The organism is Kineococcus gypseus (genome assembly GCF_050871305.1).
GTDB classification, from domain to species: domain Bacteria; phylum Actinomycetota; class Actinomycetes; order Actinomycetales; family Kineococcaceae; genus Kineococcus; species Kineococcus gypseus.
The window spans coordinates 57,672-114,969 of record NZ_JBJLRD010000007.1 but is presented as its reverse complement, the minus strand read 5'-3'; the positions used below and the strand labels follow the sequence as shown (position 1 = coordinate 114,969).

Sequence of the window (57,298 nt, the reverse complement as noted above, 5' to 3'; positions counted from 1 at the left end):
ACAGGCGCGCCTCGGTGACGCCGACGTCGTGCAGCTGCTGCCGGCGGCGCTCGGCGCGCTCGCGCAGCTCGTCGAGGTCGCCGTACTGGATGGACTCCGTCGGGCACGCCTTGGCGCACGCGGGCGTCTGCCCGTCGCCGAGGCGGTCGTAGCACAGGGTGCACTTCCAGGCCCGGCCGTCGCCCTCGCGCTTGTCGATGACGCCGTAGGGGCACGCCGAGACGCAGTACCCGCAGCCGTTGCACACGTCCTGCTGCACCACGACGGTGCTGAACTCGGTGCGGAAGAGCGCCCCGGTGGGGCACACGTCCAGGCAGGCGGCGTGGGTGCAGTGCTTGCAGACGTTGGACATCATCAGCCAGCGCACGTCCTGGCGGCCCTGGCGGTCGGGCAGCGGCGCCGGCGCGAGCATCCCCGGCATGCCCAGGAACTGCCCCGCCTGCTCGCCGGTGGCCCCCTGCCCGGCGGCCCCCTGCCCGGCGGGCGCGCCGGAGCCGCACCCGCAGCCGCCCGCGCCCGAGCCGCAGCCGCCCGCCGGGGCGGGGGTGACCGGCCCGGGGGCCAGCTGCCCGGCGACCTCGGCCAGCGGCTGCCCGCCGGGCACGCCGGTGCCCAGCCGGGAGGCCTCGTCGAAGACGTCCACGGCGGCGGCCACCGCGTCCTGCTGCAGCGCCTCGGAGGAGCCGCCGGTGGCCGCGCCGGAGAACGGCGCGGACTGCCGCCCGATGGGGCGGGACTGCTCGATGAAGGCGACCGCGCGCCAGGAGTCGGCCCCGAGGCCGCCGGTGTTGTCGTAGGACATCCCCAGCAGGTCGATGCCGTCCTCCGGCACCATGTTCCACTCCTTGCACGCCACCTCGCAGGCCTTGCAGCCGATGCACACCGAGGTGTCGGTGAAGAAGCCCTTGCGCGGCGGCGGGTCCGCGTACCCGGCGTCGCGCGCCGGGTCGTGCAGCGGGCCGTACAGGCTGTTCACGGAGACCATCTAGCCCTGCCGCCCTTCGTCGTGGTGCTCGGCGCGCTCGCCGGAGCCCCCGCGCGGGGCGGGGTCCAGCACGCGCAGGGGGGCGCCGTGCTGCTGGGGCAGGCCCGGCCGGGAGCGGATGTCGTGCTCGACGGAGACGACCTTGTCGAGGTCGGCGTCGTCGTGCCCCTCCCCCGCGGCGATCGCGCCGTCGTCGGCCTGCTCGGCGCGGCTGCGCCCGTGCGGGTCGAGGAACTCGGAGGTGAGGGCCACGGTGCCGGTGGTCATCGTGACGCCGGCGCGCACGCGGTACTCGTCCACGAGGTCCAGCGCCGCGCGCCCCTGGGGGCGCCGGCCCGGCTGCACGTCGCAGGTGCCCGCCTTGAACTCCTGGATGTGCACGTTCGGGTCCAGGGTCAGGTGCGCGAGGTCGTTGACGACGTCGCCGGTGGTCAGCCCGCCCGGGCCCCAGTGGTAGGGCAGCCAGATCTGGTGCACCACCTGGTCCTGGATGCGCAGGGGCGCGAGGCGGTCGGTGACCATCACGCGCGCCTCGACGACCGCGCGGGCGGTGACGACGTGGGCCCAGCCCATGTGCGTCAGGCCCCGCTCGGCGGCCAGCTCCGGGGAGACCTCCATGAACAGCGCCGGCTGCAGCTCCGCCAGGTAGGGCAGGAAGCGGCTCATGCCGCCGGCGGTGTGGTGCTCGGTCATGCGCGAGGTCGTCCACACGTACGGGAACACCTCGCTGCCGCTCTCGGGCGGGCTGGGGTGCACCTCGTTGAGGTGGTTGGTGTAGATCTCGCGCGCCGGGTTCTGCTGCTGCGTGTAGACGCTGTTGCGGAACGGCGACTCGGCCGGCTCGTAGTGGCTGGGCAGCGGCCCGTCCACGACGCCCTTGGGCGCGTACAGCCACCCCTTGCCGTCGGACTGCATGATGAACGGGTCGTCGCCGGCGATGGCCTCCACGCCGGTGGCGCCCTGCGGCGGGCGGTACGACGGCGGCTTGGTGACCTCGAAGTCGGGCACGTCGTCGCCGGTCCAGCGGCCGGCCTCCTCGTCCCACCACACCAGCGCCTTGCGCTCGCTCCACGGCTTGCCGTCCGGGTCGGCCGAGGCGCGGTTGTAGAGCATGCGCCGGTTCATCGGCCAGGCCCAGCCCCACTCGTGCGCGTGCAGGTTCTGCTCGCGCCCGGGCTTGCGGCGCGCGGCCTGGTTCACGCCGTCGGCGTAGACGCCGGAGTAGATCCAGCAGCCCCCCGAGGTGGTGCCGTCGGCCTTCATGGCCGTGTAGCCGGGCAGCAGCCGCCCCGTCGTCAGGTCGTAGCCGTTGATCTCCTTCAGGACGTCCTCGCCGGAGGGCTCGCGCTCCTCGCCGTGCAGCGGGTAGTCCCAGGTGACGTCGAGCAGCAGACGGTCGCGCGGGTCGGTGGAGCCCGCGAGCTTCTCGCGCATCCGCCGGCCCAGGTGGTAGAAGAACCACAGCTCGCTGGTGGCGTCGCCCGGCGGGTTCACCGCCTTCTCGCGCCACTGCAGCATGCGCTGCGTCTGGGTGAAGGTGCCCTCCTTCTCCACGTGGGAGGCGGCGGGCAGGAAGAACACCTCGGTGCGGCACTCCTCCGGCACGATCTCGCCGGTGCCCACCTCCGGGGAGTCCTTCCAGAAGGTCGCGCTCTCGATCATCACGAGGTCGCGCACGACCACCCAGTCGAGGTTGGCCATGCCCAGGCGCTGGGCGCGGCCGTTGGCCGAGCCGACGGCCGGGTTCTGCCCCAGCAGGAAGTACCCGAAGATCTTCCCGCCCTCGAGCATGTCCATGACCTGCCCGTAGGTGCCGTGGTCGCCGTCGATGCGCGGCAGCGCGTCGAACAGGTAGTCGTTCTCGGCGGTGGCCGCGTCGCCGAAGTACGCCTTGAGCAGGCTGACCACGTACGCGTCGGCGTTGCCCCAGAACCCCTTCTGGCCCTCGCCCCTGATCGAGGCGATGTAGCTCGCGAGGTCGTCGTGCTTCTGCGCGTGCGGCATCGGCAGGTAGCCGGGCAGCAGGTTGTACAGCGTGGGGATGTCCGTGGAGCCCTGGATGCTCGCGTGCCCGCGCAGCGCCATGATGCCGCCGCCGGGGCGGCCCATGTTGCCCAGGAGCAGCTGCAGGATCGCCCCGGTGCGGATGTACTGCACGCCCGTGCCGCGCTGCGTCCAGCCCACGCTGTAGACCAGCGCGGTCGTCCTCTCCCGGCCGGAGTTGGAGATCCAGGCCTCGGCGACCTCGTCGAAGACGTCCGTGGGCACGCCGCACACCTCGGCGACCATCTCCGGGGTGTAGCGGGAGAAGTGCCGCTTGAGGATCTGCCACACCGTGCGCGGGTGCTGCAGCGTCTCGTCGCGCCTTATGCCGCGGTGCTCGACCGCGGCCCCGCCGGCGCCGAGCTGGTGACCGCTCTCGCTCTCCTGGGCGCGCGCGGTCTCGTCCTCGTCGTCGCCGTGCTGCTCGCTGCCCTCGTACTGCCAGGAGGAGGTGTCGTAGGAGCGCTGCTCGGCGTCGAAGCCGGAGAAGAGCCCGTCGAGGTCCTCGGTGTCCCGGAAGTCCTCGCTGACGATCCACGAGGCGTTCGTGTACGCCGTGACGTACTCGCGGAAGTCCCGCTCCTGCGTCAGGACGCGGTTGACGATCGCGCCGAGGAAGACGATGTCCGTGCCGCTGCGGATGGGCACGTACGTGTCCGCCAGCGCGCTGGTGCGCGTGAAGCGGGGGTCGATGTGGATGACCTTGGCCCCGCGCGCCTTCGCCTCCATCACCCACTGGAACCCGACCGGGTGGCACTCGGCCATGTTCGAGCCCTGGATGACGATGACGTCGGCGTTGCTCAGGTCCTGCAGGTCACCGGTGGCCCCACCGCGACCGAACGAGGCACCCAGACCGGGCACCGTGGCGGAGTGTCAAATGCGCGCCTGGTTCTCCACCTGGATCGCGCCCATGGCGGTGAACAGCTTCTTGATGAGGTAGTTCTCCTCGTTGTCCAGCGTGGCGCCACCCAGGCTGGCGATCCCCATCGTGCGGTTCAGCTTGCGGCCCTGCTGGTCCGCGTCCTGCCACCCGCGCCGGCGCGCGTCGAGCACGCGGTCGGTGATCATCTCCATCGCCGTCTCGAGGTCCAGGTCGGTCCACTCGGTGGCGTAGGGGGCGCGGTACCTGATCGTGGTGACGCGCTGGTCGCCGTTGACGAGCTGCTCGCTCGCCGAGCCCTTCGGGCACAGCCGCCCGCGCGAGTGCGGGCTGTCCGGGTCGCCCTCGATCTGCACGACGCGCTCGTCCTTGACGTACACGCGCTGGCCGCAGCCCACGGCGCAGTACGGGCACACGGACTTCGCGACGCGGTCGGCCGTCGCGGTGCGCGGCCTGAGCTCCTTCGACCGCTTCGACTGGGTCGCGGCGCCGCGCCCCAGCGGGTCGTCGCCGGTCAGCTGGCGGTAGACCGGCCAGCCCTCGATCCAGGTGCGCACTCCCACGGCGCGAACGTACACCCGCACCGCCCCGGTGGCCCGTCGTGCGCGCGAGGCCGCGCGGGAGGACCGTGGGGGCGTCATCGACCGCCCGCGACACCGAGGAGCAGCACCGCATGGCCACGGTCCCCACGATCACCCTCAACGACGGCCGGCAGATCCCCCAGCTCGGCTTCGGCGTCTTCCAGATCGACCCCGCCGACACCGCGCAGGCGGTGCGCACCGCGCTGGAGGTCGGCTACCGCCACATCGACACCGCGGAGATGTACGGCAACGAGAAGGAGGTCGGCCAGGGCCTGCGCGACGCCGGCCTGGCGCGCGAGGACGTCTGGATCACCAGCAAGCTCAACAACGGCTTCCACGAGCCCGACGCCGCCCGCAAGGCGATCGACGGCTCGCTGGCCGCGCTGGACACCGACTACCTGGACCTCTTCCTCATCCACTGGCCGCTGCCCACCCTCTACGGCGGCGACTACGTCTCCACGTGGAAGGTGCTCGAGGAGGCGCACGCCGACGGCCGCCTGCGCTCGATCGGCGTGTCGAACTTCCAGCCCAGCCACCTGCGCCGCCTGCGCGACGAGGCGACGGTCGTGCCCGCGGTCAACCAGATCGAGGTGCACCCCTACTTCACCAACGAGGACGCCCGCGAGGCCAGCGCCGCGCAGCAGACCGCGGTCGAGGCGTGGTCGCCCATCGCGCAGGGCGCCGTGCTCGGCGACCCGGTGATCACCGAGATCGCGCAGCGGAACGGCAGGAGCCCGGCGCAGGTCACCCTGCGCTGGCACGTCGAGCGCGGCGACATCGTCTTCCCGAAGTCCTCCACGCCCTCGCGCATGGAGGAGAACTTCGCGCTGTTCGACTTCGAGCTGACCGGCGAGGACGTCGCGGCGATCTCCGCGCTCGACAAGGGCGAGGAGGGCCGCACCGGCCCGAACCCGGACACGTTCGACTACGTGCCCGACTGACGACCGGGCGCGGACCCCGCGCGGCGGTGGGCGGTGCGAGCACCGCCCACCGCCGCGCGCGCCGCCCGCCCGGGGCCGGTGCGCCCGAACGCGGGGCGCGGCGGCCCGGACGGGCGGACACTGCCCCTCGTGCCGATCGAGCCCGCGCCCCCGGCGCGCGAGGGGGGAGCCGCCGCACGGCCGGCGCCCTTCGCGTACGTCCTGATGGCGCACACCGACCCGGCGCGCGTCCTGGCCGCCGTGCGCCGCACCCGCTCGCTGTCGCCCTCGGCCGGCGTGCTGGTGCGCCACACCCGCGGCCCGGGGTTCCTGCGCGAGGAGGACCTCGCCGCGCTGGGGGCCGCGCAGCTGCACAGCCGCGTGCGGGTGCGGTGGGGCACGTGGTCGCTGGTGGCCGCGGTGCTGGAGGCGCTGGGCGAGGCCGAGCGCCGCTGGCAGCCGGCCGCCACGGTCGTCGTGTCCGGCCAGGACCACCCCGTGCTCGACCTGTCGGCGTGGGAGGAGCGCCTGCGCGCCGCGGGCACCGACGCCCTGCTGCGCCCGGACCCGCGCGAGTACCCCGAGCGGTACGCGTCCTGCTGGCACCCGGTGCCGGGGACCGGGGCGGCACCGCCCTGCTGGTGCCGCGCCGCGGCGCGCGCGAGCGACGTGCTCGCCGGGCGCGCCGGGCGCGGCCCGCTGCAGTTCGCCGGCGAGCGCACCCTGCTGCTGCGGCACGCGCGCACCGGCGGGGCACCGCCGGTGCCGCCGGGCCTGCGCTACCGCAAGGGCTCGCTGTGGGCGACGCTGTCGGCGCGCGCGGTCGAGCGGGTGCTCGCCGCGGCGCGCGACGAGCCGCTGCGCCGCTTCTTCGCCAGCACGCTGCTGCCCGACGAGTCGTTCGTGCACACCGTGCTGCGCGCCCAGGCCGACCTGCGCGTGGTGGACGGCCCGACCACCCTGCCGTTCTTCCCGCCGGGTGGCGCCTCGCACCCGCGCAGCGTGGTGCTCGCGGACCTCGACGCGGTGCGCCGCTCGGGAGCGGCGTTCACGCGCAAGGTCGTCAGCCCCGACAGCGACGCCTTCGTGCGGGCGGTGGACGCGCTGGTCGACCGCGAGCGCAGCGCCCCGGCGCGCTGAGCGCGCCGCACCACCGCGCCGGCCGCACCGCCGCGCCGGCCGCACCACCGGGGCGGCGGGGGCGAGGGAAAACCCGTGCGGGCGCCCCCGTCCCGGTGCCACCCTCCTGGCGCCGGCAGCGCCACCGCGGCCGGCGCACCGACGATCCGGGGGGATCCGTGGACCAGCACCAGCCGCACGACCGAGCGCACCCGAGGGGCGGGCCGCGCACGGGCCCCGACCACGCCCGGGGCCGCACCCGGGCACGCACCCGGGGGCGCGCCCGCGCCGCCGCCCTGCTCCTGGCCGCCGGTGCCGTCGCGGGGGGCGGCGCACCGGCGGCCTCGGCGGCCGGCGCGGCCGAGGCGGAGGTGCTCACGCCGGTGTGCTCACCGGACCTGCCGATCGAGCACCCCGGCTGCGCCGCGGGGCGCACCTACCGCGGGGCGCCGGCGCCCACCGGCGAGGCGGGCGAACTGGTGCACCTGAGCGGCCCGGACCGCTTCGCCACCGCCGCGGAGATCGCCGAGCACGGCTTCCCCGAGGCCGACGTGGCCGTCCTCGTCAGCGGTGAGGACGCGCACCTGGTCGACGCCCTCTCGGCCGCGCCGCTGGCGCGCAGCCTGGCCGCTCCGCTGCTGCTGGCCACGCGCGACGCCGTGCCGGCGGCCACCGCGGCCTACCTGCGCGAGCACGGCGTGCGCTCGGTCCTGCTGGTCGGCGGGCCCGGCTCGCTGGGCGAGCTGACGGGCAAGCGGCTGCAGACGCTCGGCGTCACCAGCGTCGGGCGCGTCGCCGGCGCCGACCGCTACGCCACCTCGCGGGCCGTGGCGGAGCTGCTGCCGCCGGCCGAGCACGGCTGGGCCGCGTCCGGGGAGCAGGCGCACCTCGTGGACGCCCTGGCCGCCTCGGGCCCGGCCGCGCGCCTGCGCGAGCCGCTCGTGCTCGTCGCCGACGACGACCCGATCCCCGCCTCGATCGCGCTGCGGCTGCTGGGGGTCACCTCCACCACGGTCGCCGGTGGCCCCGCGGGCGTGACGCCCGAGGCGCTGGCGCCGCTGCCCACCCCGCGCCGGGCCGAGGGTCTCGACCGCTACGGCACGGCGGCCGCCGTCGCGCTGGAGGGCGTCCAGCGCGGCGTGGACGCCGCGGACGTCGTGCTGGCCCCGGGTGAGCAGGCGCACCTGGTCGACGCCCTGGCCGCCGGGCCGCTGGGGCGCGCGACGCTGCTGGCGGCGAACGACCCCTCCGCGTACGAGGTGGCCGAGGCGTGGTTCGACACGCACGGCCTGGGTCGCGGCACCGCCGTGGGCGCCGTGGAGGTCGAGGGCGGCGACGCGTGACGCCCCGGCGCCGGCGCCCCACCGCCGGCGCCCCACCACCGGCGCCGCACGCCGGGCGGCGCGGCGCGGGACCGCTCAGGGCGGGTCCGCGCCGCGCACCGCCTCCTGCGCCAGCAGCGCGTCGAGGTCGGCGAGGCGGTCCAGCCCGCGCAGCGCCTGGCGCAGGCGCGGGTTGGCCGCCAGCCGCTCGCGGTGCGCGTGCAGGAACGCCCAGTACCCCGCGGTGTACGGGCACGCGCGCTCGCCCACGCGCACCCGCGGGTCGTAGCGGCAGCCGCCGCAGAAGTCGGTCATGCGGTCCACGTACGCACCGCCGGAGGTGTACGGCTTGGTGGCCAGCACCCCGCCGTCGGCGTGCTGGGAGACGCCGACGACGTTCGTGGTCATCACCCACTCGTAGCCGTCGACGAAGCTGCGGCGGAACCAGTCGGCCAGCTCGTCGGGCCGGTAGCCGCGCTGCAGCGCCCAGCCGCCCAGCAGCATCAGCCGCGGCACGTGGTGCACCCAGCCCTCCTCGCGCACGCCGCGCAGCGCGTGCGCCAGGCAGTTCGCGTCCACCACGCCGTCGTCGAGGCCGGCGAACCACTCCGGCAGCGGCTCGTGCGCGCCCAGGGCGTTGCTGCTGCCGTGCTCGGGACCCAGGTGCCAGTGCAGGTGCCACGTCCACGAGCGCCAGCCGACGACCTGGCGCACGAAGCCCTCCACGGAGGCCAGGCGCAGCCGGCGCGCGCGCCCGTGCTCCTCGGCGCGCCGGGCCACCTCCAGCGGGTCCAGCAGGCCCAGGTTCTGCGGCACCGACAGCAGCGAGTGCGCCATCCACGGCTGCCCGGCGAGCACCGCGTCCTCGTGGGCGCCGAACGCGTCCAGCCGGTGCTCGCAGAAGTGCTCCAGCGCGGCCAGCGCCTCGGCGCGGGTGACGGCGAAGCGGCGCGGGCCGTCCTCGCCCAGGAAGCGCACGCCCTCCTCGCGCACCATGCGGTCGAGGTCCTCGCGCACCTGCGCGTCCACCTCGTCCTCCACCGGCCACCACGGGTCGGGCACGTCCAGGCGCCCCGAGCGCGGCGGGGGTTCGCGGTTGAGCTCGTCGAGGTTCCACGTCCCGCCCACCGGGCCGCCGCGCCCGTCGAGCAGCAGGCCGTGGTGGCGGCGCACGTCGCGGTAGAAGTCCTCCATGAGCAGCCGGCGCCCGCCGCGCCCGCCCACCCAGTGCCGGAACTGCGGTTCGGAGACCACGAAGCCGCGCGAGGCCAGCACCCGCACGTCCGGGCCCGCCCCGCTGCGCGCCTCCCCGGCCAGCCGGCGCACCAGCCGGCGCGCGCCCCAGGAGGTGGGGTCGCACACGCTCACCGGCTCGTCGAGCGCCGCGAGCGCCTCGCGGTAGGTGCACGCGCGCACCAGCCGCGCCCCCGGCTCCAGGGCGCGGTGGCGCAGCGCGGAGAGCACCAGGTGCGCCTTGCGCCGGTGCACGGGGGCGCGGCGGAAGACGGCGGCGGACTCCACCAGCAGCACGCGCTGGTCCGGCGCGTCGAGGAAGTGCGGGCCGAGCTGGTCGGCGAAGAGCCAGCGCACCGTGCCCGGCGCGCGGGCGGGCAGCTCCTCGGGCGCCGGCCCGTCGGACCCGTCCGGCCCGTCGCCGGGGCCGGGGTCCGCGCCGGGGTCGGCGCCCGGGTCCGCGCCCGGGTCGAGGGCGGGGTGGGCAGCGGGGTCCACGGCGTCCACGGGGTCCGCGCCGCTCACCGCGCCTCGAACACCGCAGTCTCGCCGCGCGCGACGTAGCGCACCACCGGCCCCAGCCCGCGCCGCTCCACCTCCTCGCGGAAGTCCGACAGCGGGGAGCGGAAGACGCCGTAGTCGTCCACGTGCACCGGCACCGCCCGCGCCGGCTCGACGACCTGCAGCAGGTCCGCGCCCTGCACGCCGTCCATGGTGACGACCAGCCCGCCGGGCAGCGTGGTGCCGCCCAGGTGCAGCACGGCCAGGTCCACCTCCGGGTAGCGCAGCGGCAGCTCGCGCAGCTCGGGCACGTTGAGGGTGTCGCCGGAGACGTAGACGGTGAAGGCGGTGCGCCCCCCGACCGGCCCGAACTCCCACACGCTGCCCATCACCGGCGGCAGCACGCGCTGCCACGGGCCGGCGGCGTGCCGCCCCGGCGCGGCCGTCACGCGCACCTGCACGTCGCCGCGGCGCACGGTGTGCGAGTCCCACGTGGCCAGGCCGGTGACCCGCGTGAAGCCGTGCAGCCCGCTCAGGCGCCGGCGCGCGTGCGGGGTGGTCAGCAGCGGCACGTCGCGGCGCAGCCCGCGGCGCGCCACGCGGTCGAAGTGGTCGCCGTGCAGGTGCGAGAGGACCACCGCGTCCAGCGGCGGCAGCTCGCCGATCGACAGGGCCGGCTCGGTCAGCCGCCGCGAGAGGAGCCCGCGGCCCAGCCACGCGATCTGCCCGCGGTGCAGGAAGTTCGGGTCCGTCAGCAGCGTCAGCCCGCCGTAGCGCACCAGCGTCGTCGCGGTGCCGATGAAGGTCAGGGACAGCCCGTCCACGCCGTTCTCCACACCCGTCCCCTACCCGCGCGCACCCGCGCGAACCGGGCGGCTGGCTGGAGCGGGGACGCGGGCGGGGACGCGGGCGGGGGCGGACCCGCGGGAGGTTGCGCCCGGCGCGCGACGGGTAGGAGCACGGACGTGACCGAGCACCGAACGCCCCCGGAAGACCGGCAGCGCCTGCTGGCGGTCTACCTCAACGACCACTACGCCGGTGCCACCGCCGGGCGGGCCCGCTTCGCGCGCGCCGCGCGCAGCCACCGCGGCACCGACGCCGGGACGGTGCTGGCCCGCCTGAGCGAGGAGGTCGCCGAGGACCGGCGCACCCTGCTGGCCACGATGCGCGCGGTGGACGTGGAGCCCGAGCGCGGGCTGCAGGCGGTGGGGCGCGTGGTGGAGGCCGCCGGGGCGCTGAAGGGCAACGGCCGCCTCGTGCGCCGCTCGCCGCTGAGCTCGGTGGTCGAGCTGGAGCTGCTGCACCTGGGCGTGCTGGGCAAGGCGGCGGTGTGGCGGGCGCTGCGCGAGCTGGCCCTGGACGACGAGCGCCTCGACGCCGACGCGCTGCAGGAGCTGGTGCAGCGCGCCGAGCGCCAGGCCGCGGAGCTGGAGCACCTGCGGCGCAGCGCCGTCGTCGAGGCGCTGGGCACCGGTCGCGGCGGCGTCCACGGCGGCGGGCCCACGGCCGTGCCGCCGCAGGCCGGCTGAGGTGGCCTCCGGGGCGGGGGCCGCGGCGGGGGCCGGCGGACGGGTCGGGGCGCCGGGCGGTGGGCCGGGCGCCGCGCGCGGCTCGCTGCTGGCCGGGGCGCTGGTGGGCGTGGGCGTGGCCGCCTTCCTCGACGAGGTCGTCTTCCACCAGCTGCTGCACTGGCACCACTTCTACGACCGCTCCACGCCCGAGGCGGGCCTGGTCTCCGACGGCCTCTTCCACGCCGGCGGCTGGATCGCCGTGGTGGCCGGGCTGTTCCTCTTCGCCGACCTGCAGCGCCGGCGGGCCACCGCCCGAGGGCACCTGGTGGGCGCGGCGCTGCTGGCCTGGGGGCTGTTCCAGCTCTACGACGGCCTCGTCCAGCACAAGCTGCTGGGCCTGCACCAGGTGCGCTACGGCGTGGAGCTGCTGCCGTACGACCTGGCGTGGAACGCCGCCGGTGCGCTGGGGGCGCTGGCCGGGGCCGCGGTGCTGGCCCGGGCGCGGCGGCGCGCGCGGGCGTGAGCGCCGGGGCGGGCCCGCCGCTGCCGGTGGCGCTGGTGCTCGCGGCGCTGCTGCTGGGCGCGTACCTGGTGGCGCGCTCGCGCCTGCACCGGCGCGGGGACCGCTGGCCGCCGCGGCGCACCGCGGCCGCGGCCGGGGCGGCGCTGGCGGTGGCGGCGGCGGGCGCGGCGCCCGCGCTGGCCCCGGGCGCGCTGCCCGCGGGCGGCTTCCGGGCGCACGTGACCGCGCACCTGCTGGCGACGATGCTCGCGCCGCTGCTGCTGGCGCTGGCCGCGCCGGTCGTGCTGGCGCTGCGCGTGCTGCCGCGGCGCGCCCGGCGGGTGCTGGTGCGGCTGCTGCACGGGCGCTGGGCGCGCCTGGTGACGTGGGCGCCGGTGGCGCTGCTGCTGGAGGTCGGCGGGCTGTACGCGTTCTACCTGACGCCGCTGTTCGCGCTGGTGCACGAGCACGCCGCGCTGGGGGTGCTCGTGCACGTGCACACGGCGGCGGCGGCGTACCTGCTCAGCGCCGTGGTCACCGGCGCCGACCCGCTGCCGCGGCGCCCGGGCGTGGCGGCGCGCGCGGTGCTGCTGCTGGTGGCGGCGACCGCGCACGACGTGCTGGCGAAGCTGCTGTGGGCGCGCGGGGCGCCCGGCGGCGAGCACGCGGCCCACGCGGGCCACGCACCGGACCTCGCGGACGTGCGCGCCGGCGCCGAGCTGCTGCACGCGGGGGGCGCGCTCGTGGAGGTGCTCACCGCCGTGGCCCTCTTCGGCGCCTGGTACGCGCGCCGGGGCCGCCTGCTGCGGCGCGAGCGGGACGCCGCGCGGCTCAGCGCACGCGCTCGAGCAGCAGCACGGGGATCTGCCGGGGCGCGGCCGTGACCTCGTACTGCGCGAAACCGGGCATGCGGGTCTTCTGCTCCTCCCACACCCTCGAGCGCTCCTCGCCGGTGAGCTCGCGCACCCGCACGGGGAACGTCTCGGTGCCCACCTCGACCGTCGTCTCGGGCCGGGCCACCAGGTTGTGGTACCAGTCCGGGTGGGTGGGGGCCCCGCCCTTGGAGGCGAAGACGGCGTAGGCGCCGTCCACGTCCTGGTAGACCATCGGGCTGACCCGCTCGGCGCCGCTCCTGCGGCCCACGTGGTGCACGAGGATCATCGGGGCGCCCTCGAAGCGGCCCCCCACCCGTCCGCCGCCGGCCCGGAACTCCTCGACGACCGCGGCGTTCCAGCGGTCGGCCTGCGCCTTCAGCTCGGCGGGGTCCTGCGTCGTCTCGCTCACCGCTGCCTCCTGTCCGCGGCCCGGGCGGTCCGGGCGGCACCTCCAGGGTGCCGCCCGAACCGGACCGCGGTCCAGCCCGCGGCGGGACGGGCTCAGCCCTCGGCGAGGTCCTCCAGCGGCGGGCAAGAGCACACGAGGTTGCGGTCCCCGGCGGCGCCGTCGATGCGGCGCACCGGCGGCCAGTACTTCGCGCGCGGGTCCAGCCCGCCCGGGTAGACGGCCTCGGCGCGCGTGTAGGGGTGCTCCCACTCGCCCACCAGCGAGGCGGCGGTGTGCGGGGCGTGGCGCAGCGGGGAGTCCTCCACCGCCCAGCGGCCCTGCTCGATCTCGCGCACCTCCTCGGCGATGGCGAGCACCGCGTCGCAGAAGCGGTCCACCTCGGCGAGGTCCTCGCTCTCGGTGGGCTCGACCATGAGGGTGCCGGCGACGGGGAAGGACATCGTCGGGGCGTGGAAGCCGAAGTCGATCAGCCGCTTGGCCACGTCCTCGACGGTGACGCCCGTCGCCCGCGTCATCGGGCGAAGGTCCAGGACGCACTCGTGCGCCACGAGCCCGCCGGGGCCGCGGTAGAGGACCGGGAAGGCCCCCGACAGGCGCGCGGCGACGTGGTTGGCGCTGAGCACCGCCTGCACGGTGGCCGCGCGCAGGCCCTCGGCGCCCATGAGGCGCACGTACGCCCACGAGATCGGCAGGATGCCCGCGGAGCCGAACGGCGCGGCCGAGACCATCCCGACGCCCTCGGGGTCGGCGTCCGGGGTGGTGGCGGGCAGGAACGGCGCCAGGTGCGCGCGCACGGCCACCGGGCCCACGCCCGGGCCGCCGCCGCCGTGCGGGATGCAGAACGTCTTGTGCAGGTTCAGGTGGGAGACGTCCGCGCCGAAGCGGCCGGGGCGGGCCAGGCCCACCAGCGCGTTGAGGTTCGCGCCGTCGACGTAGACCTGCCCGCCGGCGTCGTGCACCAGCGCGCACACCTCGCGGATGGACTCCTCGTACACCCCGTGCGTGGAGGGGTACGTCACCATCAGCGCGGCGAGGTCGTCGGCGTGCTCGGCCACCTTGCGCCGCAGGTCCGCCAGGTCCACGTTCCCCTCGTCGTCGCAGGCGACGACGACCACGCGCAGCCCGGCCATGACGGCGCTGGCCGCGTTCGTGCCGTGGGCGGAGCTGGGGATCAGGCAGACGGTGCGGTGCGCCTCGCCGCGCGAGCGGTGGTGGGCGCGGATGGCCAGCAGCCCGGCGAACTCGCCCTGCGAGCCGGCGTTGGGCTGCAGCGAGACGGCGTCGTAGCCGGTGACCTCCGCCAGCCAGCGCTCGAGGTCGGCGACGAGCTGCGCGGTGCCGGCGAGCTGGTCGGCGGGCGCGTAGGGGTGCAGGTCGCTGAACCCCGGCCACGACAGCGGCTCGAGCTCGGTGGTGGCGTTGAGCTTCATCGTGCACGAGCCCAGCGGGATCATGCCGCGGTCCAGCGCGTAGTCGTCGTCGGAGAGGCGGCGCAGGTAGCGCAGCATCGACGTCTCCGAGCGGTGCCGCGAGAAGACCGGGTGGGTCAGGAACGCCGAGGTGCGCACCAGCGCGGCCGGCAGCGCGGGCTCCGGCAGCCCGGCGGCCGGCCGCGCGGTGGTCGGGTCGTCCCCGGCGGGGCGCAGGCCGAAGCCGGCCAGCGCGGCGGCGACCTGCTCGGGCCCGGTGGTCTCGTCGCAGGTGAGGCCGACGTGGTCCTCGTCGACCGGGCGCAGGTTCACGCCCGCCTCCAGGGCGGCGGCGACGACCGCGCGGGCCCGGCCGGGCACGCGCGCCAGGACGGTGTCGAAGAAGTCCTCGTGCACGACCTCCACGCCGCCGGCGCGCAGCGCGGCGGCCAGGTGCGCGGCGGTGCCGGCGACCCGCGCGGCGATCGCGCGCAGCCCCTCGGGGCCGTGGTGCACCGCGTAGCAGCCGGCCATGACGGCCAGCAGCACCTGCGCGGTGCAGATGTTGCTCGTGGCCCGGTCGCGGCGGATGTGCTGCTCGCGCGTCTGCAGGGCCAGGCGGTACGCGGGCCGGCCGTCGGCGTCCCTGGAGACGCCCACGAGGCGGCCGGGCAGGTTGCGCTCCAGTCCCTTGCGCACGGCCATGTACGCGGCGTGCGGGCCGCCGGCGTACATGGGCACCCCGAAGCGCTGCGAGGAGCCCACGGCGACGTCCACGCCGAACTCGCCCGGCGGGCGCAGCAGGGTCAGCGCGAGCAGGTCGGCGGCGGCCACGGCCACCGCGCCGCGCTCCTTGGCGGCGGCCACCACGGCGGCGAGGTCGCGCACCCGCCCGGAGGTGCCGGGCAGCTGCACGAGCAGGCCGAAGGGCGCCCGCTCCCCCAGCGCCGCCAGCGGCTCGGCGTCGTCGAGGTCGACGGTCACCAGCTCCAGGCCCAGCGGCAGCGCGCGGGTGCGCAGCACCGCCAGGGTCTGCGGCAGCACGTCGGCGTCCACGGCGAACACCGCGTCCGCGGGGGCCTTCGAGACCCGCCGCGCCAGCGTCATCGCCTCGGCCGCGGCGGTGCCCTCGTCGAGCAGCGAGGCGTTGGCGACGTCCAGGCCGGTCAGGTCGGCCACCGCGGTCTGGAAGTTCAGCAGGGCCTCCAGGCGGCCCTGGGAGATCTCCGGCTGGTACGGGGTGTACGCGGTGTACCAGGAGGGGTCCTCCAGCACGTTGCGGCGCACCACGGCCGGCGTGCGGGTGCCGTGGTAGCCCAGCCCGATCATCGAGGGCACCACCCGGTTGCGCCCGGCCAGCTCGCGCAGCGCGGCGGTCACCGACGCCTCGTCCAGGGCGGGCGGCAGCCGCAGCGCGCCGGGGCCGTCGAGGATGGAGGCCGGCACCGCGCGGCGCACGAGCTCCTCGGTGGAGGACAGCCCCGTCGTGGCCAGCATGCGGGCGGCCTCGGCGGCGTCGGGCCCGATGTGCCGGGCGGTGAAGGGCAGCGCGCCGGTGCGGGCGGCGGCGCCCCCACGCCCGTCCGGGGCGGCCGGGCCGGCGGTGGTGGCGGTCGCGGCGGTGGCGGCGGTGGTGCGGTCGGGCAGGGTGGAGGTCACGGTGGCTCCCGGGGTCGCGGCGGTCAGGACGCCCCCGTCTGTCGGCCCGCGCGTCGGGGCCTCCAGAGCGGCCTGTCCCCCGCGGTCCTTCCGCCTGAGAGGTTCCGGGGATGTTGCCCCTTCGGCGCCCCGGTCGCACCGGGGTCTCTCCCGCGCGGGATGCGCAGCCAGCTTCCACGACCACTGTAGGCCACGGCGCCCCGCCGCCCGGTATCCTCCCGCGGTGATCACCGTGGCCGTCTGCAGCGCGAAGGGCGGCGTGGGCAAGACGTCGGTGGTCCTGGGGCTGGCCTCCGCCGCCCTGCACCGCTCGCTGAGCACCCTCGTGGTGGACCTCGACCCGCAGGCCGACGCGACCTCGGGGCTGGACGTGACGGCCCAGCGCCCCCACGACGTGGCCGCCGTGCTGCGCACCCCCAAGCGGCGCGTGGCCGAGTCCGCGGTGGCGCCCAGCGGGTGGGTGGACGACCAGCCCGGCCTGCTCGACGTGGTGACCGGCTCGGCGGACTCGGCGGGGCTGGACGCCCCCGACCCCGAGGAGGAGGCCCTCGAGGCGCTGCGCCGCGCGCTGCGCCGGCTGGACGACCACGAGCTGGCCCTGCTGGACAGCCCGCCCTCGCTGGGCGCGCTGACCCGCTCGGCGTGGCGGGCGGCCGACACCGTGCTCGTCGTCTCCGACGCCAGCCGCTTCTCGGTGGCGGCCGTCGGGCGCACCCTGGACGAGCTGGCCGCCCTGCGCCCGGGCCCGCGCGTGGCGGGCGTGCTGGTCAACCGCTACTCCCCGCGCTCGGGCGAGCAGCGCTTCCGCCTGCAGGAGCTGCGCGAGCTCTTCGGCGACCTGGTGCTCGAGCCCGTGCCGGACCGGGTGGCCGTGCCGCAGTCCCAGGGCGCCGGCAGGCCCCTGCACGCGCTGCGCCCGGTGACCGCCCGCAGGCTGGCCGAGCAGTTCGACCGGCTCCTCGAGCACCTGCTGGAGCGGTCCCCGGGTGCCCCGGCTGGTCACGGGCGGTGAGGCGGGAGACACTTCAGGGAACCTGAACGGGTCGCCGGACGTCGACGTGCGAGGAGGGTGGCGACCCCCCGCGGTGCGCCGACGGCGCGCCGGTGGGGTCCCCGACCGCCGCAGTACCACTGCGCACGACCCAGCACCACCCAGCACGACTCAGCACCACCCAGCACCACCCCGCTCGCCGCGGGTCCGAGGAGGTTCCGTGCCGCCGAACAGCCCCGCCAACCGCGCCCGCCTGGTGCGCGCCGCGCGCACCGCCGCACCGCCGCCCCCGGGCGGCGCAGCCGCCCCCTCACCCGCTCCGCCCGCCCCGGCCAGCGCTGCGCCGGCGCCCACCGCCGGCGCCGCGCCCGTGCGCCACCTGGTGCCCGTCGGCCCGCTGCAGCGCGCGGGAGCGAGCGGGGCGGACACCACCCGCGTCCTGCAGCTGGTGGACGTGCTGCGCGCGCGCTGGGCGCGCGCCGGCGCCGACATCGCCACCCGCCTGCGCCCCGGGGTGGACGACGCCGCCCTGGACGCCGTCGAGCACCAGCTGGGCCTGCTCGTGCCGCGCGCCGCGCGCGCCTGGTGGCGCTCGGTGGACGGCGTGGAGCCCGTGCGCACCCGCTACCGCGCCAGCGCCCCCACCGTGGGCCCCGGCGGCTGGGTGCCCCTGGGGCTGGCCGAGGCCGTGCGCCGGGCCACCGGGCGGGGCCCCGGCCCCGGCGCCCCGCCCGGGCTGCTGCCGCTCTTCGCCCGCGACGAGGAGCTGATCGCCGTGCGGCTGGGCTCCTCGAGCGCGGTGGTCGAGCAGCTCGTGCTCGCCGAGCAGGGCGACGGCTACCAGCACTCCTGGCGGGTGCCGCTGGAGACGCTGCTGTCCACGTGGGCCGACGCGCTGCTGGCGGCCGTGCTCTGGCTGCCCGACGCGCACGACTGGGTCGTGGACCCCTTCGCCCGCCAGGCCCTGCCGCACTCGCACCTGCTGGACTGAGCGGCGCGCGCCCGCGCACCGCGCGCCCCCTCGCGCGACGGCGCCCCGGCCGGTGGCCGGGGCGCCGTCGCGCGAGGGGGTCGGGTGCTGCGGGGTGGGGTCAGCCGGCCTCGCGCGCGCGGCGGCGGGCGCTGAGCTCGTCGGCCAGCACCACGGCCGGGGCGGAGACCTCCTCGGGCCGCTCGGCGGGGCGCTCGCTGGGCAGCGAGGCCAGCTCGCCCTCCACCTCGCGCCACACGCGGCCGACCGCGATGCCGAAGACGCCCTGCCCGCCCTGCACGAGGTCGATGACCTCGTCGGCGGAGGTGCACTCGTACACGCTGGCGCCGTCGCTCATGAGGGTGATCTGCGCCAGGTCGTCCACGCCGCGCTCGCGCAGGTGGGTCACCGCGGTGCGGATCTGGTGCAGCGAGACGCCGGTGTCCAGCAGCCGCTTGACCACCTTGAGCACCAGGATGTCGCGGAAGCCGTACAGCCGCTGCGAGCCGGACCCGGAGGCGCCGCGCACGCTGGGCTCCACGAGCCCGGTGCGCGCCCAGTAGTCCAGCTGCCGGTAGGTGATGCCGGCCGCCTTGCAGGCCGTCAGGCCGCGGTAGCCGACCTCCTCGTCCAGGTCGGGCAGGTCCTCGGCGAACAGGAGACCCTGCGCGGGGACGGGCTTCCCCCGCGCGACGGTCCCGCGCCTGCCTCGCCTCTGCTCACGCCGGCCTCCTCCTCATCGCCCCGGTCCGATCGTCGGTGCCTGCCGACCGGGAGCGTCCTGTCAACTGACCGTAGAGTCGCACCCGCGGAGCGTCAACGAGGCGCGCGGCGCGCCGTTCACCGCTCCGGACCCGATCCGGACTCGAAGTCCTCCGGGGTGATGTGGTCGAGGAACTCGCGGAACTTCTCGACCTCGTCCTCGTCCTCGTCCGGCACGGGCACGCCGCCGGAGTCGAGGACCTCGTCGGCGCCCACGATGGGGCACCCCACGCGCAGCGCCAGGGCGATGGCGTCGGAGGTGCGCGAGCTGACGGACACGCCGCCGTCGAAGGCCAGCTCGGCGAAGTAGACGTTGTCGCGCACCGCGACGATGCGCACCTCCTCCAGCCGGCGCCCCAGGGCCTCCACCACGTCCTTGAGGAGGTCGTGGGTCAGCGGCCGCGGCGGGACCACGCCCTGCTGGGCGAAGGCGATGGCGCTCGCCTCGGGCGCGCCGATCCAGATCGGCAGGTAGCGGTCCCCGTCGCGCTCGCGCAGCAGCACGATGGGGTTGTTCGAGGGCATCTCCACCCGGACGCCGATGACATCGAGCGCGCGCACCCGCCCACCGTACCCCGCCCGGGGCCCCGCGCGGCGGCCGGGCCGCCCTCAGCCCGTGACGCGCCCGAGCGCCCCGGCCACCAGGGCGGTGTGCAGGCGCAGGCAGGCAGCGGCGATCTCGCGGGCGACCTGCTCGGCGCGCGCGGCGGAGTCCGCCGAGCGCTGCCGCTGCAGCGGGGCCGCGACCTGCTCGGCCAGCGCCACCTCGCGGTCGGCGGCGGTGCGGAAGACGCGCAGGTGCCGGGCGCCGATGCCGTGGGCGGCCAGCGCGGCGGCCGCGCGCAGCACCTCCAGCGCCTCGCCGTCGTACCAGGGCCCGCCCGGGGCCGGGGCCAGCACGCCGAAGCCCTCCAGGGCGTCCAGCAGCTCGCCGTCCACGCCGGACTCGCGCAGCAGCTCCGCGCGCGTCAGGCGCAGCCGGGCCGCGCTGCCGTCGAAGCGGTCGCCGGCCGGCGCGCCCGCGGGCACCGCCGCCGGCACCCGCGGCGCCGCGCCGGGGTGCTCCGGGGGCTCCAGGCCGCGGTCGATGGCCTGCAGGTTCTCGCGGATCACCCGCAGCGGCAGGTAGTGGTCGCGCTGGGCGGCCAGGACGTAGCGCAGGCGGTCCACGTCGGAGGAGGAGAACTTGCGGTAGCCGGCGGCGGTGCGCCGCGGCTCCACCAGGCCCTGCTCCTCCAGGAAGCGGATCTTGGAGATGCTCACGTCGGGGAAGTCCGGCGACAGCAGCGCCATCACCTCGCCGATGGTCATGCGCGGCAGGTCGGGGTCGAAGGCCCCGGCCCGCGAGGCGGCCGAGCTCACGCGGCTCCCCCGCCACCGCCCGCGGCGCCCGGGGCGTCCGCCGAGGGGGCCGAGCCGGGGTGGTAGACCATCCGGTACTTGCCGATCTGCACCTCGTCGCCGGCGCGCAGCACGACGTCGTCGATGCGCTCGCGGTTGACGTAGGTGCCGTTGAGGCTGCCGACGTCGCGCACCCGGAAGCCCGGCCCGGTGGCGGGGTCCGGGGCGCGCAGGAACTCCGCGTGCCGGCGCGAGACCGTCACGTCGTCGAGGAAGATGTCGCTGGTCTGGTGCCGGCCGGCGGAGGTGCGCTCGGCGTCCAGCAGGAAGCGCGCACCGGCGTTGGGGCCGCGGCGCACCACCAGCAGCGCCGAGCCCGGCGGCAGGGCCTCCACGGCCTCCTGGTCGTCCCGGCTCAGACCGCCCTCGACGGCGTCGTGGACCTCGGGGACCACCAGCCCCGCGAAGGACATCGTGGAGTCGGCGGGACGCTCGTCCGCTGCCGGCCCGGGGGTCGTCCCCTCGCCCGGGGACGTGCCCGACGGAGACATGGCACCACCTCTCGCAACACCGGGGGCGACCGCCCGCGCGGCGCACCGCAGCGGGGCGGTCCCCCGCCTCCAACGCTGATCACCAGCCTAGCCGTGGGTGGTGAGCGCCTCCACACTCCCCGTGCGCGCCACCCGTCCGGGGGCGGCGCGCCGGGCTCAGCCGGCGTGCGAGCGGTACGCCGCCGCGTCGAGCAGGCCCTCGAGCTCCGCCGGGTCCGAGGGGGTCAGCGTGAACATCCACCCCTCGCCGTACGGGTCGGAGTTGACCAGGTCCGGGCGCGTCTCCAGCCCGGGGTTCTGCGCGGTGACGACCCCGCTGACGGGCGCGTTGATCTCGCTGACGCTCTTGGTGGACTCCACCTCCCCGCACGGGGAGCCGGCCGCGACGCTCTCGCCCTCGCCGGGCAGGGAGACGTAGACGACGTCGCCCAGCGCGTCCTGCGCGTGGTCGGTGACGCCCACGCGCACCGTGCCGTCCCCCTCCACGCGCACCCACTCGTGCTCGGCGGTGTAGCGCAGGTCGTCGGGCACGCTGGAGGCCATGGGGCGTCTCGCTCCTCGGGGTGGGGGGCGGGGACGTCCCCGCGCCGGTTCAGCCGCTGCCGGCGGTGGCTCCGGGCGACGCCGGGCGAGCGTACTGAGGGCTCGAGACGGCGTGCAAGGCGGTCACGCGGACCTCCTCCGCGGTGCTCACGCGCAGCTCCGCGCCCAGCTGGCGCAGCGACTCGCGCACGCCGCCGGGGATGTCCAGGGCGGTGGCGACGGTGCCCGGGTCGCCCACGACGCGCACCTCGTGCGGCGGTGCGAGCAGGGTGCCGTCGGCGACGACGCCCGGCCCGGCGCCGGCCGGCGGGTCCTCGAAGGCGGTGGCGGCCACCACCCGCACGCCGCCGACCTGGATCGCCTCGGCGCCGGCGTCGCGCAGCTCCTGCACGAGGCCGATGAAGGAGGTGGCGCCGACCTCACCGGCCGGGTCGGTGATCGTGGCGACGACGCCGGGCCCGACGGCGGGCAGGGTGCCGGCCAGCAGGCCGTACTCCTCCGCGCGGCGGCGCGCGGCGCGCGCGGCGGCCTCGGCGGAGTCGCTGCCGGCGGTCAGCTCCGAGCGGGTGCCCTCCAGGCGGCGCACCTCCTCGGCCAGGCGGTCCCCGCGCTCGCCGGCGTCGTCGAGGATGCGCACCAGGTCGCTCTCGCGCAGCTCCGCCAGCCCCGCCACGTCCGTCTGGCGCACCTGCACCACCACCCCGAAGCCCAGCGCGGCGCACAGCACGCCGGCGAGCAGCTGCCCGCGCGCCGCGCGCGGGCGCGCCGCGCGCCACAGCCGCCGCCACGGCGAGGCCGGCGCACCGCCGGCGCCGCCCGGGCCGTCCTGCGCGGTGCTCACGCCCCGAGCAGGTGCCGGCGGATGGCGGCGGCGTTGGAGAAGATGCGCACGCCCAGGACCACGACCACGCCGGTGGACAGCTGCGAGCCCACGCCCAGCTGGTCGCCGAGGTAGACGACGAGGGCGGCCACGACGGCGTTGGACAGGAACGAGACGACGAAGACGCGGTCGTCGAAGATGCCGTCGAGCACGGCGCGCAGGCCGCCGAAGACGGCGTCCAGGGCGGCGACGACCGCGATGGGCAGGTACGGCTGCAGCGCGACGGGCACCTCCGGGCGCAGCAGCACCCCGGCCACGACGCCCACCAGCAGGCCCACGGCCGCGATCACCGCGCCCCTCCCCCCTCGTCGAGCTCCCCGCCCGGCGCACCGGGCCCGGGCACCGTACCCGCTGCCGCGGCGGGCGCCGGCTGCGGCGCGCGGGCCGTGCGCAGCTGCAGGCGCGAGGCCGCCGGCAGGCTCAGCGCGTCCTCGCCGGTGCGCGCGCGCACCCGCACGCCGACGCCGTAGTTGTCCTGCAGCACCTGCAGGTAGCGCCCGGCCACCGAGGCGGCCAGCCGGGTCTGCAGCTGCACCGGGTCGCCGACGGCCCGCACCTCGTAGGGCGGCACCAGCGGGCGGTAGTCGACCAGGACGGCCTCGCCGGCGGCGCGGATCGACGACAGCGCCGACAGGCGCTGCCCGTCCACCGCCACCGCCTCGGCGCCGGCCAGCCACAGGCCGTTGACGAGCAGCTGCACGTCGCGGTCGACCACCCGGCCGGAGGGGGCCGCGCCGTCCGGGTCGGTGGCCGCGCGCGGGGCGTCGTCGAGGACGACCTCCAGGCCCGGGCCGGTGACCGGCACGGCGGCGGCGGCCACCGCCAGCGGCTCGGCGCGCGCGGCCGCCGCGGCGGCCTCGCCCCCGCCCAGCCGCTCGGCCAGCTCGGCGTTCGAGGCGCGCAGCGCCGCCGCCCGCGCGGCCAGCGCGTCGGCGCGCCCGGTGGCCGCCTGCACCCGGCGCAGCAGCTCGGCGCGGCCGCGGTCGGCCTCCGGGGCGCCGGCGGAGGCGCGCACGCCCGCGACGGCCAGCAGCGCGCCGAGCAGCAGCACCGCCAGCACCGCCGGCGCGCCCGGGCGCCCGGGGGGCTCGTCGCCGGCGGCGCGGCGGCGCCGCGCGGCGGCGGCGTAACCGGGGTCCAGCGGGTGCCGCATGGCCTCGGTGAGCAGGCTCATGCTGGCGTCGGGGCGCTGCGGGGCGCTCACGCGCCGCCCGCCGCGCGCCCGCCCCGCTCGGCGCGCACCAGGTCGGCCACCTGACGCAGGTAGAGCACCCCGGCCCACCAGTACAGCCCCGCCCCCCACAGCGCGAAGGCCCAGCCCAGCGCGCCGGCCGGGCCGCGCAGCGCGGGCACGACCTCGCCGAGCAGCAGCAGCGGGAAGGCGTGCAGCAGGCAGAAGGTGCCGGCCTTGCCCAGGAAGTGCACCTGCAGCACGCCGTGCCCCACGCTCGCCAGGACCGGCACGGTGCACGCCAGCACCGCGTCGCGGGCGACCAGGACGACGACCAGCCACCACGGCACCAGGCCGCGCCAGGCCAGGCCGAGCAGGGTGCTCAGGACGTACAGGCGGTCGGCGAAGGGGTCGAGGACCTGCCCGAGCCGGGTCACCTGGCCCCAGCGGCGCGCCAGGGTGCCGTCGAGGAAGTCGCTGGCGCTGCTGACGGCCAGCACGAGCAGCGCCCAGCCGTCGTGGCCGCGCACGACCAGCACCACGAAGACGGGCACGAGCAGCAGGCGCAGCGCGCTCAGCGCGTTGGGCAGGGTCCAGACGCGGTCGCCCACCGCCTGCCCACCCGCCGTGGCCACCGCGCACCCCCCTGTGGTTGTCTTCGACTCCGCAGCGCCGCGCCGGGCGCGCGGCGGGCAGCGGGCTGCCGCCTCTGGCAGCCTACGGCTCGGCCGGTCCGCGCTCGGCGCGCACCGCAGGCACACCGTCGGACGTGGGCGACCGCCCCGCAGAGAGAGGGTCGACACCCCATGCGCGTGCTCGGCGTCAACGCCGTCTTCCACGACCCCGCAGCGGCCCTGGTGGTCGACGGGGAGGTCGTCTTCGCCGCGGAGGAGGAGCGCTTCAGCCGCCGCAAGCACGGCAAGCGACCGGTGCCGTACTCCACGTGGGAGCTGCCGGAGCTGGCGATCAGGCACGCCCTGGCCGCCGCGGGCCTGCGCCCGGCCGACCTCGACCTCGTCGGCTACTCCTACGACCCCTCCCTGGTGCTGCCCGCCTCCGAGCTGGACCTGGGCGACCCCGACGACGCGATCCGCACCCGCTACGCCGAGCGCGCCGCCGAGGCGCTGGCCACGGCGCTGCCCGGGCTGGACCCGGCCAAGGTGCGCCACGTGCCCCACCACGTCGCGCACGCCGCCTCGGCGGCGCTGGCCTCCCCGGAGGCGGCGCGCGAGGGCGGCTGCAGCGTGCTGACCGTCGACGGGCGCGGCGAGGCGGTCTCCTCCCTCGCCGGGCGCTACCGCGGCGGCTCGCTGGAGGTGCTGGCCAGCCAGCAGCTGCCGGACTCCCTGGGCCTGCTGTACGAGTCGCTGACCGCGCACCTGGGCTTCCTGCACTCCTCCGACGAGTACAAGGTCATGGCGCTGGCCTCCTACGGCAAGCCGCGCTTCGCCGACGAGCTGGCCGCGTTCGTGCACGCCACCGGCGACGGCGGCTTCGTCGCGCAGGCCCCGGACTGGTCGCGCTGGGCGCCGCGCCTGCTCGACGGCGAGCAGTGGGACCCGCGCCGCGACACCGACCACGCCGACCTGGCCGCCAGCGTGCAGGAGGTCCTCGAGCGCACGCTGGTGGACCTGGCCACCTGGCTGCACGGGCGCACCGGCGACCGCGTGCTGGCCATGGCCGGCGGCACCGCGCTGAACTGCGTGGCGAACTCGCGCATCTGGCGCGAGTCGCCGTTCGAGGAGGTCTTCGTGCAGCCGGCCGCGGGCGACTCGGGCACCGCCCTGGGCGCCGCGCTGCAGCTGGCCGCCGACGCGGGCGAGTCGATCACCCCGATGCACGACGCCGCCCTGGGCCGCTCCTGGAGCGACGAGGAGCTGGCGCAGTGGCTGCGCACCGCGCGCCTGCCCTTCACCACCCCCGAGGACCTCGCCGGCGAGGTCGCCGACGTGCTGGCCGCCGACGGCGTGGTGGCCTGGTTCGACGGGCGCGCGGAGTTCGGCCCGCGCGCGCTGGGGCACCGCTCCCTCATGGCCCACCCGGGGAAGAAGGAGAACCTCGAGCGCCTCAACGACGTCAAGGGCCGCGAGCAGTTCCGCCCGGTGGCGCCCATGGTGCTCTCCGAGCGGGCGCGCGAGATCTTCTCCGACGGGCCGTTCCCGAGCCCGTACATGCTCTTCGTGCACGACGTCGCCCCCGAGTGGCGCGAGCGCATCCCGGCGGTGACGCACGTGGACGGCACCGCGCGCATCCAGACGATCGACGACGAGCGCACCCCGAAGGTGGCGGCGCTGCTGCGCGCCTTCGAGGAGCGCACCGGTCTGCCCGTCGTGGTGAACACCAGCCTGAACACCGCCGGGCGCCCGATGGTCGACGACCCCCGCGACGCCCTGGAGCTGTTCGGCTCGGCGCCGGTGGACGTGCTCGTCCTCGGCCCGCACCTGGTGCGCCGCAGCACCTTCGCCGCCCCCGCGGGGGCGCAGGGGACCGGCGGCGCGTGAGGGCCGCTGCGCCGGGCTACTCCGTCGTCGTCCCCACGGTGGGGCGGCCCAGCCTGGACGTGCTGCTGAGGACGCTGGCCGCCCAGCGCGGCCCGGCGCCGCAGGAGGTCGTGGTCGTCGACGACCGCCGCGGGCGCGACGCGGGCGAGGACCCGTGCGGGGCCGCGTGCGAGCGCGCCCGCGCCGCGGGCCTGCCGGTGCGCCTGGTGCGCTCCGGCGGGCGCGGGCCGGCCGCCGCGCGCAACGCCGGCTGGCGGCGCACCCGCGGCGAGTGGGTCGCCTTCGTCGACGACGACGTCGAGCTGCCCCCGGACTGGTCCGAGCTGCTGGTGGCCGACCTGGCCGCCGCGGCGGAGCGCGTCGGCGGCGTGCAGGGGCGCATCACCGTGCCGCTGCCGAGCGACCGGCGCCCCACCGACTGGGAGCGAGGCACCGCCGGCCTGGCCGGCGCCGCCTGGATCACCGCGGACATGGCCTACCGGCGCAGCGCGCTGGAGCGGGTCGCCGGCTTCGACGAGCGCTTCCCGCGCGCCTTCCGCGAGGACGCCGACCTGGCGCTGCGCGTGCTCGACGCCGGCTTCGAGCTCGTGCGCGGCGAGCACGGCGCGGTGCACCCGGTGCGCCGGGCCGACGACCTGGCCAGCCTGCGCCAGCAGCGCGGCAACGCCGACGACGCCACGATGGGCGCGCTGCACGGGCCGGGCTGGCGCGAGCGGGCGCAGGCGCCGGGCGGCCGCCTGCCCGGGCACGTGGCCACCACCGCGGCGGCCCTGGTGGCGCTGGTGGCGCTGCCGGCCGGGCGCCGGCGCGCGGCCGCGGGCGCGGCGCTGGCCTGGGCGGGGCTGACGGCGGAGTTCGCCTGGCGGCGCACCGCCCCCGGCCCGCGCGACCGCGCCGAGGTGCGCCGGATGCTGCTGACGAGCGCGGCCATCCCGCCGGCGGCGGTGTGGCACCGCGTGCGCGCGGAGCTGCGCTGGCGGCGCACCCCGCCGGCGCCGTGGCCGCCGCCGGTGCGCGCGGTCCTCTTCGACCGCGACGGCACCCTGGTGCACGACGTGCCCTACAACGGCGACCCGCAGCTGGTGAAGCCCGTCGACGGCGCCGCCGAGGCGCTGGCGCGGGTGCGCGCGGCCGGGCTGCGCACCGGGCTGGTCACCAACCAGTCCGGCGTGGCGCGCGGGCTGCTCACGCGCGAGCAGGTCGACGCCGTCAACGCGCGCGTGGCCGAGCTGCTGGGCCCCTTCGACACCGTGCAGGTGTGCACCGACGGCCCGGACGCGCGCTCGGCGCGCCGCAAGCCCGAGCCGGGCATGGTGCTCGACGCCGCCCGCGCGCTGGGCGTGCTGCCGGCCGAGTGCCTGCTCGTGGGCGACATCGGCGCCGACGTCGAGGCGGCGCTGTCCGCGGGGGCGCGCGCGGTGCTGGTGCCCACGCCGGTCACGCTGCCGCAGGAGGTCGCCGCGGCGCCGGTGGTGGCCGCCTCGCTGCCGCAGGCGGTCGAGCTGGCGCTCGGCGCCGCCGGCGGGGCGGGGCGCACCTCGTGAGGCTGCTCGCGGCCCGCCTCGACAACGACGGCGACGTGCTGCTGACCGGCCCGGCGGTGCGCGCCCTGGCCGCCGCCGGCACCGTGGACCTGCTGGTCTCCCCCGCCGGGGCGGGCGCGGCGCGCCTGCTGCCCGGCGTGGCCGACGTGCTCGTCTTCGACCCGCCGTGGAGCGGCTTCTCCCCCGCGCCGGTGGACCCCGCGGCCGTGGACGCCCTCGTCGCGCGGGTGCGCGCGGGCGGCTACGACGAGGCGGTGGTCTTCACCTCCTTCCACCAGAGCCCGCTGCCGCTGGCGCTGCTGCTGCGCCTGGCCGGGGTGGGGCGCATCAGCGCCACCAGCGAGGACTACCCGGGCGCGCTGCTGGACGTGCGGCACCGCCGCGAGGGCACCGCGCGCGCCGACGTGGGCGAGGCGGTGGCCGCGCTGGACCTGGCCGCGGCGGCCGGCTTCGCGCTGCCCGACGGCGACGACGGCCGGCTGCGGGTGCTGACCACCTCGCCGCCGCCGCCGGGTCTGCCGGACTCCTACGTGGTGGTGCACCCGGGTGCGTCGGTGCCCGCGCGCGCCCCGCTGCCCGGGCAGGCGGCCGAGGTCGTGGCGGGGCTGCGCCACGCCGGGCGCGAGGTGGTCGTCACCGGCGGGCCGGGCGAGCGGGCGCTGACCGCGGCCGTGGCCGGCGGGCTGGCCGTGGACCTCGGCGGGCGCACCTCGCTGCCGGAGCTGGCCTCGGTGCTGGCCGCGGCGCAGGCGGTCGTGGTCGGCAACACCGGCCCGGCGCACCTGGCGGCGGCCGTGGGCACGCCGGTGGTCTCGCTGTTCGCCCCCGTGGTGCCGGCCGAGCGCTGGCGCCCGCACGGGGTGCCGCACGTGCTGCTGGGCGACCAGGGCGCGCCGTGCCGGGGCACGCGGGCGCGCGAGTGCCCCGTGCCCGGGCACCCGTGCCTGGCGGGCGTGGCCGCGCGCGAGGTCGTGGCCGCCGTGGAGGCGCTGTCGCCGACCGCCCCCGGGGCGGGCGTGGAGGAAGCCGTGCGGGAGAGCGCTCCCGCGGGAGGGACGCCGTGAGGATCCTGGTCTGGCACGTGCACGGGTCGTGGATGACGGCGTTCGTCTCCGGCGCGCACGAGTACCTGCTGCCGCTGGTGGAGGACCGCGGCCCCGACGGGCGCGGGCGCGCCCGCACGTGGGACTGGCCCGCGAGCGCCGTGGAGGTGCCCGCGCAGCGCCTGCGCGAGGAGCCCTTCGACGTCGTGGTGCTGCAGCGGCCCGAGGAGCTGGAGCTGGTCGAGCGCTGGACGGGCCGGCGGCCCGGGCGCGACGTGCCGGCCGTCTACGTCGAGCACGACGCCCCGCGCGCCGGCGCGGCCGACAGCCGGCACCCGCTGGCGGACCGCCGCGACGTGCCGATCGCGCACGTGACGTCGTTCAACCGCCTGTACTGGGACTGCGGCGCAGCGCGCACGGCGCTGGTCGACCACGGCGTGATCGACCCCGGCCACCGCTACACCGGGGCCTCGGCCTCGCTGGCGGCCAGCGTCAACGAGCCGGTGCGCCGCTGGCGCGTGGCGGGCACGGACGTGCTGCTGCGCGTGGCCGAGGAGGTGCCGGTGGCCCTGCACGGCATGGGCGTGGCCGAGCTGGCCCGGCGCGTGGCGGGCACGGCGGCGGGCGCGGGCCTGACGGTGCACGAGGACCTGCCGCAGGCGCGGCTGCACGAGGCGCTGGGCGCGCACCGCGCGTACCTGCACCCCTACCGCTGGACGAGCCTGGGCCTGTCGATGATCGAGGCGATGATGATCGGGATGCCGGTGCTGGCGCTGCCGGCGACGGCGGCGCCGGAGGCGGTGCCGCGCGAGGCCGGGGTGCTCTCCAGCGACCCGGAGGTGCTGGTCGCCACGGCGCGCCGGTGGCTGGCCGACCCGGACGAGGCGCGCGAGCGCGGCGCGGCGGCGCGCCGACACGCCGTGGCGGCGTTCGGGGTGGAACGCTTCCTGGCGGACTGGGACCGACTGCTCGAGGAGGTGGTGGCATGACGGCCCCCGCACGGGGCGGCGCCGCGCGCACGCGGCGGCGCATCGCGATGGTGTCCGAGCACGCGAGCCCCCTGGCCGTGCTCGGCGGCGTGGACGCCGGCGGGCAGAACGTCCACGTGGCGGCCCTGGCCTCGGCGCTGGCCGACCGCGGCCACGAGGTCGTCGTCTACACGCGCCGCGACGCGCCGGGGCTGGCGGAGCGCTGTCGGCTGCGCGCGGGCGTGGAGGTCGTGCACGTGGACGCCGGCCCCGCCGAGCCGGTCGCCAAGGACGACCTGGCGCCCTTCATGGCGGACTTCGCGCGCGCGCTGGGCGAGGAGTTCGCCCGGTGGCGCCCGGACGTGGTGCACGCGCACTTCTGGATGTCGGGCACGGCCGCGCTGCCGGCCGCGCGCGAGCACGGGGTGCCGGTGGTGCAGACCTTCCACGCGCTCGGCGGCGTCAAGCGCCGCTACCAGGGCAGCGCGGACACCAGCCCGCCGCAGCGCCTGGACGCCGAGCGCCGCCTGGCGCGCGAGGTGGACCTGGTGATCGCCACGTGCCGCGACGAGGTCGCCGAGCTGCGCGCGGCGGGCGCGCCGCCGCGGCGGGTGCAGGTCGTGCCGTGCGGGGTGGACACCGCGCGCTTCGCCGCGGCGGCCGCCCGCGGCTCCGCCCCGCACGCCTCGCCCGACGTGCTCGGCCCGCGCCGGCCGGGGTGCCGCACCCGCCTGCTGAGCGTGGGGCGCCTGGTGCCGCGCAAGGGCGTGGAGGCCGCGGTGCGCGCGCTGGCGCTGCTGCCCGACGCCGAGCTGGTCGTGGCCGGGGGCCCGGCCGCGCACGACCTGGACGGCGACCACGAGGCGGTGCGGCTGCAGAAGATCGCCGTGGAGCTGGGGCTGGCGGACCGGGTGCGCCTGGTGGGCCGGGTGGACCCGGCGGACCTGCCGGCGCTGCTGGCCTCCAGCGACGCGCTGCTGGCCACGCCGTGGTACGAGCCCTTCGGCATCGCGGTGCTGGAGGCGATGGCCGCGGGCGTGCCGGTGGTGGCCTCGGCGGTGGGCGGGATGCTCGACACCGTGCGCGACGGCGCGACCGGCCGGCTGGTGCCGGTGGACGCCACCGGGCGGGTGGACCCGGCCGAGCTGGCCGCCGCGGTGCGCTCGGTGGTCGAGGACCCGGCGGTCGCGGCCCGGCTGGGCGCGGCGGGCCGGGAGGTGGCCGTGGAGCGCTACGACTGGGCCAGGGTGGCCGCCGCGACGGAGTCCGCGTACGAGCTCCTTCTGGAGGAGGCGGGTGGGGTGTTGAGCACGCACCGGTACGTGCGCGAGCACGTCGTGGAGCTGCAGGGGGTGCTGGCCGCCCTGCAGCGGCAGGCGGACCGGCTGGACCGCTGGGGCCGGCACCTGGTCGACGTCGTCGACGGCGGCGGCCGGCTGCTGGTGGCCGGCAACGGCGGCAGCGCCGCGGAGGCGCAGCACCTGACGGCCGAGCTGGTGGGGCGCTTCCTGGGCGAGCGCCGGCCGCTGTCGGCGATCGCGCTGCACGCGGAGACCTCCGCGGTGACCGCCATCGCCAACGACTACGGCGTCGAGGAGGTCTTCGCCCGCCAGGTCGAGGGCCACGGTCGCCCCGGCGACGTGCTGCTGCTGCTGTCGGCCAGCGGGCGCAGCCCGAACCTGCTGCGCGCGGCCGAGCGCGCCCGCGCGTGCGGGCTGACGGTGTGGGCGATGACCACCGCGGCGCCGAACCCGCTGGTGGAGCTGGCCGACGACGCGGTCGCCGTGCCGGGCCCGTCCACGTCGGCGATCCAGGAGGGGCACCTGATGGCGGTGCACGCGCTGTGCGTGGCGGTCGAGGCGCACCTGCCGGCCGCCTCGCGCGCCGGGGCGCGGGCGATGGACCTGACCGCGGTGCCGGCCCGGCGCGGGGCCACCGCGTGAGCGCGCGGGGCGCGCGCCGCGTCGTGGTCGTCGGCGACGTGGTGCTGGACCGGGAGGTGCTCGGCGCGGTGCACCGCGTGGCGCCGGACGCGCCGGTGCCCGTGGTGGACGTGGACCTCGTGCGCGAGTCGCCCGGCGGGGCGGGGCTGACGGCGCTGCTGGCGGCGCTGGAGCCGTCGGTGGACGTGGCGCTTCTGGCGCCGGTCGCCGACGACGCGGCGGGTGCGCGGCTGCGCGAGCTGCTGCGCGGCGTGGAGGTGCTGGCCCTGCCGCACGAGGGCGGCACGCGGCGCAAGTCGCGGGTGCGCGCCGACGGGCAGGTGCTCGTGCGCCTGGACGACGGCGGGCCGGGCACCCCGCTGCTCGACGACGCGGCGCTGGCCGCGGCGGGCGAGGCGCTGGCCGGCGCCGACGTGGTGCTGGTCTCCGACTACGGCGCGGGCACCACGCGCGAGCCGCGCCTGCGGGCCCTGCTGGCCGCGGCGGCGCGGCGGGTGCCGGTGGTGTGGGACCCGCACCCGCGCGGCGGGGCCCCCGTGCCCGGCTGCGCGCTGGTGACGCCGAACCTCGCCGAGGCCCGCGCGGCGCTGTCGGCGCACCACCTGCACGCCGGCGCCCTGGAGCCGGACGTGCTGGCCGCGGAGCTGCGCACGCTGTGGGAGGCGGCGGCGGTGTGCGTGACGGCCGGTGCGCGCGGGGCGTACTGCGCCGCGGCCGGCAGCGAGGCGCTGCACCTGCCGGCGGTGCCCGCCGCGGGCGACCCGTGCGGGGCCGGGGACCGCTTCGCCTCCAGCGCCGCCGTGGAGGTGGCCCGCACCGGTGCGCTGTCCCCGGCGCTGGCGCGCGCGGTGCGCGACGCCTCGGCGTGGGTGGCCGCCGGCGGCACGCACGGCTTCTTCTCCCCCGCCCCGGCGCCCGTCGAGCAGCGCCCGGCCGGGGCGAGCCCGGCGGAGGTGGCGGCGCGGGTGCGCGCGGCCGGCGGCACGCTGGTGGCCACCGGCGGCTGCTTCGACGTCCTGCACGCCGGGCACGTCGGCTGCCTGGAGGCCGCCCGCGGCCTGGGCGACGCGCTGGTGGTGCTCATCAACTCCGACGAGTCGGTGCGCCGGCTCAAGGGCCCGGGTCGCCCGGTGGTCGGGCAGGCCGACCGCGAGCGGGTGCTGCGCGCGCTGGCCAGCGTCGACGCGGTGGGCGTCTTCACCGAGGACGACCCGCGCGAGGCGCTGGCGCAGCTGCGCCCGGACGTGTGGGCCAAGGGCGGCGACTACGGCGGCGCGGAGCTGCCGGAGGCGGAGCTGGTGCGCAGCTGGGGCGGGCGCGTCGTGCTGCTGCCCTACCTGGACGGGCGCTCCACCACCTCCATCCTGGCCGCCGGCGCCGGGCGCGCGTGAGCGCACCGGCGACGGGGGCACCAGCGGCACCGGGGGCGCCGGGGGCGCTGCGGGAGCTGACGGGCGGGGACCTGCTCGTGCTGCGGGCGCTGGGCCTGGGCGACCTGCTGGCCGGGGTGCCCGCGCTGCGCGGGCTGCGGCGCGCCTTCCCGCGGCACCGCCTGGTGCTGGCGGCGCCGGCGGGCGTCGGCGCCTTCCTGCAGCGGCGCGGCGTCGTCGACGAGGTGCTCGTCGCGCGCGACCTGGCGCCGCTGGCGGCGCGCGGCGGCGGGCACCTGGCGGTGGACCTGCACGGCAACGGCCCGGCCAGCCGCGAGCCGCTGGCGGCCACCGGCCCGCAGCGGCTGCTGGGCTTCCGCACCGCCGGCCACGACGGGCCGGCGTGGGTGCGCGACGAGCACGAGGTGGCGCGCTGGTGCCGGCTGGTGGCGGCCTGGGGCGCCGGCTGCGGCCCCGAGGACCTGCGGCTGCGCCCGCGCCCGCCGGCGCCGCCGCGCGAGGGGCCCGTGGTGGTGCACCCCGGTGCGGCGTCCGCCTCGCGGCGCTGGCCCGTGCGGCGCTGGGCGCGGGTCGTGGCCGCGCTGGTCGCCGTCGGGCACGAGGTGCACGTGACGGGCACCGCGGACGAGGCGGCGCTGGGCGCGGCGCTGGCCGCGGCCGGTGCGGTGGACCGCTGCGGGGCGCTGGACCTGGACGGCCTGGCCGACCTCGTGGGCTCGGCGCGCCTGGTGCTCTGCGGCGACACCGGTACCGCTCACGTGGCCACGGCGCTGGCGGTGCCCTCGGTGCTGCTGTTCGGCCCCACGCCGCCGCGCTGGTGGGGCCCGGCGCTGGACCTCGACCTGCACGCCGTGCTGTGGCACGGCGACCCGGCGGCCGGCGACTACGTCGGCGACCCGCACGGGGCGCAGGTGGACCCCACGCTGGCGCGCACCTCGGTGGAGGAGGTCCTGGCCGCCGCCGGGCGGTTCGTGCCGCTCTGAGCGGCGCGCACCGGGTCCCGGGCGTGGCCCTGCGCGGCGCTCAGGCGCCGGTGGCGCGGAACCACTCCACGGTGCGGCGCAGCCCCTCGGCCCAGTCCACCTCGGGCTTCCAGCCCAGCACGGACTGCGCCAGGGTGGTGTCGGGCCGGCGCACCTGCGGGTCGTCCTGCGGGCGCGCGACGAACTCGATCGGCGAGCCGGAGCCGGCGGCGCGGATGACGTCCTCGGCGATCTCGCGGACCGTCAGCTCCTCGGGGTTGCCGATGTTCATCGGCCCGGGGTGGCCGCTGGCGGCCAGGGCGAGGATGCCGGTGACGAGGTCGTCGACGTAGCAGATGGAGCGGGTCTGCTGCCCGTCGCCGGCGACGGTGACCGGCTCGCCGGCCAGCGCCTGGCGGATGAACGTGGGGATGGCGCGCCCGTCGGCGGCGCGCATGCGCGGGCCGTAGGTGTTGAAGATGCGCACGATCGCGGTGTCCACGCCGTGGGTGGTGCGGTACGCGGTGGTCAGCGCCTCGGCGTAGCGCTTGGCCTCGTCGTAGACCCCGCGCGGGCCCACGGGGTTCACGTGGCCCCAGTACGTCTCCGGCTGCGGGTGCACCTGCGGGTCGCCGTAGGTCTCCGAGGTGGACGCCAGCAGGAACCGCGCGCCCTTGTCCTTGGCCAGGCCCAGGGCGTGCCAGGTGCCGGTGGCGCCGACCTTCAGCGTCTCCAGCGGCAGCTTGAGGTAGTCCACCGGCGAGGCCGGGGAGGCGAAGTGCAGCACGAGGTCGACCGGGCCGGGCACGTGCACGTACTCGGTGATGTCGCAGCGGCGCAGCGAGAACGAGGGGTGGTCGGTGAGGTGCTCGACGTTGACGGGCCCGCCGGTGACGAAGTTGTCCAGGCACACGACCTCGACGCCGGCGTCGAGCAGCGCCTCGCACAGGTGGCTGCCGAGGAACCCGGCGCCGCCGGTGACGACGGCCCGCGTGAAGCGCCGCGGACCGGCACCGCTCGCGGCGCCGGCGCCGCTCGCGGGGGTGGCGGCGCGCGCGGCCGCGGGGGTGGGCTCGTGCGGGGTCGGGGTCACGGAGCGATGCAACCACCCCCGGCGCCGACACGCCCGCCCACCCCGCCGTGACGGCGCGGCGTGTCGCCGCTAGCGTCCGGCGCGTGACCCCCACCCGCCCCGCCCCCGACGTCACGGTCGTCGTCGCCACCCGCGACCGGGCGCAGGACCTGCGCGCCACGCTGCCGCGCCACGAGGGCCCGGTGGTGGTGGTCGACAACGGCTCCAGCGACGCCAGCGTGGAGGTGGTGCGCGCGGAGGCGCAGCGCCGCGAGGCCGCCGGGCTGCCGCCGCTGCGGCTGCTGCAGCCCGGGCGCAACCTGGGCGCCACCGCCCGCAACCTCGGGGTGCGGGCGGCGCTGACCGGCCTGGTCGCCTTCGCCGACGACGACTCCTGGTGGGCGCCGGGGGCGCTGGCGCGCGCGCAGGAGGTCTTCGCGACCCACCCGCGCCTGGCGCTGCTGGCCGGGCGCACCCTGGTGGGCCCGGCCGAGGAGCTGGACCCGATCTGCGCGGACATGGCCTCCGCGCCGTGGGGCCGCGGCCCGGACATGCCCGGCCCGGACGTGCTGGGGTTCCTGGCGTGCACGGCGATCGTGCGGCGCGACGCGTTCCTGGCCGTCGGCGGCTTCGACGACGTGGTGTTCTTCGCCGGCGAGGAGGAGCGCGTCGCGTACGACATGACCGCCGCCGGCTGGGGCCTGGCGTACGTGGAGGACGTCGTGGCCCACCACCACCCCTCGGTCAGCCGCTCCCCCGCGCACGTGCGCCGCGAGCTGCTGGGGCGCAACTACCTGCTGACGGCGTGGATGCGCCGGCCGCTGCCGGTGGCGGCGGCGCGCACCGCGCGCTGGCTGGTGGAGGGCGGGGAGCACCGCCGCTCCGTGCTGGACGCGGCCCCGCGGCTGACGCGCGCGCTGCGGGCGCGCCGGCGCCCCTCGCGCGAGGTCGAGCGCCGGTTGCGCGTCCTGACCGGGGAGGCGGCGTGAGCGCCGTGGAGGAGGTGCGCGGGCCGGCCGGCGGCGCGGGGACGGGGCCGACGGGGCCGACGGGGCCGACGGGGCCGACGGCGCCGGTGCCGGCGGACGGGGCGCCGCTGGGCCCGGTGCCCGAGGGCCCGCCGGACGCGCGCGTGACCGTGGTGGTCATCACCTGGCAGCGCCGCGAGGAGGCGCTGCTGGCGGTGCAGCGGCTGCTGCGCCTGCCGGAGCGCCCGCGCGTCGTCGTGCTGGACAACGGCTCCACCGACGGCACCGCCGCGGCGCTGCGCGCGGCGCACCCGCGCGGCAGCGCCGGGGCCGACCGCCTCGACGTGGTGGTGCTGCCGGAGAACCAGGGCGCGGTGGCGCGCAACACCGGCGTGGCCAGCGCGGCCACGCCGTACGTGGCGTTCTGCGACGACGACACCTGGTGGGACCCGGGCTCGCTGGCGCGCGCGGCCGACGTGCTCGACGCGGACCCGCGGGTGGCGGTGCTGACCGCGCGCATCCTCGTGGAGCCGGGCGCGGTGGAGGACGGCATCGTCGCCGAGCTGCGCGACTCCCCCGTGCGCGGGGCGCCGGGCCTGCCGGGCCCGGCGCTGGGCAGCTTCCTGGCCGGCGCCTCGGTGGTGCGCCGCGAGGCGTTCCTGGCCGTGGGGGGCTTCTCCAAGCGGCTGTGGCTGGGCGGGGAGGAGGAGCTGCTGGCCGCGGACCTGGCGGCCGCGGGCTGGGAGCTGTGCTACCTGGAGGACCTCACGGTGCACCACCAGGCGTCGGTGCTGCGCGAGTCGCTGCTGCGCCGCCGGCACGGGGTGCGCAACACCCTGTGGTTCACCTGGCTGCGCCGGCCGGTGCCGGCGGCGCTGCGGCGCACCGCGTTCCTGCTGCGCACGGTGCCGCGCGACCGCACCAGCGCCGCGGGGGTCCTCGACGCGGTGCGCGGGCTGCCGTGGCTGGTGCGCGAGCGGCGGGTGCTGCCCCCGCACGCCGAGGCGCGGTTCGCGGCGCTGGAGGAGTCCCAGCGCCGCTCGACCTCGCGCCACTACGGCTGACGCGGTGGGCGGGCTGCACCTGGGCCTGGTGGGCCTCGGGCGGATCGGTGCGCTGCACGCGGCGAACCTGGCCACGACCGCCGGGGTGGGCCGGCTGACGCTGGCCGACGCCGACGGGGCACGCGCCCGCGCGGTGGCCGCGGCGCTGCCCGCGGGCGGCGCGCGCACGGCCGCCGTCGACGTCGCTGTCGACGTCGCCGACGACGTCGACGCGCTGCTGCGCAGCGGGGTGGACGGCCTCGTGGTCGCCGCCGGCACGGCTGCGCACCCGGCGCTGGTGCGCGCCGGCGTCGACGCCGGGGTGCCGGTGCTGTGCGAGAAACCCGTCGCGCTCGACGCGGCGCGCTCGCTGGAGGTGCTCGAGCACGTCGCCGCGCGCGGCGGGGTGGTGCGCATCGGGCACCAGCGCCGCTTCGACGCCGGCTACCGCGAGGCTCGCCGCGCCTTCCGCGCCGGGGAGCTGGGCTGGCTGCACGCCGTGCGCGCGCTGACGTGCGACGCGGCCCCGCCGCCGGTGGCGTTCCTGGCCGGCTCCGGCGGGTTGTTCCGCGACTGCAGCGTGCACGACGTCGACGCGGTGCGCTGGGTCACCGGCCGGGAGGTCGTGGAGGTCTACGCGCGCGGGTCCAACAACGGCGACCCGGCCATCGGCGCCGTGGGGGACGTGGACTCCGCGGTGGCGCTGTGCACCCTCGACGACGGCACCCTGGCCGTGCTGTCGGCCTCGCGGTACAACGGCGCCGGCCACGACGTGCGCCTGGAGCTGCAGGGCTCGCTGGGCACGGTGGTGGCCGGCATGGACGCCTCGACGGCGGCGCGCTCGGCCGAGCCGGGGGTCGCCTTCCCCGACGGCGCCCCGCACGCGACGTTCGCCGACCGCTTCGCCGCCGCCTTCCGCGCCGAGGTCGCCGCCTTCGTCGAGCTCGTCGCCGGCGGCACCGGCGCCGGGGGCGCCGGGGACGACCTGTGCCGGCTGGAGGACTCGCTGGCCGCCTCCCTGGTGGCCGACGCCGCGCAGGAGTCGCTGCTGACGGGGGCGCCGGTGCCGGTGCCGCCGCCGGGGGCGGTCGTCAGGGCCGGGGGGCGGGAGCGGGCGCGCTGAAGGCGGCCACCACGTCCGCGGCGCCGGCGCGGTAGCAGGCGAAGGTGTAGTCCAGCGCGGCGCGCGATCGCGCGGCGGCCTCCTCGTCGACCACGCCGCACGCGTCGTCGACGACGACGGGCAGGAAGCCGAGGTCGGCGGCGTGCCGGGCCGTCGGCTCGATGCCGATCTCCAGCACGGCGCCGACGAGCACCAGCGTGGTGGTCCCGCGGTCGCGCAGCAGCGCCTCCACCGGGGTGCCCACCAGGGCGGACATGCCCAGCTTGTCGAACACCGGCTCGCCCTCGCGCGGGGCGAGCTCGTCGACGACCCGCGTCTGCGGCGCACCCGGCGGGAACGGCGCGCCCACGGCGTCGGCGCGCGCGACGCGCTGCCAGGCCATCGCCGTGCGCAACCCGGCGACCCCCAGGTGCGAGGGCGGCAGCGAGACGTGCCGCACGTACAGCACCGGCACCCCGGCCGCGCGCGCGGCCTCGAGCACCTCGCGGGTGCGCGCGACCACCGCGTCGCGCTCGCGCACGTGCCGCAGGATGCCGGACTGCGCGTCGTACACGAGCACGGCCGCCACCTGCGGGCGGCACATCTCGTCGAGGGTCTCGGGGACGTCGACGCCGTGGGCGCGCTGCACGCTGCAGACTCTGGCACCGCCGGAGCCGCGCGCCAAGGGCGGCGGGCCCGCGGCACGTCGCCGCGGACCCGCCGCCCCCGCGTCCCGCACCGCTCAGCGCCGCGGGGGCGAGCGCTCCCGGCGGGGCGGGCGCGCCGCCGGCGCCCGCCCGCCCCGCAGCGGGGCGGGCCGGCGCGAGCGCGGCACCGTGCGGGCGCCCGGACCCGGCGGGCCGGGCGCGTCCACGCTGCCCGTCGCCGCGCGCCCACCCCCTCCCGGCCAGCACGCCCGCACGAGCGCCTCGAACTCCGCGCGCACCAGCTCGGGGTCGGCGCGCAGCAGCTCGCAGAACGCCTCGTGCGCCGGCGCGCCGGCCACCGTCGTCCCGGTCACCCGCGCACCGCCTCAGGCGCCGATGGCGTGCTGGTCCCGCGCGCCCTCCTCGGCCACCTCGACGGCGATGCGGCGCGGCTTGGCGCGCTCGGCCACCGGCACGCGCAGCGTCAGCACGCCGGAGCGGTACGACGCCGCGATGTGCTCGGTGTCGAGGTTGTCGCCGAGGATGAGCTGGCGGCTGAACACGCCGCGCGGTCGCTCGGCTGCGATCATCTCCTCGGTGCCCTCGTGCACGGGCCGCTGCGCCTTGACGGTCAGGACGTTGCGCTCGACGTCCAGGTCCACGCTGGACGGGTCGACGCCGGGGAGGTCGAACTCCACCACGAACTCGTCCCCGCTGCGCCAGGCGTCCATGGCCATCACCGCCGGCCGCGCCGAGGTCCCCAGCACCTGCTGGGTGAGCCGGTCCAGCTCGCGGAACGGGTCGGTCCGCATCAACACCACAACCACCTCCGATGCTTCACACCAGATGCGACTGCTCGCCCCGCGGGCCCGGTTCCACCGGGTCCCGCACCTCCAGTGTTAGCACTCGCGCGCCGCGCGTGCAAGGGGGAGAACCGTTGCCCTGCAGCGAATCAGCCGAGCTCGGCCAGCGCCTTGAGGACCCGCTCGTCGCTGACCGGGCCGGCGGTGGGCACCGGCTGGGAGAACTTCTGCAGCCGCAGCTCCTCCAGCGACCAGCGCAGGCGCGCCAGCTCGGGCGGCACGTGCGCGCCGGCGCGGCGCAGGTGGGCGGCGTACTCCTCGCGCACGCGGGCGAACTCGGCCGTGCGCACCCGGTCGCGCTGGGGGTTCTCCTGCGCGGTCTGCAGCCGGCGCAGGATCCCCTGCAGGTAGCGCAGCAGGTCCGGCAGCCGCTCGGCGCCGGTGCCGGTGACGAACCCGGGGTGCACCAGGCCGTCGAACTGCTCGCGCACGTCGGCCAGCGTCGGCACGAGCGCCAGGCTGGAGGTGCGCGAGACCTCCCGCTCGACCTGCGCGGCGGTGCGCAGCACCCGCAGGACGCGGTCGACGACCTCGGTGGTGCTCGAGAGCAGCCCGCGGCCGACCTGCTCGGCCAGGCGCGCGAACTCCGCGGCGGTGCGCACCGGCCCGCCGGCGGCGTCCAGGCGCGCCTCCACGGCCGCGCGCAGGCAGTCCTCCAGCACGGCGGCCGCGCCGCCGTGCGGGGCGCGCGCCAGCAGCAGCCGGGCGTCGTTGGGCAGCGCGGACTGCACGGTGCGCAGCGGCGAGGGCAGCACGAGCAGCAGCAGGCGTACCGTGCCGGCGCGGTGGGCCGCGGCGGCCTCGGCGGCGGTGGCGAAGGTGCGCAGCCCCACCGAGGAGCCCTCGTCCACCAGCGCCGGGAAGGAGACCACGTCGCTGCCGCGGCGCACGGTGGTGTGCGTCTCGGGCACCCGCGCGGGCAGGTCGTCCGGGCCGGGCTGCAGCGGCCACGACGTCGCGCCGGTGCGGCGCACCTCGTCGGCCGCCTCGGCGATGGTGGCGCGCACCTGCCCGGCCACCTGCTCGCGCAGCCGCGCGAAGTCCTCGCCCTCGGCCAGCACGGAACCGTCGGCGGCGGTGACCCGGAACGTGGGGCGCAGGTGCGCGGGCACCTTGGCGAGGTCGACGTCCTCGTAGTAGACCTCCGTGCCGTCGCCCAGGCGCGGCATCTCCTCCTCGAACGCCTCCCAGAAGTCGCGCTGGCGCGGCGCGACGCGCTCGAGGAAGCGCGCGGCCTTGTCGGGGGCGGGGGCGAGGTGGCGGCGCAGCTGCTTGGGCAGCGCGCGCAGCAGCGCGGTGACCAGCTCGTGCCGGAACCCGGGCACCTGCCAGGCCAGGTCGCGCTCGTCGAAGCGGTTGACGACCTCCAGCGGCACGTCGACGGTCAGGCCGTCGCGCGGCGAGCCGGGCTCGAAGACGTACGACAGCGGCAGCTCCAGGTCGCCCTGGCGCCACACCGCCGGGAAGTCCTCCTCGCTGACGCCGGCGTCGCCGGCCACGAGCATCGCCGGGTCGAAGGTCAGCAGGTCGGGGTGCTCGCGGCGCTCCTGCTTCCACCAGGCGTCGAAGTGCCGGCCGGAGACGACGTCGGCGGGCACGCGCGCGTCGTAGAAGGCGAAGAGCACCTCGTCGTCGACGACGATGTCGCGCCGGCGGGCGCGGTGCTCGAGCTCCTCGGCCTCCTCCAGCAGCTCGCGGTTGCGCGCGAAGAACTCGTGGCGGGTCTCGAAGTCGCCCTCGACGAGGGCGTGGCGGAGGAACAGCTCGCGCGAGAGCTCCGGGTCGATCGCGCCGTAGGCGACGGTGCGCCCGGCGACGATCGGCACGCCGTACAGCGTCACGCGCTCGGTGGCCACCACCGCGGCGCGCTTGCGCGACCAGCGCGGCTCGGAGTGCTGCCGCTTGACGACGTGCTCGGCCAGCGGCTCGATCCAGCGCGGGTCCACGGCGCCGACCACGCGCGCCCACAGGCGGGAGGTCTCCACCAGCTCGCCGGCGACCACCCAGTCCGGCGAGCGCCGCCCCAGCGACGAGCCCGGTGCCACGGCGAAGCGCGCGCCGCGCGCGCCGAGGTACTCCTGCTGGCGCGGGCCGTCGCCGCGGCCGCGGCGGGCGTCGTCGCGCCCGCGGCGCCCCTCGCGCTTCTCGTCCTGCTCGACCTTCAGGCCGATGTTGCCCAGCAGCCCGGCCAGCAGGGAGCGGTGCACGGCGTCGGCGTCGTAGGCGGGCGCGGGCACCTCCTCGCCCTCGGCGGGGGCGGCGACCTCCGGCACGTGCACCTCGGCGCCGAGGTCGCGGGTGACGCGGCGCAGCTGGTGGTAGGTGTCCTGCCACTCGCGCACCCGCAGGAAGTGCAGCATCTCGGCCTTGACGCGGCGCCGGAACGCCGAGGAGGACAGCTCGCGCTGCAGGTGCTGCAGGTAGTTCCACAGGTTCAGGTAGGTGAGGAAGTCCGAGCGCTCGTGGCGGAAGCGCGCGTGAAGCTGCGCGGCGCGCTCGCGCTGCTCCAGCGGCCGCTCGCGCGGGTCCTGCACGGACAGCGCCGCCACCACGACGAGCACGTCGTGCAGGCAGGAGTTCTTCCGCGCCTCCAGCACCATGCGGCCCAGGCGCGGGTCGATGGGCAGGCGGGCCAGCTCGCGGCCGGTGCGCGTCAGCCGCGGCACGCCGCGCTCGCCGGGGCGGGCGGCCTCCAGCGCGCCCAGCTCGGTCAGCAGCGCCAGGCCGTCGGCCACCGCGCGCGCCTCGGGGGGCTCGACGAAGGGGAACGCGGCGATGTCGCCCAGGCCCAGGGAGGCCATCTGCAGGATGACCGCGGCCAGGTTGGTGCGCAGGATCTCCGGGTCGGTGTACTGCGGGCGCGCCTCGAAGTCGGCCTGCGAGTACAGCCGGATGCAGATGCCGTCGGCCACGCGCCCGCAGCGGCCGGCGCGCTGGTTCGCCGAGGCCTGCGAGACCTTCTCCACCGGCAGGCGCTGCACCTTCGTGCGGTGGCTGTAGCGAGAGACGCGCGCGGTGCCGGCGTCGACGACGTAGCGGATGCCCGGCACCGTCAGGGACGTCTCGGCGACGTTGGTGGACAGCACGATCCGCCGGCCGGCGTGCGGGCGGAAGACGCGGTGCTGCTCCTCGGCGGTCAGGCGCGCGAACAGCGGCAGCACCTCGGTGCCGCGCAGGTCGCGCTCGGAGCGCACCAGACCCTCCAGCGCCTCGGCGGTGTCGCGGATCTCGCGCTCGCCGGGCAGGAACACCAGGACGTCGCCGGGGCCCTCGGCGGCCAGCTCGAGCACCGCGTCGAGGATCCCCTCGGTCTGGTCGCGGTCGTCGCCGGGCACGGGGGCCTCGTCGACGTCCAGCGCCTCGCCGGCGTCGTCGTCGAGCTCGCCGGCCAGCTCCTCGGCGAGCTCGTCGGCGGCCAGCGGGCGGTAGCGCACCTCCACCGGGTAGGTGCGCCCGGAGACCTCCAGCACCGGCGCCCCGCCGAAGTGCTGCGAGAACCGCTCGGTCTCGATGGTCGCGGAGGTGATGACGAGCTTGAGGTCGGGCCGGCGCGGCAGCAGCTGCGCCAGGTACCCCAGCAGGAAGTCGATCGTCAGGCTGCGCTCGTGCGCCTCGTCGACGATGAGGGTGTCGTACTGCAGCAGCTCGGGGTCGCGCTGGATCTCCGCGAGCAGGATGCCGTCCGTCATGACCTTCAGCAGGCTGTCCTCGCCGACGCTGTCGGTGAAGCGCACCGCGTAGCCGACCACGCCGCCGACCTCACCGCCGAGCTCCTCGGCCACGCGCTCGGCCACCGCCCGCGCGGCGATGCGCCGCGGCTGGGTGTGCCCGATGCGCCCGCGCCGCCCGCGGCCGAGCTCCAGGCAGATCTTGGGCAGCTGGGTGGTCTTGCCCGAGCCGGTCTCCCCCGCGACCACGACGACCTGGTGCTCGCGCAGGACCTCGGCGATGCGGTCCTTCTCCCGGCTGACCGGCAGGTCCGGCGGGTAGCGCACCACCGGCACCGCGGCGGCGCGGCGCCGGGCGCGCTCCTCGGCGGCCGCGGCCTGCGCCTCCACGTCGTCCAGCCCGCGGCGCACGGCCTCGGCGTCGCCGCTGCGCGCGAGCACGGCCAGCCGCCGGCGCAGGCGGTCCTCGTCGCGCAGCGACACCGACGCCAGGCGGGTGGCCAGGGCGGTGGCGCGCGGGTCGTCGGGCAGGTCGCGCGGGGAGCCGCCGCGGGATCCGGGGCGCCCGGTGCGGGGGGCCGAGCGCGCGGGGCGGGAGGGGCGGCGCCGCCCGGCGTCGGGGCGGCCGGGCCGGCTGGGGGGGCTCGACATGACCCCGCCATGCTACGGCGTCGCCCGCGGGCCCCGCCCGCGGCGAGCGGCGCGCGCCGGTGCGCCCGGGGCGCTCAGGGCACCGGCCAGACCAGCTCGCCGCCGGAGTACAGGCCCGCCACGACGTCCTCGTCGACGAGGGCGTCGAGGTCCGGCACCGCCGCGATCCGGCCGGCGTCCAGCAGGAACTGCGCCTCGGTGCGCACGGTGGCCACGTCGATCGCGCCCAGCGGCTGCCCGGCCGGCTGCGAGCCGCGCACGAGCTGCGCCTCGGTGGTCCACACCTGCTCGTTGTGCTCGGTGTCGTAGCCGGCCTGCGAGCGCTCGGCGGCGTACCCGACGCACTCGGCGGCGTGCTCCTCGCAGTGCGCGAACGCGCGCAGCTGCGCGCGCAGGAAGTCCTGCACGGCGGTGGGGTGCTCGGCCAGGAACGCCGGGGTGACGATCGTGGTGGCCATCGAGCCGGGCACCGCGTAGTCCTCGGGGTTCCACTCGACGACCTCCTCGCCGAGGGCGCGCAGGGTCAGCGGCTCGTTGGACTTGTAGGCCGTCAGGGAGCGCACCTGCCCGCGCACCAGCACGGAGGGGTCGTAGCCGACCTGGACCTGCTCGATGCTCGCCACGTCCACCCCCGCCGAGCGCAGCATGGCGTCGATCGTCACCGGCAGGGCGCCCTTGTGGCCCAGGACGGTGCCCTCGAGCTGGCTCAGGTCGGTGACGTCCGGGCGGGTGAGCAGGGTGGCCACCGGCACGTGCCCGAAGAGGGCGACGGCGGTGACGTCCACGCCGTTGTCGACGTTGACGAGGACGTCGGAGGCCCCGGCGATCGAGGAGACCTGCGCGGTGCCGGCGGCGACGAGCTGGGCGTTCTGCGCCGTCTCACCGCTGCCGGGCTGCAGCTCCACGTCCAGGCACACGGCGTCGAAGTAGCCCAGCGCCTCGGCGGCGACGGGGTCGAGGATGCTCGCCGACGCCTGGAACTGGTACCCGGTCAGGTAGGTGATCGTGCCGGCCGCCTCGTTCTGCGCGCACCGCTCGGCGCTGACCGCCGAGCCGCGCGCCTGGGCCGGGGCGGTGCCGGGCCCGCCGTCGCCGCCCCCCTCGCCCCCGGTGCCGCCGGAGCAGCCGGCCAGCAGCAGGGCGGCCGCGGCCGCGGCGAGGGCCGGGCGGCGCCGGGCGGTGGTCCTGCGGGTGCTCACGGGGGTGTCCTCCGGGGTTCGTCGGGGAGTTCGCGGGGGTGTTCGTCGGGGTGTTCGTCGGGGGTCTGGTCAGCGCTGCTGCGAGGAGTGCCAGGAGAGCACGCGCCGCTCGACGGTGGTGACCACGAGCAGCAGCAGGGCCCCCAGCAGGGCCAGGCACGCGATGGCGGCGAACACCCGGTCCAGCTGGGAGTTCGAGGAGGCCACGCTGATGACGGTGCCCAGCCCGGCGGTGGCGCCGGCAGCGGTGAACTCCGCGACGATGGCGCCGACCAGCGAGAGGGGGAAGACCACCCGCAGGGCGGCGAAGACGAACGGCAGCGCGCTGGGCAGGCGCAGGCGCAGCAGCACGTCCCAGCGCGAGGCGTGCACGGTGCGGAAGACCTGCAGGACCTCCCGGCGCACCGAGCGCAGGCCGGTGGCGGTGTTCATCAGCACGGGGAAGAACGTCGTCAGCGCCGCGACGAGGACCTTCGGCACGATCCCGAAGCCGAAGGCGACGACGAGGGCGGGGGCGATCGCGACGACGGGGGTGACGTTGAGCACGACGGCCAGCGGCAGCACCGCCCGGCGCAGCAGCACCGACTCCGAGACGCCCACGGCCACGGCGAACGCCGCCAGCGCCCCCACGGCGAGGCCCAGCAGCGCCTCCGACAGGGTGGTCCAGGCGTTGGCCAGGTAGAAGGCCGGCTCCCCCGCCAGCTGCGCGCCCACCGCGCCCAGCCGCGGCAGGACGTACGGGTTGGCCCCGGCCACGCGCTCCCACACCGCCGCGGCCACCAGCAGCGCCACGACGGTCGGCAGCCACACCCGCGGGTGCAGCGCGGCCGCCGGCAGCGCCCTCACGGCGCGCTCCGGGCGTCGGCGTGCCAGGCGTGCGAGAGCAGCTCGCGCACGCGGTGCTCGTGCTCGTGCATGGCGCCGGAGTCCAGCTGGGCGGAGCGGCGCGGGCGGGGCAGGGAGACCTCGACGGTGCCGGCCACCCGGCCGGCGGCCATGACCACGACGGTGTCGGACAGCAGCACCGCCTCGGTGATGGAGTGGGTGACGAACACCACCGTGGTGCGCAGCTCCTGCCACACGTCCAGCAGCTGCAGCTGCGCGGCCTCGCGGGTGAACTCGTCCAGCGCCGAGAACGGCTCGTCCATCAGCAGCACCTGCGGCTGCAGCGCGAAGGCCCGCGCGATCGCGGTGCGCTGCTGCATCCCGCCGGACAGCTGCCCGGGGCGCGCGTGCAGCACGTCGCCCAGCCCCAGCCGGCGCAGCAGCGCCTCGGGGTCGCCGGCGAGGTCGCAGCGCTCGGCGACGGCGGGCGCCGGCACGGGCCCGCGCCGGCGCGCGCCGGCGCGGTTGACCTTCTCCAGCACCCGCACGTTGCCCAGCACGTCCAGCCAGGGCAGCAGGGCGGGCGTCTGCGGCACGAAACCGACCATCTTGCGCTCGGTGGCGCGCGCGGGGGTCTCGCCGCAGATGCGCACCTCGCCGCGGTCGGGGCCCTCCAGCCCGGCGACCAGGCGCAGCAGGGTGGACTTGCCGCAGCCGGAGGGCCCGATGACGCTGACGAACCGCCCGCGCGGCACCTGCAGGTCGACGTGGCGCAGCGCCGTGACCGGGTGCCCGCCGTCCTGGTAGACCTTGCAGGCGTCGCGCACGTCCACGAACGGCTGCTCCCCGCTGCCGGCCGGCTGCTCCACCACGCCCCGACCCTACTCAGCGCACGGGCCGCTCCCGTCGCACGGGCGGGCGGGGCGGGGGGGCGGGGCGGTTCAGCCCAGCGCCCCGGTGACGGCCAGGCCCAGCGCCGCGGCGGCCGTGGTCGCCACCAGCGTCGCGGCGGCGTGCGCCGCGGCCGCCCCGGGGAGCCCGCGGCGCAGCAGGGAGAACGTCTGGAAGCACGCGGTGCTGAAGGTGGTGTAGCTGCCGCAGAAGCCGGTGCCCAGCACCGCGGTGAGCGAGCCCGGGGCGCCGCGGGCGACGACGAGACCGGTGAGCAGGCCCAGCAGCAGGCTGCCGGTGACGTTGACGAGGAGGACGGGCGCGGTGGGCCGCTGCGGCCAGCGGCGCTGCAGGGCCGTGTCCACGCCGTGGCGGGCCAGCGCCCCGGCGGCCGCCGCGAGCGCCAGCGCCAGCAGCGTCACGCGCCCTCCCCCGCCGACCGCGGCACCAGGCGCGCGCCGAGGGCGGCCCCGGCGGCGCACAGCGCGACGCCGGCGACCACGGAGGCCAGCGGGTACGCCAGCGCCAGGCCCCACGCCCCGTCGCGGGCCAGCAGGTCCACCTCCACGGCCAGCGCGCTGTAGGTGGTGAAGCTGCCCAGCAGGCCCGTGCCGACGCCCAGGCGCACCAGGCAGCGCCGGGCGGTCTCCGGGCCGCGGCGGGCCAGCGCCTCGAGCAGGACGCCGAGCGCGAGGCAGCCCAGCAGGTTCACCGCGGTGGTGGCCACCGGCCAGCCGTGGGCGGGCACCGGCAGCCACCGGGACGCGCCGTGGCGGGCCAGGGCGCCCGCGACGGCGCCGGCGGCCACCGCGAGCACCGTCGCCCCGGGCGGGCGGGGGGCGGGCGCGGGGGTGCTCACGGTGCGGCAGGCTAGGCCCCGCGAGCACGGCGAGCACGACGGGCACGGACACGGGCAGGGCACGGGCAGGGCACGGGGGGGCGTGGTGGAGCGGGGAGCGGCGGCGCGGGGAGCGGCGGCGCGGGGACCGGCGGGCGCGCAGCGCCGGCTGCGCGCGGTGCTCGACGGCGCCGGCTACGAGGTGCTGCCCTTCGGCGGCACCGCCGAGGCCGTGCTGGCCCACGTCCCGCGCAGCGTCCCGCTGACCGTCACGGCCTCCCCGTCGAGGGGCACGGACGCCACCCTGGCCCTGACCGAGCGGCTCAGCGCCGAGGGGTACCGCGTCGCCCCGCACCTGTCGGCACGGATGGTGCCCGACGCGGCGCGGCTGCGCGAGGTGGTGGAGCGGCTGCGCGCCGCCGGCACCACGTCGGTGTTCGTCGTCGGCGGCGACGCCCAGCACGCCGGGGAGTTCCCCGACGCGCGCTCGCTGCTGCAGGCCCTGCACGAGCTGGAGCACCCGTTCACCGACATCGGCATCGCCGGGTACCCGGAGGGGCACGCCTCCCTGGGGCGGGACGTGCTGGAGCGCTCCCTGGCGCAGAAGGCGCCGCTGGCCCACCACGTGGTCACCCAGGTCTGCTTCGACGCCGGCGCGATCACCGCCTGGGCCCGCGAGGTCGCCGCCCTGGGGGTGCACCTGCCGGTGCGGGTGGGCGTGCCCGGCGCGGTGGGCCGGGAGAAGCTGCTGCGCATCAGCGCCGGCATCGGCGTCGGGGAGTCGGCCCGGTTCCTGCGCAAGCAGCCCGGGCTGCTGCGGCGCTTCTTCACCCCCCGCGGTTACGACCCGGGCCCGGTGCTCGCCGGCCTGGCCGGGCAGTTCGACGCGCCCGGGCACCACCTGGCGGGCCTGCACGTGTTCACCTTCAACGACGTGGCGGGCACCGAGGCGTGGCGGCAGGATGCCCTGCGCCGGCTGGACCGGCACCGCTGAGACGCCGCTCGACGACGGAGGCCCCGTGTTCGCCATCGCAGTCCGCTTCGACCTGCCCGACGAGGCCTCGGCCCGCGCGTTCGACGAGCTCGTCGAGCGGACCGTGCCGGGGATCCTCGCGGAGGAACCCGGCACGCTGACGTACGTGCCGCACCGCGTGGAGGGCGAGCCGCTGGCGCGGCTGTTCTACGAGGAGTACGCCGACCGCGCCGCGCACGCCGCGCACGAGGCGCGCCCGGCCACCGCGGAGTTCCTGCGCCGCGTGGGCGAGCTGATCACCTCGGCGCGCGCGGAGCTGCTCACCCCGCTGGGCGGCTGAGGGTCCGGCCCGCGCACCCCCTCCGGTGCGCGGGCCGGCCCGGTCAGCTCGCCGTGACGGGCTCGCCGGCCCCGCCGGCGCCGCTGGTCGCGGCGGCGGCCAGCTCGGCGCGCACCTGCGCGGCGGCGGCCACGAGGTTGCGCAGCGCCGGGACGGTCTCGGCGTACCCGCGCGTCTTCAGCCCGCAGTCGGGGTTGACCCACACCTGCCGCGCGGGCACCGAGGCGACCGCCAGGCGCAGCAGCTCGACGACCTCCTCGCGGGTCGGCACGCGCGGGGAGTGGATGTCGTACACGCCCGGGCCGATGCCGCGGGCGAACCCGGCGCGCGCGATGTCCGGCAGCACCTCCATGCGCGAGCGGGCCGCCTCGATGCTGGTGACGTCCGCGTCGAGGCGGTCGATGGCGTCGATGACCTCGCCGAACTCCGAGTAGCACAGGTGGGTGTGCACCTGCGTGGCGTCGGCGGCGCCAGCGGTGGCCAGCCGGAAGGCGGCGACCGACCAGTCGAGGTAGTCGGGCTGGTCCGCGCGGCGCAGCGGCAGCAGCTCGCGCAGCGCCGGCTCGTCGACCTGCACGACGCCGATGCCGGCGGCCTCGAGGTCGGCGACCTCGTCGCGCAGCGCCAGGGCCACCTGGCGGGCCGTCTCGCCCAGCGGCTGGTCGTCGCGCACGAACGACCACGCCAGGATCGTCACCGGCCCGGTGAGCATGCCCTTGACCGGCCGGGAGGTGCGCGAGGCGGCGTGCGCGGCCCACGGCACGGTGATCGGCGCGGGACGGGCCACGTCCCCCCACAGCACCGGCGGGCGCACGCAGCGCGAGCCGTAGGACTGCACCCACCCGTGGCGGGTCACCGCGAAGCCGTCGAGGTTCTCCGCGAAGTACTGGACCATGTCGTTGCGCTCGGGCTCGCCGTGCACGACGACGTCCACGTCGAGCTCCTCCTGCAGCGCGACCACGCGGTCGATCTCGGCGCGCAGGAACTCCTCGTACTCGCGCTGGCCCAGGCGCCCGGCGGTGCGGGCGGCGCGCGCCGAGCGGATCTCGGCGGTCTGCGGGAAGGAGCCGATGGTCGTCGTGGGCAGCAGCGGCAGGTCCAGCGCCTGCTCCTGCGCGGCACGGCGCACGGCGTAGTCGCCGCGGTGCAGGGCCTGCGGCCCCAGCCGCGCGAGCCGCTCGCGCACGTCCGGGCGCACCACGCCGGGGGCGGCCAGCCGGTCGGCGCGCGCGGCGGAGCTGGCGGCGACGGCGGCGGCACCGGCGCCGGGCCGGCGCAGCGCCTCGCCGAGCAGGACGACCTCGGCGACCTTCTGGTCGGCGAACGCCAGCCAGCCGCGCAGCCGCTCCGGCAGGTGCGTCTCCTCCTCCACGTCGTGCGGCACGTGCAGCAGCGAGGTGGAGGTGCCGGCCACGACGGTGCCGGCCACGGCGCGCAGCTCCTGCAGGCGCTGCAGGGCGGGTGCGAGGTCGGCGCGCCAGACGTTGTGCCCGTCGACGACGCCGCCGACGAGGGTCTTGCCCTCCAGCCCGGGCACCGGCCCGGCCGGCGCGCCGCCGCGCACGAGGTCCACGGCCAGCCCCTCGACGGCGCTGGCGGCCAGCGGTGCCAGGAGGGCGCCCAGATCGCCGTAGGGCGCGGCCACGAGCAGCTTCGGGCGCACCGGGGCGGCGGCCAGCGCCGCGTACGCGGAGGCCACCAGCCGCGGCAGGTCCTCGACGCCGGCGGTGGCCGAGTCGCTGACCAGGGCGGGCTCGTCCAGCTGCACCCAGGCGGCGCCGGCGGCGGCGTGCGCGGCCAGCAGCTCGGCGTACGCGGGCAGCAGGTCGTCCAGGCGCTGGATGGGCGCGAAGCCCTCCGGGCTGCCGTCGGCGGCCTTGGACAGCAGCAGGAACGTCACCGGCCCGACGAGGACGGGGCGGGTGAGGAACCCGTCGGCCAGGTGCTCGGAGAACTCGCGCACCGAGCGGTCGTCGGCGAAGCGGAACTGCGTGCCCGGCCCGATCTCGGGGACGAGGTAGTGGTAGTTCGTGTCGAACCACTTCGTCATCTCCAGCGGGGCGTCCGCGCCGCGGCCGCGGGCGATGGTCGACAGGCCCGCCAGGTCCACGCGCCCGTCGGCGCCGACGACGTCGGCGAAGCGCGGCGGCACCGCGCCGAGGGCGATCGCGGCGTCCAGGACGTGGTCGTAGGCGGAGGACGCCGAGGGGATCGAGGCGTCGTGCGCGCGCAGCCCGAGGTCGTTCAGGCGGCGCACGGTGCTCGCGCGCACCCGGGCCAGGGCGCGCTCGGTGGCGGCCACGTCGGCCTCTCCGGCCCACAGGGCCTCCAGCGCCCTCTTGGTCTCGCGGCGCCGGCCGATGCGCGGGTAGCCGAGGACGGTGCCGGACCAGGCCGGCACCTCGGTGCCGGGCGCGTCCGCGGCGCCCGGGGCTCCGGCGGGGTCGTGCGGGGTCGTGCGGGACGGGGTGCTCATCGTGATCCTCCAGCCGCGAGCGCGGCGTCGTGGGGAACCGCGGGTGCCTGCGGCCGTCCGGCCGAGCTCGGGACCGTCGGGGTCCCGGCGCCGAGGTGAGCTCCCTCGAGCAGGTCCAGCGCCGCGGGCGCCGAGTTGAACGTGTAGAGGTGCAGGCCGGGGGCGCCGGCGCGCAGCAGGTCGCGGGCCAGGGCCCGCCCGAAGCGGGTGCCGGCGCGCCGGCGGGCCGCCTCGCCGTGCTCGGCGGCGGACTCCAGCAGGGCCAGCAGCTCGCGCGGGACCGGCACGCCGGTCAGCTGCTGCAGGCGCAGCAGCCGCGCGGGGTCGGTGGTGGGGACGATGCCGGGCAGCAGCGGCAGCGTGATGCCGGCCGCGCGGACCCGCTCGGTGAAGGCGGCGTACTCCGCGGCGGAGTAGGTCACCTGGGTGATGGCGAACGAGGCGCCGGCGTCCTGCTTGGCGCGCAGCGCCTGCAGGTCCCCGGGGCTGTGCGAGGCGGGGAAGGCGGCCACGGCCACCGTCAGCGGCGCCACCGCCCCGGCGCGCACCCGGTGGCGGCGGTCGGCCACGTGCACCAGCTCCACGAGGTCGCAGGCGCGCGTGACGGCGTCCTCGGGGGCCGGGTCGGGCAGCCGCCCGGCCGGCGGGTCCCCGCGCACGGCGAGGACGTCGCGCACGCCGCGGGCGAAGAACTCCTCCGCCAGCTCCACGACCTGCCGGCGGGTGGCGCCCACCGAGGTCAGGTGGGCCATCGCCACCGCGCGCGTCTCGCGGCGCAGGTGCGCCAGCAGCTCGCACCCGGCGGCGCGGGTGGTGCCGCCTGCGCCGTGCGTGACGGAGAAGAAGTCCGGCCCGGCGCCGGCCAGCTGCGCCACGGCGCCGTGCAGCGCGTCGCGCGCGGCCTCCGAGCGCGGCGGGAACAGCTCGAAGCTGAGGGTCGGGCGGCCGGCACCGCCGGCCACGAGCGCGGCGACGCTCACCGACCTCAGCGCTCCCCGCCCTGCGGGGGCAGCGCGGCCACCACCGGGTGGTCCGCCTCGATCAGGCCCGTCTTGGCCGCACCACCGGGCGAGCCGACCGCGTCGAAGAACTGCACGTTCGCCGCGGTGAACGCCGACCACTGCTCGGGCACGTCGTCCTCGTAGTAGATGGCCTCCACCGGGCACACCGGCTCGCACGCGCCGCAGTCGACGCACTCATCGGGGTGGATGTACAGCGAGCGCTTGCCCTCGTAGATGCAGTCGACCGGGCACTCCTCGATGCACGCCTTGTCCTTGACGTCCACGCAGGGCTGGGCGATCACGTAGGTCACGGCGCGGGGGTCCTCTCCGGCTCGACGGCGCCGACGAGGCCGGCGGCGCCGGTGCGCTGGGCGGGCACCGGGCGGGCGCGGCGGTGCCGGCGCAGCGCGTGGGCCAGGGCCACGGCCCCCGCCAGCAGCACCACGGCGTAGACGGCCCAGCGCACGGCGTCCGGGGCGCCCACCGCGTCGCTGCGCAGCAGGGTGCGCGAGTTCGTCAGGACGATGACGGCGCCGACGGCGGTGCCCAGGACCTGCGGCGGCGCGTAGCGCACCAGCCAGGCGGCGACGGGGGCGGCGATCAGGCCGCCGGCCAGCAGGGCGCCCACCCAGGCCCAGGCGATGCCCTGCGAGCCCAGGCCGACGAGGAACCCGGCGCTGGCGGCCACCGCGACGAGGAACTCGCTGGTGTCCACCGAGCCGACGACCTTGCGCGGCTCCAGCCGGCCCGAGGCCAGCAGCGCCGGGGTGCCCACCGGCCCCCAGCCGCCGCCGCCGGTGGCGTCCACGAAACCGGCGAAGAGCCCCAGCGGCGCGAGGAACCGGCGGCGCAGCGGCTTGCGCAGCGAGCGCTCGTCGAAGCGGGAGACGGCCGAGCGCAGCAGGACGTAGACGCCCAGCACCAGCAGCAGGGCGCTGATGACCGGCGCGGCGGCCTCGGAGGGCAGCGAGGAGAGCACGGTGGCGCCGGCGAAGGCGCCGGCGGCGCCGGGCAGGCCCACGCGCAGCACCACGCGCCAGTCCACGTTGCCGAAGCGCCAGTGGGCCGTCCCGGAGGCGAGGGTGGTGCCGATCTCGGCCAGGTGCACCGTGGCCGAGGCGGCCGCCGGGTTGGCGCCGATCGCCAGCAGCAGCGTGGTGGAGGTGACGCCGTAGGCCATGCCGAGCGAGCCGTCGACCAGCTGGGCGAGCAGCCCGACGACGGCGAGGAGGGCGATCTTCTGCACGAGGGGTCCACTTCGCTTCCCGGGGACCCGCAGGTCCGCGCTTGCCGGGCGCACGTCCGCGACCGGCCAGGTCCTCACCCGGAGCACCCCGCCGCGAGAGGAGGGTTGCCGACCAGCGAGCCGGGGCTTGACGCTGGTACTCGTGACCGCTCCCGACGGTAGGGGCACCCCGGACGCAGGTCAACAGGTTCGGCGCAGGTCGCCCCTGGGCGCCGCTGGGCGCCGCAGCGCGCCGGCGCGGCCGGCGTGTTGGAGCTGGCCCCGGCGTGCTCTACCGTGGACCCGTGGTCCAGCTCCCCGCCGTGCGCCTGGTCTCGCGCCGGTACGTCGACCTCATGCGGTTGCAGAGCACCTACGCCTGCCGCCGCGGTCGCGCGCTGCACCCCACCGCCTGAGGTTCCTCCTCACGAGGAGCCCGCTCCCCCGTGAGGTCCGATGACACCCGACGCCAGCACCACCTCCACCGAGCAGGGCCCGGCGGGCCCGCGCACCGCGGCGCGCCGGCCGCGCCCCGCGCGCGCCGGCGGCGAGGGCCAGTGGCGCGTGGACGGCACGACGCCGCTGAACCACAACGAGGAGTTCAAGGCGGCCGACGGCGGCCTGAACGTGCGCGAGCGCATCGAGCAGGTGTACGCGCACGGCGGCTTCGCCTCCATCGACCCGGACGACCTCAACGGCCGCTTCCGCTGGTGGGGGCTGTACACGCAGCGCCGCCCGGGCATCGACGGCGGGCGCACCGCCCAGCTGAGCGCGCAGGAGCTCTCCGACGAGTTCTTCATGCTGCGCGTGCGCATCGACGGCGGGTCCCTGACCACCGAGCAGCTGCGGGTGGTCGCCGGCGTCTCCGAGGAGTTCGCCCGCGGCAGCGCCGACATCACCGACCGCCAGAACGTGCAGCTGCACTGGGTGCGCGTGGAGGACGTGCCGGAGATCTGGCGGCGGCTGGAGGCCGTGGGCCTGCAGACCACCGAGGCGTGCGGCGACACCCCCCGCGTCGTGCTCGGCAGCCCCGTGGCCGGCATCGCCCGCGACGAGGTGATCGACCCCACGCCCGTGGTCGAGGAGATCGTCGAGCGCTTCATCGGCGACCCGGAGCTGGCCAACCTGCCGCGCAAGTTCAAGACCGCGGTGACCGGGCACCCCAGCCAGGACGTCGTCCACGAGATCAACGACGTCTCCCTCGTCGGCGTGGTGCACCCCGAGCTGGGCCCGGGCTACGACGTCTGGGTCGGCGGCGGGCTGTCCACCAGCGCCCACCTGGCACAGCGGCTCGGCGCGTTCGCCACCCCGGCCGACGCCGCCGAGGTGTGGCTGGGCGTGGTGAGCATCTTCCGCGACTACGGCTACCGGCGGCTGCGCAACAAGGCGCGGCTGAAGTACCTCGTGGCCGACTGGGGGGCCGAGCGCTTCCGCGAGGTGCTCGAGCGCGAGTACCTGGGCCGGGCGCTGCCGGACGGGCCGCCGCCGCCGGCGCCGCGCGGTCGCGGCGACCACGTCGGCGTGCACGAGCAGAAGGACGGGCGCCTGTACGTGGGCCTGTCGCCCACGGTGGGCCGCGTCAGCGGCGCGGTGCTGCGCGAGCTGGCCGACGCGGTCGAGGCCGCCGGCTCGCGCCGGGTGCGCCTGACCCCGCACCAGAAGGTCGTCGTCCTGGACGTCGACCCGGCCCGGGTGGACGCGCTCGTCGCGCGCGCCGAGGAGCTGGGCCTGACCGCCACGCCCTCGCCGTTCCGGCGCACCACGATCGCCTGCACCGGCATCGAGTTCTGCAAGCTGGCCATCGTCGAGACGAAGGCCACCTCCGCGCGCGCGATCGACGAGCTGGAGCGGCGCCTGGCCGGGGTGGAGATCGACACCCCGATCACGCTGCACGTCAACGGCTGCCCGAACTCGTGCGCGCGCATCCAGACCGCCGACATCGGCCTGAAGGGTCAGCTCGTGCAGGACGAGCACGGCGAGCAGGTGCCCGGTTTCCAGGTCCACCTCGGCGGCGGCCTGGCCTCCGCCGACCGCGCCGAGCCCGGCCTGGGCCGCACCGTGCGCGGGCTGAAGGTGACCGCCACCGGCCTGGCCGACTACGTCGAGCGCGTCGTGCGGCGCTACCTCGACACCCGCGAGCCGCGCGAGACCTTCGCGGCGTGGGCCCACCGCAGCGACGAGGAGGCTCTGCGATGAGCGAGAGCACGACGACCGCGACGACGACCGCGACGACGACCGCGACGACGACCGCGCTGCCGACCGCGACGACGACCGCGCTGCCGACCGCGCTGCCGGCCGCGCAGGGCGCGGCGGCGCCCCCGGGCCGCGTGCGCTCGGCCGAGCAGCTGCGCGCGCTCGCCGAGGAGGGCGCCGCGCGCCTGGCCGGCGCCGGCGCCGAGGAGGTCGCCGCCTGGGCGGCCGCGACCTTCCCCGGCACGCTGGCGGTGGCGTGCAGCATGGCCGACGCGGTCCTGCCGCACCTGGTCTCGCGCCACGCCCCGGGCGTGGACGTGCTGTTCCTGGACACCGGCTACCACTTCGCGGAGACGCGCGGCACGCGCGACGAGGTGGAGTTCTCCCTGCCCGTGCGCGTGGTGGACGTGCTGCCGCGGCGCACGGTCGCCGAGCAGGACGCCGAGCTGGGCCCGCGCCTGCACGAGCGCGACCCCGCGCAGTGCTGCCGGCTGCGCAAGGTCGAGCCCCTCGCCGGCGCGCTGGCCGGCTACGAGGCGTGGGTGACCGGCGTGCGCCGCGAGGAGGCGCCCACGCGGGCGCGCACCCCGCTGGTGCAGTTCGACGAGCGGCACGGTCTGGTGAAGCTGAACCCGCTGGCGGCGTGGACGTTCGACGAGCTGGTGGGGTACGCCACCGAGCACGCCGTCCCCGTGAACCCGCTGTTGACGAGCGGTTACCCCTCCATCGGGTGCAAGCCGTGCACCCGGGCGGTGGCCCCGGGCGAGGACCCGCGCTCGGGCCGCTGGGCGGGCACCGCCAAGACCGAGTGCGGGATCCACCTGTGAGCACCGCGGCGACGACCGCGCTGCCAGCCGCGCGTGCGGTCGCGCCGGCGGCCGACCCGCTGCGCGTGGACGACCTGCGCGCCCTGGAGGCCGAGGCGGTCCACGTCATCCGCGAGGTGGCGGCCGAGTTCGAGCGGCCCGTGCTGCTGTTCTCCGCGGGCAAGGACTCCATCGTGCTGCTGCGCCTGGCGGAGAAGGCGTTCCGCCCCTCCCCCGTGCCGTTCCCCGTGATGCACGTGGACACCGGGCACAACTTCCCCGAGGTGATCGACTTCCGCGACCGGCGCCTGGCGCGCGGCGGGCACCGCCTGGTCGTCGCCTCGGTGCAGCAGGCCATCGACACCGGCCGGGTGCGCGAGCAGGGCGGTCCGGGGGCCTCGCGCAACCGCCTGCAGACGCGCACCCTGCTCGACGCCCTGGCCGAGGGCGGTTTCGACGCCGCGTTCGGCGGGGCGCGCCGCGACGAGGAGCGCGCCCGCGCCAAGGAGCGCGTCTTCAGCGTGCGCGACCAGTTCGGCCAGTGGGAGCCGCGTGCTCAGCGCCCCGAGCCGTGGTCGCTGTACAACGGGCGCATCCACCGGGGCGAGCAGGTGCGGGTGTTCCCCCTGAGCAACTGGACCGAGCTGGACGTGTGGCGCTACGTGGCGCTGGAGGGCCTGGAGCTGCCGAGCATCTACTACGCGCACGAGCGCGACGTCGTCGAGCGCGACGGGATGCTGCTGGCGGTCTCCGACCTCACCCCGGCGCGCCCCGGCGAGCGGGTGCAGCGCCTGCAGGTGCGCTACCGCACCGTGGGCGACCTGACCATCACCGGCGCGGTGCGCTCCGAGGCCGCCGACGTCGAGGCCGTCATCGCCGAGCTGGGCACCGCCACCGTCTCCGAGCGCGGGGCCACCCGCGCGGACGACCGCACCTCCGTCGCCGCCATGGAGGACCGCAAGCGCGAGGGGTACTTCTGATGCGCGAACTGCTGCGCATGTCCACCG

At 77.5% G+C, this 57,298-nt stretch carries 51 protein-coding genes, 3 pseudogenes and 2 riboswitches (2 of these 56 only partly in view); of the genes and pseudogenes, 25 read left to right on the top strand and 29 right to left on the bottom strand.

Annotation, left to right across the window (positions count from 1 at the left end; genetic code table 11):
• Together ACRYMN_RS04215 and fdh are read right to left on the bottom strand one after the other, a co-directional pair.
• Positions 1-985, bottom strand: partial view of a 4Fe-4S dicluster domain-containing protein gene (locus ACRYMN_RS04215; protein ID WP_432492266.1) — the 5' portion only. Its footprint begins 194 nt before the window's first position; 985 of the gene's 1,179 nt are visible here — the first part of the coding sequence; it begins with the start codon at positions 983-985; its stop codon lies beyond the left edge, outside the window.
• Between the two features lie 234 nt (positions 986-1,219).
• Positions 1,220-4,471 (bottom strand): annotated as a pseudogene (gene fdh / locus ACRYMN_RS04210) (formate dehydrogenase); the annotation flags it as partial.
• Positions 4,472-4,581: 110 nt separating this feature from the next.
• Here fdh and ACRYMN_RS04205 point away from each other — a divergent pair.
• The 3 genes from ACRYMN_RS04205 (at position 4,582) to ACRYMN_RS04195 (ending at position 7,871) form a co-directional block, all read left to right on the top strand.
• On the top strand, positions 4,582-5,430 hold the full coding sequence (locus ACRYMN_RS04205; protein ID WP_432492264.1) for an aldo/keto reductase: 849 nt from the start codon (positions 4,582-4,584) through the stop codon (positions 5,428-5,430).
• Between the two features lie 129 nt (positions 5,431-5,559).
• The gene (locus tag ACRYMN_RS04200) at positions 5,560-6,549 is read left to right on the top strand and encodes a core-2/I-branching beta-1,6-N-acetylglucosaminyltransferase family protein (RefSeq protein ID WP_432492262.1); all 990 of its coding nucleotides are present in this window, start codon (positions 5,560-5,562) and stop codon (positions 6,547-6,549) included.
• A gap of 158 nt (positions 6,550-6,707) precedes the next feature.
• Complete coding sequence (locus tag ACRYMN_RS04195) at positions 6,708-7,871, top strand: cell wall-binding repeat-containing protein (protein ID WP_432492260.1); 1,164 nt, start codon at positions 6,708-6,710, stop codon at positions 7,869-7,871.
• A gap of 75 nt (positions 7,872-7,946) precedes the next feature.
• Here ACRYMN_RS04195 and ACRYMN_RS04190 read toward each other — a convergent pair whose 3' ends face one another.
• Together ACRYMN_RS04190 and ACRYMN_RS04185 are read right to left on the bottom strand one after the other, a co-directional pair.
• Positions 7,947-9,464: a cryptochrome/photolyase family protein gene (locus tag ACRYMN_RS04190; RefSeq protein ID WP_432492300.1), complete on the bottom strand. Its 1,518-nt coding sequence runs from the start codon at positions 9,462-9,464 to the stop codon at positions 7,947-7,949.
• A gap of 140 nt (positions 9,465-9,604) precedes the next feature.
• Positions 9,605-10,420 (bottom strand): MBL fold metallo-hydrolase, encoded by an 816-nt coding sequence (locus tag ACRYMN_RS04185; protein WP_432492258.1) that lies wholly within the window; start codon positions 10,418-10,420, stop codon positions 9,605-9,607.
• Positions 10,421-10,549: 129 nt separating this feature from the next.
• Here ACRYMN_RS04185 and ACRYMN_RS04180 point away from each other — a divergent pair, with 129 nt between their 5' ends.
• From ACRYMN_RS04180 to ACRYMN_RS04170, 3 genes are all read left to right on the top strand, one after another.
• Positions 10,550-11,113, top strand: a complete 564-nt coding sequence (locus tag ACRYMN_RS04180) for a hypothetical protein (RefSeq protein ID WP_432492256.1) — start codon at positions 10,550-10,552, stop codon at positions 11,111-11,113.
• An 85-nt stretch (positions 11,114-11,198) separates the two neighbouring features.
• The gene (locus ACRYMN_RS04175) at positions 11,199-11,618 is read left to right on the top strand and encodes a DUF2243 domain-containing protein (protein WP_432492298.1); all 420 of its coding nucleotides are present in this window, start codon (positions 11,199-11,201) and stop codon (positions 11,616-11,618) included.
• Positions 11,615-12,481 carry a cytochrome c oxidase assembly protein gene (locus tag ACRYMN_RS04170; protein ID WP_432492254.1) on the top strand — a complete coding sequence of 289 codons (867 nt, stop codon included), beginning with the start codon at positions 11,615-11,617 and terminating at the stop codon, positions 12,479-12,481. Before ACRYMN_RS04175 ends, ACRYMN_RS04170 begins: the two co-directional genes overlap by 4 nt.
• Here the strand turns inward: ACRYMN_RS04170 and ACRYMN_RS04165 are convergent.
• Positions 12,429-12,881: a nitroreductase family deazaflavin-dependent oxidoreductase gene (locus tag ACRYMN_RS04165; protein WP_432492252.1), complete on the bottom strand. Its 453-nt coding sequence runs from the start codon at positions 12,879-12,881 to the stop codon at positions 12,429-12,431. The genes ACRYMN_RS04170 and ACRYMN_RS04165 overlap by 53 nt on opposite strands.
• Positions 12,882-12,973: 92 nt before the next feature.
• Positions 12,974-15,838 (bottom strand): aminomethyl-transferring glycine dehydrogenase, encoded by a 2,865-nt coding sequence (gcvP, locus tag ACRYMN_RS04160; RefSeq protein WP_432492296.1) that lies wholly within the window; start codon positions 15,836-15,838, stop codon positions 12,974-12,976.
• A gap of 183 nt (positions 15,839-16,021) precedes the next feature.
• Positions 16,022-16,112, bottom strand: a riboswitch (glycine riboswitch).
• A 60-nt stretch (positions 16,113-16,172) separates the two neighbouring features.
• Here gcvP and ACRYMN_RS04155 point away from each other — a divergent pair.
• Both ACRYMN_RS04155 and ACRYMN_RS04150 read left to right on the top strand, forming a co-directional pair.
• Positions 16,173-16,961 (top strand): ParA family protein, encoded by a 789-nt coding sequence (locus ACRYMN_RS04155; RefSeq protein ID WP_432492250.1) that lies wholly within the window; start codon positions 16,173-16,175, stop codon positions 16,959-16,961.
• A gap of 199 nt (positions 16,962-17,160) precedes the next feature.
• Positions 17,161-17,931, top strand: coding sequence for an SMI1/KNR4 family protein (locus ACRYMN_RS04150; protein WP_432492248.1), 771 nt, complete (start codon positions 17,161-17,163; stop codon positions 17,929-17,931).
• A 100-nt stretch (positions 17,932-18,031) separates the two neighbouring features.
• On the opposite strand, the gene ACRYMN_RS04145 is transcribed toward ACRYMN_RS04150, so the two are convergent.
• The 9 genes from ACRYMN_RS04145 to clsA all read right to left on the bottom strand — a co-directional run bounded on the left by ACRYMN_RS04145 (position 18,032) and on the right by clsA (position 23,793).
• Positions 18,032-18,568, bottom strand: a complete 537-nt coding sequence (locus ACRYMN_RS04145; protein ID WP_432492294.1) for a MerR family transcriptional regulator — start codon at positions 18,566-18,568, stop codon at positions 18,032-18,034.
• A gap of 182 nt (positions 18,569-18,750) precedes the next feature.
• A complete protein-coding gene (locus tag ACRYMN_RS04140; RefSeq protein WP_432492246.1) occupies positions 18,751-19,233 on the bottom strand; it encodes a bifunctional nuclease family protein in 483 nt (160 codons plus the stop codon).
• Between the two features lie 48 nt (positions 19,234-19,281).
• Positions 19,282-20,034 carry a transcriptional regulator FtsR gene (ftsR, locus tag ACRYMN_RS04135; protein ID WP_432492244.1) on the bottom strand — a complete coding sequence of 251 codons (753 nt, stop codon included), beginning with the start codon at positions 20,032-20,034 and terminating at the stop codon, positions 19,282-19,284.
• On the bottom strand, positions 20,031-20,564 hold the full coding sequence (locus ACRYMN_RS04130) for an FHA domain-containing protein (RefSeq protein ID WP_432492242.1): 534 nt from the start codon (positions 20,562-20,564) through the stop codon (positions 20,031-20,033). The genes ftsR and ACRYMN_RS04130 overlap by 4 nt, the downstream gene beginning before the upstream one ends.
• Positions 20,565-20,720: 156 nt before the next feature.
• A complete protein-coding gene (gene gcvH, locus ACRYMN_RS04125; RefSeq protein ID WP_432492240.1) occupies positions 20,721-21,107 on the bottom strand; it encodes a glycine cleavage system protein GcvH in 387 nt (128 codons plus the stop codon).
• Positions 21,108-21,156: 49 nt separating this feature from the next.
• On the bottom strand, positions 21,157-21,948 hold the full coding sequence (locus ACRYMN_RS04120; RefSeq protein WP_432492238.1) for a DUF881 domain-containing protein: 792 nt from the start codon (positions 21,946-21,948) through the stop codon (positions 21,157-21,159).
• Positions 21,945-22,277, bottom strand: a complete 333-nt coding sequence (locus ACRYMN_RS04115; protein WP_432492236.1) for a small basic family protein — start codon at positions 22,275-22,277, stop codon at positions 21,945-21,947. The genes ACRYMN_RS04120 and ACRYMN_RS04115 overlap by 4 nt, the downstream gene beginning before the upstream one ends.
• Positions 22,274-23,191: a DUF881 domain-containing protein gene (locus tag ACRYMN_RS04110; RefSeq protein WP_432492234.1), complete on the bottom strand. Its 918-nt coding sequence runs from the start codon at positions 23,189-23,191 to the stop codon at positions 22,274-22,276. The genes ACRYMN_RS04115 and ACRYMN_RS04110 overlap by 4 nt, the downstream gene beginning before the upstream one ends.
• On the bottom strand, positions 23,188-23,793 hold the full coding sequence (clsA, locus tag ACRYMN_RS04105) for a cardiolipin synthase ClsA (RefSeq protein ID WP_432492232.1): 606 nt from the start codon (positions 23,791-23,793) through the stop codon (positions 23,188-23,190). The genes ACRYMN_RS04110 and clsA overlap by 4 nt, the downstream gene beginning before the upstream one ends.
• A gap of 171 nt (positions 23,794-23,964) precedes the next feature.
• On the opposite strand from clsA, the gene ACRYMN_RS04100 reads away from it, so the two are divergent.
• From ACRYMN_RS04100 to ACRYMN_RS04065, 8 genes and pseudogenes are all read left to right on the top strand, one after another.
• Positions 23,965-25,659 carry a carbamoyltransferase family protein gene (locus tag ACRYMN_RS04100; protein WP_432492230.1) on the top strand — a complete coding sequence of 565 codons (1,695 nt, stop codon included), beginning with the start codon at positions 23,965-23,967 and terminating at the stop codon, positions 25,657-25,659.
• On the top strand, positions 25,656-27,203 hold the full coding sequence (locus ACRYMN_RS04095) for an HAD-IIIA family hydrolase (protein ID WP_432492228.1): 1,548 nt from the start codon (positions 25,656-25,658) through the stop codon (positions 27,201-27,203). The genes ACRYMN_RS04100 and ACRYMN_RS04095 overlap by 4 nt, the downstream gene beginning before the upstream one ends.
• Positions 27,200-28,267, top strand: coding sequence for a glycosyltransferase family 9 protein (locus tag ACRYMN_RS04090; RefSeq protein WP_432492226.1), 1,068 nt, complete (start codon positions 27,200-27,202; stop codon positions 28,265-28,267). Before ACRYMN_RS04095 ends, ACRYMN_RS04090 begins: the two co-directional genes overlap by 4 nt.
• A complete protein-coding gene (locus tag ACRYMN_RS04085; protein WP_432492224.1) occupies positions 28,264-29,235 on the top strand; it encodes a glycosyltransferase in 972 nt (323 codons plus the stop codon). The genes ACRYMN_RS04090 and ACRYMN_RS04085 overlap by 4 nt, the downstream gene beginning before the upstream one ends.
• Positions 29,232-30,506: pseudogene (locus ACRYMN_RS04080) on the top strand (glycosyltransferase); the annotation flags it as partial. The gene ACRYMN_RS04085 and the pseudogene ACRYMN_RS04080, both read left to right, overlap by 4 nt.
• Positions 30,507-30,515: 9 nt before the next feature.
• The gene (locus tag ACRYMN_RS04075) at positions 30,516-31,157 is read left to right on the top strand and encodes a D-sedoheptulose-7-phosphate isomerase (protein WP_432492292.1); all 642 of its coding nucleotides are present in this window, start codon (positions 30,516-30,518) and stop codon (positions 31,155-31,157) included.
• Positions 31,154-32,548: a PfkB family carbohydrate kinase gene (locus ACRYMN_RS04070; protein ID WP_432492222.1), complete on the top strand. Its 1,395-nt coding sequence runs from the start codon at positions 31,154-31,156 to the stop codon at positions 32,546-32,548. The genes ACRYMN_RS04075 and ACRYMN_RS04070 overlap by 4 nt, the downstream gene beginning before the upstream one ends.
• Positions 32,545-33,531, top strand: coding sequence for a glycosyltransferase family 9 protein (locus ACRYMN_RS04065; RefSeq protein ID WP_432492220.1), 987 nt, complete (start codon positions 32,545-32,547; stop codon positions 33,529-33,531). The genes ACRYMN_RS04070 and ACRYMN_RS04065 overlap by 4 nt, the downstream gene beginning before the upstream one ends.
• A 40-nt stretch (positions 33,532-33,571) precedes the next feature.
• Here ACRYMN_RS04065 and ACRYMN_RS04060 read toward each other — a convergent pair whose 3' ends face one another.
• Positions 33,572-34,459: an NAD-dependent epimerase/dehydratase family protein gene (locus ACRYMN_RS04060; RefSeq protein WP_432492290.1), complete on the bottom strand. Its 888-nt coding sequence runs from the start codon at positions 34,457-34,459 to the stop codon at positions 33,572-33,574.
• A 227-nt stretch (positions 34,460-34,686) separates the two neighbouring features.
• Between ACRYMN_RS04060 and ACRYMN_RS04055 the strand changes: the two genes are divergently transcribed.
• The 3 genes from ACRYMN_RS04055 (at position 34,687) to ACRYMN_RS04045 (ending at position 37,716) form a co-directional block, all read left to right on the top strand.
• Positions 34,687-35,571, top strand: a complete 885-nt coding sequence (locus ACRYMN_RS04055) for a glycosyltransferase family 2 protein (protein ID WP_432492218.1) — start codon at positions 34,687-34,689, stop codon at positions 35,569-35,571.
• Positions 35,572-35,657: 86 nt separating this feature from the next.
• On the top strand, positions 35,658-36,614 hold the full coding sequence (locus tag ACRYMN_RS04050; protein WP_432492288.1) for a glycosyltransferase family 2 protein: 957 nt from the start codon (positions 35,658-35,660) through the stop codon (positions 36,612-36,614).
• Positions 36,615-36,618: 4 nt separating this feature from the next.
• Complete coding sequence (locus ACRYMN_RS04045; protein WP_432492216.1) at positions 36,619-37,716, top strand: Gfo/Idh/MocA family protein; 1,098 nt, start codon at positions 36,619-36,621, stop codon at positions 37,714-37,716.
• Here ACRYMN_RS04045 and ACRYMN_RS04040 read toward each other — a convergent pair.
• The 9 genes from ACRYMN_RS04040 to ACRYMN_RS04000 all read right to left on the bottom strand — a co-directional run bounded on the left by ACRYMN_RS04040 (position 37,685) and on the right by ACRYMN_RS04000 (position 47,298).
• Complete coding sequence (locus ACRYMN_RS04040; RefSeq protein WP_432492214.1) at positions 37,685-38,344, bottom strand: cysteine hydrolase family protein; 660 nt, start codon at positions 38,342-38,344, stop codon at positions 37,685-37,687. The two genes, ACRYMN_RS04045 and ACRYMN_RS04040, sit on opposite strands and share 32 nt — an antisense overlap.
• A 93-nt stretch (positions 38,345-38,437) precedes the next feature.
• Positions 38,438-38,716, bottom strand: coding sequence for a hypothetical protein (locus ACRYMN_RS04035; RefSeq protein WP_432492213.1), 279 nt, complete (start codon positions 38,714-38,716; stop codon positions 38,438-38,440).
• Positions 38,717-38,728: 12 nt separating this feature from the next.
• Entirely contained in the window at positions 38,729-39,160 is a 432-nt protein-coding gene (locus tag ACRYMN_RS04030) for an Hsp20/alpha crystallin family protein (protein ID WP_432492212.1), read from the bottom strand.
• 134 nt (positions 39,161-39,294) lie between these two features.
• Positions 39,295-43,524, bottom strand: coding sequence for an ATP-dependent RNA helicase HrpA (gene hrpA / locus ACRYMN_RS04025; RefSeq protein ID WP_432492210.1), 4,230 nt, complete (start codon positions 43,522-43,524; stop codon positions 39,295-39,297).
• Positions 43,525-43,598: 74 nt separating this feature from the next.
• On the bottom strand, positions 43,599-44,723 hold the full coding sequence (locus ACRYMN_RS04020; protein WP_432492208.1) for an ABC transporter substrate-binding protein: 1,125 nt from the start codon (positions 44,721-44,723) through the stop codon (positions 43,599-43,601).
• Positions 44,724-44,792: 69 nt separating this feature from the next.
• Complete coding sequence (locus tag ACRYMN_RS04015) at positions 44,793-45,569, bottom strand: ABC transporter permease (RefSeq protein ID WP_432492206.1); 777 nt, start codon at positions 45,567-45,569, stop codon at positions 44,793-44,795.
• Complete coding sequence (locus ACRYMN_RS04010; RefSeq protein WP_432492204.1) at positions 45,566-46,420, bottom strand: ABC transporter ATP-binding protein; 855 nt, start codon at positions 46,418-46,420, stop codon at positions 45,566-45,568. Before ACRYMN_RS04010 ends, ACRYMN_RS04015 begins: the two co-directional genes overlap by 4 nt.
• A 69-nt stretch (positions 46,421-46,489) precedes the next feature.
• Positions 46,490-46,861 (bottom strand): CrcB family protein, encoded by a 372-nt coding sequence (locus ACRYMN_RS04005; RefSeq protein ID WP_432492202.1) that lies wholly within the window; start codon positions 46,859-46,861, stop codon positions 46,490-46,492.
• On the bottom strand, positions 46,858-47,298 hold the full coding sequence (locus ACRYMN_RS04000; protein WP_432492200.1) for a fluoride efflux transporter FluC: 441 nt from the start codon (positions 47,296-47,298) through the stop codon (positions 46,858-46,860). Before ACRYMN_RS04000 ends, ACRYMN_RS04005 begins: the two co-directional genes overlap by 4 nt.
• Before the next feature lie 82 nt (positions 47,299-47,380).
• Between ACRYMN_RS04000 and ACRYMN_RS03995 the strand changes: the two genes are divergently transcribed.
• Positions 47,381-48,271 carry a methylenetetrahydrofolate reductase gene (locus ACRYMN_RS03995; protein ID WP_432492198.1) on the top strand — a complete coding sequence of 297 codons (891 nt, stop codon included), beginning with the start codon at positions 47,381-47,383 and terminating at the stop codon, positions 48,269-48,271.
• 25 nt (positions 48,272-48,296) lie between these two features.
• Positions 48,297-48,590 carry an antibiotic biosynthesis monooxygenase gene (locus tag ACRYMN_RS03990; protein ID WP_432492196.1) on the top strand — a complete coding sequence of 98 codons (294 nt, stop codon included), beginning with the start codon at positions 48,297-48,299 and terminating at the stop codon, positions 48,588-48,590.
• 43 nt (positions 48,591-48,633) lie between these two features.
• Here ACRYMN_RS03990 and metE read toward each other — a convergent pair whose 3' ends face one another.
• From metE to ACRYMN_RS03970, 4 genes are read right to left on the bottom strand one after another with little or no spacing between them, the layout of a single operon-like run.
• Positions 48,634-51,066 carry a 5-methyltetrahydropteroyltriglutamate--homocysteine S-methyltransferase gene (metE, locus tag ACRYMN_RS03985; RefSeq protein WP_432492194.1) on the bottom strand — a complete coding sequence of 811 codons (2,433 nt, stop codon included), beginning with the start codon at positions 51,064-51,066 and terminating at the stop codon, positions 48,634-48,636.
• Positions 51,063-52,046 carry a methylenetetrahydrofolate reductase gene (locus tag ACRYMN_RS03980; RefSeq protein WP_432492192.1) on the bottom strand — a complete coding sequence of 328 codons (984 nt, stop codon included), beginning with the start codon at positions 52,044-52,046 and terminating at the stop codon, positions 51,063-51,065. The genes metE and ACRYMN_RS03980 overlap by 4 nt, the downstream gene beginning before the upstream one ends.
• A gap of 5 nt (positions 52,047-52,051) precedes the next feature.
• On the bottom strand, positions 52,052-52,378 hold the full coding sequence (gene fdxA / locus ACRYMN_RS03975; RefSeq protein WP_432492190.1) for a ferredoxin: 327 nt from the start codon (positions 52,376-52,378) through the stop codon (positions 52,052-52,054).
• Positions 52,375-53,313 carry a sulfite exporter TauE/SafE family protein gene (locus ACRYMN_RS03970; RefSeq protein ID WP_432492188.1) on the bottom strand — a complete coding sequence of 313 codons (939 nt, stop codon included), beginning with the start codon at positions 53,311-53,313 and terminating at the stop codon, positions 52,375-52,377. The genes fdxA and ACRYMN_RS03970 overlap by 4 nt, the downstream gene beginning before the upstream one ends.
• A gap of 32 nt (positions 53,314-53,345) precedes the next feature.
• Positions 53,346-53,461: riboswitch (SAM riboswitch) on the bottom strand.
• Between the two features lie 287 nt (positions 53,462-53,748).
• On the opposite strand from ACRYMN_RS03970, the gene ACRYMN_RS03965 reads away from it, so the two are divergent.
• From ACRYMN_RS03965 to ACRYMN_RS03950, 4 genes and pseudogenes are all read left to right on the top strand, one after another.
• The gene (locus ACRYMN_RS03965) at positions 53,749-55,488 is read left to right on the top strand and encodes a nitrite/sulfite reductase (protein WP_432492186.1); all 1,740 of its coding nucleotides are present in this window, start codon (positions 53,749-53,751) and stop codon (positions 55,486-55,488) included.
• Entirely contained in the window at positions 55,485-56,312 is an 828-nt protein-coding gene (locus ACRYMN_RS03960; RefSeq protein WP_432492184.1) for a phosphoadenylyl-sulfate reductase, read from the top strand. The genes ACRYMN_RS03965 and ACRYMN_RS03960 overlap by 4 nt, the downstream gene beginning before the upstream one ends.
• Before the next feature lie 20 nt (positions 56,313-56,332).
• A complete protein-coding gene (gene cysD, locus ACRYMN_RS03955; protein ID WP_432492286.1) occupies positions 56,333-57,271 on the top strand; it encodes a sulfate adenylyltransferase subunit CysD in 939 nt (312 codons plus the stop codon).
• Positions 57,271-57,298: pseudogene (locus tag ACRYMN_RS03950) on the top strand (sulfate adenylyltransferase subunit 1); its annotated part runs 1,508 nt beyond the window's last position; the annotation flags it as partial. The gene cysD and the pseudogene ACRYMN_RS03950, both read left to right, overlap by 1 nt.

What these genes read in the sequence shown, in the direction of transcription:
- ACRYMN_RS04205 (WP_432492264.1), top strand. Translation starts at nt 4,582, where the DNA reads ATGGCCACGGTCCCCACGATCACCCTCAACGACGGCCGGCAGATCCCC.
- ACRYMN_RS04130 (WP_432492242.1), bottom strand. Translation starts at nt 20,564, where the DNA reads ATGTCTCCGTCGGGCACGTCCCCGGGCGAGGGGACGACCCCCGGGCCG.
- gcvH (WP_432492240.1), bottom strand. Translation starts at nt 21,107, where the DNA reads ATGGCCTCCAGCGTGCCCGACGACCTGCGCTACACCGCCGAGCACGAG.
- ACRYMN_RS04100 (WP_432492230.1), top strand. Translation starts at nt 23,965, where the DNA reads ATGCGCGTGCTCGGCGTCAACGCCGTCTTCCACGACCCCGCAGCGGCC.
- hrpA (WP_432492210.1), bottom strand. Translation starts at nt 43,524, where the DNA reads ATGTCGAGCCCCCCCAGCCGGCCCGGCCGCCCCGACGCCGGGCGGCGC.
- metE (WP_432492194.1), bottom strand. Translation starts at nt 51,066, where the DNA reads ATGAGCACCCCGTCCCGCACGACCCCGCACGACCCCGCCGGAGCCCCG.
- ACRYMN_RS03965 (WP_432492186.1), top strand. Translation starts at nt 53,749, where the DNA reads ATGACACCCGACGCCAGCACCACCTCCACCGAGCAGGGCCCGGCGGGC.
- ACRYMN_RS03960 (WP_432492184.1), top strand. Translation starts at nt 55,485, where the DNA reads ATGAGCGAGAGCACGACGACCGCGACGACGACCGCGACGACGACCGCG.